At 55.3% G+C, this 57,671-nt stretch carries 50 protein-coding genes and 3 tRNA genes (2 of these 53 cut by a window edge); 33 read left to right on the top strand and 20 right to left on the bottom strand.

Going from position 1 to position 57,671, the window contains the following annotated elements; all coding sequences use genetic code 11:
• From PAG01S_RS10595 to msrP, 11 genes are all read right to left on the bottom strand, one after another.
• A protein-coding gene (locus PAG01S_RS10595) for an amino acid ABC transporter substrate-binding protein (protein ID WP_010255984.1) crosses the window boundary here: on the bottom strand, window positions 1-97 show its 5' end (the start). Its footprint begins 929 nt before the window's first position; only the first 97 of its 1,026 coding nucleotides appear in the window; it begins with the start codon at window positions 95-97; the stop codon falls past the left edge of the window.
• Window positions 98-640: 543 nt separating this feature from the next.
• On the bottom strand, window positions 641-937 hold the full coding sequence (gene fis, locus PAG01S_RS10590) for a DNA-binding transcriptional regulator Fis (RefSeq protein WP_003855228.1): 297 nt from the start codon (window positions 935-937) through the stop codon (window positions 641-643).
• A 23-nt stretch (window positions 938-960) separates the two neighbouring features.
• Window positions 961-1,926 carry a tRNA dihydrouridine synthase DusB gene (gene dusB, locus PAG01S_RS10585; protein WP_008925814.1) on the bottom strand — a complete coding sequence of 322 codons (966 nt, stop codon included), beginning with the start codon at window positions 1,924-1,926 and terminating at the stop codon, window positions 961-963.
• A gap of 367 nt (window positions 1,927-2,293) precedes the next feature.
• On the bottom strand, window positions 2,294-3,175 hold the full coding sequence (prmA, locus tag PAG01S_RS10580) for a 50S ribosomal protein L11 methyltransferase (protein ID WP_010699821.1): 882 nt from the start codon (window positions 3,173-3,175) through the stop codon (window positions 2,294-2,296).
• A gap of 16 nt (window positions 3,176-3,191) precedes the next feature.
• Window positions 3,192-4,637, bottom strand: coding sequence for a sodium/pantothenate symporter (panF, locus tag PAG01S_RS10575; RefSeq protein ID WP_062758547.1), 1,446 nt, complete (start codon window positions 4,635-4,637; stop codon window positions 3,192-3,194).
• Window positions 4,627-4,869 (bottom strand): YhdT family protein, encoded by a 243-nt coding sequence (locus PAG01S_RS10570; protein ID WP_010256005.1) that lies wholly within the window; start codon window positions 4,867-4,869, stop codon window positions 4,627-4,629. The genes panF and PAG01S_RS10570 overlap by 11 nt, the downstream gene beginning before the upstream one ends.
• A 72-nt stretch (window positions 4,870-4,941) precedes the next feature.
• Window positions 4,942-6,291 carry an acetyl-CoA carboxylase biotin carboxylase subunit gene (accC, locus tag PAG01S_RS10565; RefSeq protein ID WP_010256007.1) on the bottom strand — a complete coding sequence of 450 codons (1,350 nt, stop codon included), beginning with the start codon at window positions 6,289-6,291 and terminating at the stop codon, window positions 4,942-4,944.
• An 11-nt stretch (window positions 6,292-6,302) separates the two neighbouring features.
• A complete protein-coding gene (accB, locus tag PAG01S_RS10560) occupies window positions 6,303-6,764 on the bottom strand; it encodes an acetyl-CoA carboxylase biotin carboxyl carrier protein (protein ID WP_010256009.1) in 462 nt (153 codons plus the stop codon).
• Window positions 6,765-6,789: 25 nt separating this feature from the next.
• Entirely contained in the window at window positions 6,790-7,242 is a 453-nt protein-coding gene (gene aroQ / locus PAG01S_RS10555) for a type II 3-dehydroquinate dehydratase (RefSeq protein WP_010256011.1), read from the bottom strand.
• A 232-nt stretch (window positions 7,243-7,474) separates the two neighbouring features.
• Window positions 7,475-8,080 carry a protein-methionine-sulfoxide reductase heme-binding subunit MsrQ gene (msrQ, locus tag PAG01S_RS10550; protein ID WP_010699820.1) on the bottom strand — a complete coding sequence of 202 codons (606 nt, stop codon included), beginning with the start codon at window positions 8,078-8,080 and terminating at the stop codon, window positions 7,475-7,477.
• Window positions 8,081-9,085: a protein-methionine-sulfoxide reductase catalytic subunit MsrP gene (gene msrP / locus PAG01S_RS10545; RefSeq protein ID WP_010256016.1), complete on the bottom strand. Its 1,005-nt coding sequence runs from the start codon at window positions 9,083-9,085 to the stop codon at window positions 8,081-8,083.
• Window positions 9,086-9,371: 286 nt separating this feature from the next.
• On the opposite strand from msrP, the gene csrD reads away from it, so the two are divergent.
• The 8 genes from csrD (at window position 9,372) to tldD (ending at window position 21,876) form a co-directional block, all read left to right on the top strand.
• Window positions 9,372-11,321 carry an RNase E specificity factor CsrD gene (gene csrD, locus PAG01S_RS10540; RefSeq protein WP_010699819.1) on the top strand — a complete coding sequence of 650 codons (1,950 nt, stop codon included), beginning with the start codon at window positions 9,372-9,374 and terminating at the stop codon, window positions 11,319-11,321.
• A gap of 311 nt (window positions 11,322-11,632) precedes the next feature.
• Complete coding sequence (mreB, locus tag PAG01S_RS10535; protein WP_004385136.1) at window positions 11,633-12,676, top strand: rod shape-determining protein MreB; 1,044 nt, start codon at window positions 11,633-11,635, stop codon at window positions 12,674-12,676.
• Window positions 12,677-12,824: 148 nt separating this feature from the next.
• Window positions 12,825-13,847, top strand: coding sequence for a rod shape-determining protein MreC (gene mreC, locus PAG01S_RS10530; RefSeq protein WP_062758544.1), 1,023 nt, complete (start codon window positions 12,825-12,827; stop codon window positions 13,845-13,847).
• Complete coding sequence (gene mreD, locus PAG01S_RS10525) at window positions 13,844-14,332, top strand: rod shape-determining protein MreD (RefSeq protein WP_010256045.1); 489 nt, start codon at window positions 13,844-13,846, stop codon at window positions 14,330-14,332. The genes mreC and mreD overlap by 4 nt, the downstream gene beginning before the upstream one ends.
• A gap of 8 nt (window positions 14,333-14,340) precedes the next feature.
• Window positions 14,341-14,934, top strand: coding sequence for a Maf family protein (locus PAG01S_RS10520; RefSeq protein WP_010699818.1), 594 nt, complete (start codon window positions 14,341-14,343; stop codon window positions 14,932-14,934).
• Window positions 14,924-16,393 (top strand): ribonuclease G, encoded by a 1,470-nt coding sequence (rng, locus tag PAG01S_RS10515; protein ID WP_003855268.1) that lies wholly within the window; start codon window positions 14,924-14,926, stop codon window positions 16,391-16,393. The genes PAG01S_RS10520 and rng overlap by 11 nt, the downstream gene beginning before the upstream one ends.
• Window positions 16,394-16,541: 148 nt before the next feature.
• The gene (gene yhdP / locus PAG01S_RS10510) at window positions 16,542-20,366 is read left to right on the top strand and encodes an AsmA2 domain-containing protein YhdP (protein WP_062758541.1); all 3,825 of its coding nucleotides are present in this window, start codon (window positions 16,542-16,544) and stop codon (window positions 20,364-20,366) included.
• 64 nt (window positions 20,367-20,430) lie between these two features.
• Complete coding sequence (gene tldD, locus PAG01S_RS10505; protein ID WP_062758538.1) at window positions 20,431-21,876, top strand: metalloprotease TldD; 1,446 nt, start codon at window positions 20,431-20,433, stop codon at window positions 21,874-21,876.
• A 252-nt stretch (window positions 21,877-22,128) separates the two neighbouring features.
• Here the strand turns inward: tldD and aaeR are convergent, their stop codons facing one another.
• Window positions 22,129-23,046: an HTH-type transcriptional activator AaeR gene (gene aaeR / locus PAG01S_RS10500; RefSeq protein WP_031592720.1), complete on the bottom strand. Its 918-nt coding sequence runs from the start codon at window positions 23,044-23,046 to the stop codon at window positions 22,129-22,131.
• A gap of 230 nt (window positions 23,047-23,276) precedes the next feature.
• Here aaeR and aaeX point away from each other — a divergent pair, with 230 nt between their 5' ends.
• From aaeX to PAG01S_RS10475, 5 genes are all read left to right on the top strand, one after another.
• Window positions 23,277-23,480, top strand: a complete 204-nt coding sequence (gene aaeX, locus PAG01S_RS10495; RefSeq protein ID WP_010256058.1) for a p-hydroxybenzoic acid efflux pump operon protein AaeX — start codon at window positions 23,277-23,279, stop codon at window positions 23,478-23,480.
• Window positions 23,481-23,487: 7 nt separating this feature from the next.
• A complete protein-coding gene (gene aaeA, locus PAG01S_RS10490; protein ID WP_010256061.1) occupies window positions 23,488-24,420 on the top strand; it encodes a p-hydroxybenzoic acid efflux pump subunit AaeA in 933 nt (310 codons plus the stop codon).
• A gap of 9 nt (window positions 24,421-24,429) precedes the next feature.
• Window positions 24,430-26,382 (top strand): p-hydroxybenzoic acid efflux pump subunit AaeB, encoded by a 1,953-nt coding sequence (gene aaeB / locus PAG01S_RS10485; RefSeq protein WP_010256064.1) that lies wholly within the window; start codon window positions 24,430-24,432, stop codon window positions 26,380-26,382.
• A gap of 113 nt (window positions 26,383-26,495) precedes the next feature.
• Window positions 26,496-27,947 carry an NAD-dependent succinate-semialdehyde dehydrogenase gene (locus tag PAG01S_RS10480; RefSeq protein ID WP_010699815.1) on the top strand — a complete coding sequence of 484 codons (1,452 nt, stop codon included), beginning with the start codon at window positions 26,496-26,498 and terminating at the stop codon, window positions 27,945-27,947.
• Between the two features lie 55 nt (window positions 27,948-28,002).
• Window positions 28,003-28,272 (top strand): barstar family protein, encoded by a 270-nt coding sequence (locus PAG01S_RS10475; protein ID WP_010256069.1) that lies wholly within the window; start codon window positions 28,003-28,005, stop codon window positions 28,270-28,272.
• Between the two features lie 65 nt (window positions 28,273-28,337).
• On the opposite strand, the gene yhcN (PAG01S_RS10470) is transcribed toward PAG01S_RS10475, so the two are convergent.
• The 4 genes from yhcN (PAG01S_RS10470) to argR form a co-directional block, all read right to left on the bottom strand.
• Entirely contained in the window at window positions 28,338-28,601 is a 264-nt protein-coding gene (gene yhcN / locus PAG01S_RS10470) for a peroxide/acid stress response protein YhcN (protein ID WP_010256072.1), read from the bottom strand.
• Window positions 28,602-28,694: 93 nt separating this feature from the next.
• A complete protein-coding gene (locus PAG01S_RS10465; RefSeq protein ID WP_010256074.1) occupies window positions 28,695-28,961 on the bottom strand; it encodes a YdgH/BhsA/McbA-like domain containing protein in 267 nt (88 codons plus the stop codon).
• Between the two features lie 88 nt (window positions 28,962-29,049).
• A complete protein-coding gene (gene yhcN / locus PAG01S_RS10460; RefSeq protein WP_022623941.1) occupies window positions 29,050-29,313 on the bottom strand; it encodes a peroxide/acid stress response protein YhcN in 264 nt (87 codons plus the stop codon).
• Window positions 29,314-29,787: 474 nt separating this feature from the next.
• A complete protein-coding gene (gene argR, locus PAG01S_RS10455) occupies window positions 29,788-30,258 on the bottom strand; it encodes a transcriptional regulator ArgR (protein ID WP_010256080.1) in 471 nt (156 codons plus the stop codon).
• A gap of 428 nt (window positions 30,259-30,686) precedes the next feature.
• Here argR and mdh point away from each other — a divergent pair, with 428 nt between their 5' ends.
• Window positions 30,687-31,625 carry a malate dehydrogenase gene (mdh, locus tag PAG01S_RS10450; protein ID WP_010699812.1) on the top strand — a complete coding sequence of 313 codons (939 nt, stop codon included), beginning with the start codon at window positions 30,687-30,689 and terminating at the stop codon, window positions 31,623-31,625.
• Window positions 31,626-31,674: 49 nt separating this feature from the next.
• On the opposite strand, the gene mscM is transcribed toward mdh, so the two are convergent.
• From mscM to rsgA, 3 genes are all read right to left on the bottom strand, one after another.
• Window positions 31,675-35,004, bottom strand: coding sequence for a miniconductance mechanosensitive channel MscM (gene mscM / locus PAG01S_RS10445; RefSeq protein WP_062758535.1), 3,330 nt, complete (start codon window positions 35,002-35,004; stop codon window positions 31,675-31,677).
• A 14-nt stretch (window positions 35,005-35,018) separates the two neighbouring features.
• A complete protein-coding gene (asd, locus tag PAG01S_RS10440; protein ID WP_010256089.1) occupies window positions 35,019-35,918 on the bottom strand; it encodes an archaetidylserine decarboxylase in 900 nt (299 codons plus the stop codon).
• 171 nt (window positions 35,919-36,089) lie between these two features.
• Window positions 36,090-37,139, bottom strand: coding sequence for a small ribosomal subunit biogenesis GTPase RsgA (gene rsgA, locus PAG01S_RS10435; protein WP_010256092.1), 1,050 nt, complete (start codon window positions 37,137-37,139; stop codon window positions 36,090-36,092).
• A gap of 101 nt (window positions 37,140-37,240) precedes the next feature.
• On the opposite strand from rsgA, the gene orn reads away from it, so the two are divergent.
• From orn to PAG01S_RS10415, 4 genes are all read left to right on the top strand, one after another.
• Window positions 37,241-37,789 (top strand): oligoribonuclease, encoded by a 549-nt coding sequence (gene orn, locus PAG01S_RS10430; protein ID WP_010256094.1) that lies wholly within the window; start codon window positions 37,241-37,243, stop codon window positions 37,787-37,789.
• A gap of 154 nt (window positions 37,790-37,943) precedes the next feature.
• Window positions 37,944-38,019: transfer RNA gene (locus PAG01S_RS10425), tRNA-Gly, on the top strand.
• Between the two features lie 28 nt (window positions 38,020-38,047).
• Window positions 38,048-38,123, top strand: a tRNA-Gly gene (locus tag PAG01S_RS10420).
• Window positions 38,124-38,147: 24 nt separating this feature from the next.
• A tRNA-Gly gene (locus PAG01S_RS10415) sits at window positions 38,148-38,223 on the top strand.
• 350 nt (window positions 38,224-38,573) lie between these two features.
• On the opposite strand, the gene queG is transcribed toward PAG01S_RS10415, so the two are convergent.
• The gene (queG, locus tag PAG01S_RS10410; protein WP_022623940.1) at window positions 38,574-39,713 is read right to left on the bottom strand and encodes a tRNA epoxyqueuosine(34) reductase QueG; all 1,140 of its coding nucleotides are present in this window, start codon (window positions 39,711-39,713) and stop codon (window positions 38,574-38,576) included.
• Between queG and nnr the strand changes: the two genes are divergently transcribed.
• From nnr to PAG01S_RS10335, 15 genes are all read left to right on the top strand, one after another.
• Window positions 39,712-41,232 carry a bifunctional ADP-dependent NAD(P)H-hydrate dehydratase/NAD(P)H-hydrate epimerase gene (nnr, locus tag PAG01S_RS10405; protein WP_073970662.1) on the top strand — a complete coding sequence of 507 codons (1,521 nt, stop codon included), beginning with the start codon at window positions 39,712-39,714 and terminating at the stop codon, window positions 41,230-41,232. The genes queG and nnr overlap by 2 nt on opposite strands.
• Window positions 41,229-41,705: a tRNA (adenosine(37)-N6)-threonylcarbamoyltransferase complex ATPase subunit type 1 TsaE gene (tsaE, locus tag PAG01S_RS10400; protein ID WP_010256103.1), complete on the top strand. Its 477-nt coding sequence runs from the start codon at window positions 41,229-41,231 to the stop codon at window positions 41,703-41,705. The genes nnr and tsaE overlap by 4 nt, the downstream gene beginning before the upstream one ends.
• Window positions 41,702-43,372, top strand: a complete 1,671-nt coding sequence (gene amiB / locus PAG01S_RS10395; RefSeq protein ID WP_062758533.1) for an N-acetylmuramoyl-L-alanine amidase AmiB — start codon at window positions 41,702-41,704, stop codon at window positions 43,370-43,372. The genes tsaE and amiB overlap by 4 nt, the downstream gene beginning before the upstream one ends.
• 46 nt (window positions 43,373-43,418) lie before the next feature.
• Window positions 43,419-45,284: a DNA mismatch repair endonuclease MutL gene (mutL, locus tag PAG01S_RS10390; RefSeq protein ID WP_062758530.1), complete on the top strand. Its 1,866-nt coding sequence runs from the start codon at window positions 43,419-43,421 to the stop codon at window positions 45,282-45,284.
• Entirely contained in the window at window positions 45,277-46,227 is a 951-nt protein-coding gene (gene miaA / locus PAG01S_RS10385; RefSeq protein ID WP_010256112.1) for a tRNA (adenosine(37)-N6)-dimethylallyltransferase MiaA, read from the top strand. The genes mutL and miaA overlap by 8 nt, the downstream gene beginning before the upstream one ends.
• Window positions 46,228-46,330: 103 nt before the next feature.
• A complete protein-coding gene (hfq, locus tag PAG01S_RS10380; protein WP_010256116.1) occupies window positions 46,331-46,642 on the top strand; it encodes an RNA chaperone Hfq in 312 nt (103 codons plus the stop codon).
• Between the two features lie 72 nt (window positions 46,643-46,714).
• Window positions 46,715-47,995 carry a ribosome rescue GTPase HflX gene (gene hflX, locus PAG01S_RS10375; protein ID WP_010256119.1) on the top strand — a complete coding sequence of 427 codons (1,281 nt, stop codon included), beginning with the start codon at window positions 46,715-46,717 and terminating at the stop codon, window positions 47,993-47,995.
• Between the two features lie 227 nt (window positions 47,996-48,222).
• On the top strand, window positions 48,223-49,461 hold the full coding sequence (hflK, locus tag PAG01S_RS10370) for an FtsH protease activity modulator HflK (RefSeq protein WP_010699807.1): 1,239 nt from the start codon (window positions 48,223-48,225) through the stop codon (window positions 49,459-49,461).
• Between the two features lie 3 nt (window positions 49,462-49,464).
• Complete coding sequence (gene hflC, locus PAG01S_RS10365) at window positions 49,465-50,469, top strand: protease modulator HflC (RefSeq protein ID WP_010256123.1); 1,005 nt, start codon at window positions 49,465-49,467, stop codon at window positions 50,467-50,469.
• A 57-nt stretch (window positions 50,470-50,526) separates the two neighbouring features.
• Window positions 50,527-50,727 carry a DUF2065 domain-containing protein gene (locus PAG01S_RS10360; protein ID WP_010256126.1) on the top strand — a complete coding sequence of 67 codons (201 nt, stop codon included), beginning with the start codon at window positions 50,527-50,529 and terminating at the stop codon, window positions 50,725-50,727.
• A 166-nt stretch (window positions 50,728-50,893) separates the two neighbouring features.
• The gene (locus PAG01S_RS10355; RefSeq protein ID WP_062758527.1) at window positions 50,894-52,192 is read left to right on the top strand and encodes an adenylosuccinate synthase; all 1,299 of its coding nucleotides are present in this window, start codon (window positions 50,894-50,896) and stop codon (window positions 52,190-52,192) included.
• A gap of 218 nt (window positions 52,193-52,410) precedes the next feature.
• Window positions 52,411-52,854, top strand: coding sequence for a nitric oxide-sensing transcriptional repressor NsrR (gene nsrR, locus PAG01S_RS10350; protein WP_010256130.1), 444 nt, complete (start codon window positions 52,411-52,413; stop codon window positions 52,852-52,854).
• A gap of 16 nt (window positions 52,855-52,870) precedes the next feature.
• Window positions 52,871-55,363: a ribonuclease R gene (gene rnr, locus PAG01S_RS10345; RefSeq protein WP_010699805.1), complete on the top strand. Its 2,493-nt coding sequence runs from the start codon at window positions 52,871-52,873 to the stop codon at window positions 55,361-55,363.
• Between the two features lie 69 nt (window positions 55,364-55,432).
• Window positions 55,433-56,167, top strand: a complete 735-nt coding sequence (gene rlmB, locus PAG01S_RS10340) for a 23S rRNA (guanosine(2251)-2'-O)-methyltransferase RlmB (protein ID WP_010256134.1) — start codon at window positions 55,433-55,435, stop codon at window positions 56,165-56,167.
• Window positions 56,168-56,387: 220 nt separating this feature from the next.
• A protein-coding gene (locus tag PAG01S_RS10335; RefSeq protein ID WP_062758524.1) for an isovaleryl-CoA dehydrogenase crosses the window boundary here: on the top strand, window positions 56,388-57,671 show its 5' portion. 345 nt of this gene lie beyond the right edge of the window; the window shows 1,284 of its 1,629 coding nt (coding positions 1-1,284); its start codon is at window positions 56,388-56,390; its stop codon lies beyond the right edge, outside the window.

The raw sequence follows: 57,671 nt of genomic DNA, 5'->3' as shown, positions 1-57,671 counted from the left end.
TCTTTATCGCATCCAGTGTGGTGCCTGCGTGTGCTTGCTGAGCAACGGCAACCAGCGAGGCAGCAGCGATCAGCGTAGAGAGCATCATTTTTTTCATAAAGCATCCTGTGTGGCGGGATCATGTTGTTATGTTTGCGCACTTTAGTGTGCGTTTTTCCTGTCTGTGGCGGTCAGCCATCCACGACTCTGCAAAGCTGATGCCAGGTTTGCAGGTTCCTGAATTCGTATGAAAGAACGGTTAATAATCGGAAGCACTTAGAAAGTTCCGCTAATATGGCGCACCAAAAGGAAGCAATGCGAGTCGACCCGATCACATTTAGTGCAAATAGTTTCACTATGTGGGAGCAGTGTGAGCATTCACTCAGGCAGAAATGTATGAAGAGATTGCGTTGCTTTTTAATGCGCAGAAAGTCACATACCCAGCAGTGGCGGGGATGTGAAGCAAGGTGAGGGTCAGGCAGGCACTAAGTCAAATCACAGCGGGCGAAAGCGAGAGGGTGAAATATCACGCCAGCGATTGCAACTACAGTTACCATATTACCGGAAACTGTTTCACTATCATTACCGTGGCTTTGTGCGTCGACGCACAAATAAAAACGCCAGCCCGAAGGCTGGCGTGATTTACAGACAGAACTAAAAATCAGTTCATGCCGTATTTTTTCAATTTCTTACGCAGCGTACCGCGGTTGATACCCATCATCAGGGCAGCACGGGTCTGATTGCCACGGGTATACTGCATCACCATGTCCAACAGAGGCTGCTCGACTTCAGCCAAAACCAGCTCATACAGGTCGCTCACATCCTGACCATTCAGTTGAGCAAAATAGTTCTTCAGTGCCTGTTTAACCGAATCACGCAAAGGTTTTTGAGTTACCTGATCCTGTGAGTTAACGGTTGAAACGGTCAGTACGTCAGAATTTACGCGTTGTTCGAACATAGTTCTTTCAGCTCTTTATTTCGTTACGCAAGATTTTCGAAGTATGCCTCCAACGCCTCCAGCTGTTCGCTGGCATCCTCAATGGCGTTGAATGTGCGCCGAAACTGGTCATTCGGGGCGTGCTCCTGCAGATACCAGGAGACGTGCTTTCGCGCTATACGGTATCCCTTGCCTGAACCGTAAAAGTCGTGCAGCTCACGTATATGCGAAACAAGCAAGCGCTTGACCTCTGCCATCGGCAGCGGGGCAAGCAACTCCCCAGTGTCCAGATAATGCTGGATTTCCCGGAAGATCCACGGTCTTCCCTGAGCAGCACGTCCTATCATCAGAGCATCGGCCCCTGTATAGTCGAGCACCGCTCTGGCTTTATGCGGGTCAGTTATGTCTCCATTCGCGATAATCGGAATGGAGACACTCTGCTTAACTGTCCGAATGCTGTCATATTCAGCTTCTCCGTTGAACAGGCAGGCACGAGTGCGACCATGTATCGTCAGAGCCTGTATACCGCAGCGTTCAGCCAATTGGGCAATCGCGACACAGTTCCTGTTTTCAGGATCCCAGCCAGTACGAATTTTCAGCGTAACCGGCACATTCACTGCATTAACCACTGCGGAGAGAATTGACTCCACCACGGTGGGATATTGCAGCAAGGCTGAACCCGCCATTTTGCGGTTAACCTTCTTGGCAGGGCATCCCATATTAATGTCGATGACCTGTGCACCAGCCTCAACATTAATGCGTGCAGCTTGCGCCATTTCACTGGGATCGCAACCGGCAATTTGCACGGCGCGAATGCCTGGCTCATCGCTGTGAACCATACGTAATCGAGATTTGTCGCTAGCCCAGACTTCCGGGTTTGAAGACAACATCTCAGAAACTGCCATGCCTGCACCCATTTCGTGACACAGCGCCCTGAACGGCCTGTCGGTAATACCGGCCATCGGTGCTGCAATCAGTCGATTTCTCAGCTGGAGGTTTCCAATACGCATGAAGTCAGAATGGCCATACTGTGTCTGCAAGGCGGCGTATATTACGCATTTTTGCAGGAAGATGAAAGGCCAAACTTTGAACAATCAGCAAGAAAGATCAATGAAATCCGGGTCATGATCGATGTGCATATTTATTAAGCTTAAATATCAATGATTTAACAACTTATGCTGAAATTGTGAGCAAAAGTTTTTCCAGAAAAGTACGTCAATTCGCCAGATAAAAAACGTCACATGCCGTGATTAACGATACAAGCATCCATTTCAAATCGGGAAAGCCCGCAACTTACGCTACGGGCTGGCTGAATGTTCTGTTAAGGCACTTTGTTCCGGGCAGAGCGATATCAGAGGCGGCAGACAGGCGCCATATTCAGGATTTAATCCCGGTAATCCGGCACCACTCCTCTTTAACCGCAACCGGGTCGAGCGTGAACTCGCTGACATACGCTTCGCAGACGCTCTCTGCCTGGCTCTCTAACACGCCCGAGAGGCCCAGATGACCGCCAGACTTCGGCAGTACGCTGATCAGCGGGGCCAGTTCACGTAGCGGGCCGGCCAGGATATTGGCCACCACCACATCAGCCTGCAGATTTTCGGGTTGCTGGTGGGGCAGATAGAGCGACAGGCGATCAGAGACGCCGTTGCGCTCAGCATTATCCCGGCTGGCCTGAATAGCCTGCGGATCGATATCAATCCCGATCGCCTGAGCCGCGCCCAGCTTCAGTGCGGCGATCGCCAGGATCCCCGAACCACAGCCGAAATCGATCACCGTTTTGCCCACCAGATCCAGCCCGTCAAGCCAGGTAAGGCAGAGTGAGGTGGTCGGATGCGTGCCGGTCCCAAACGCCAGGCCGGGATCGAGCATCACGTTGACGGCATCAGGATCCGGCACATCACGCCAGCTCGGACAGATCCAGAGCCGCTCACCGAAGCGCATCGGATGGAAGTTTTCCATCCATTCGCGCTCCCAGTCTTTATCTTCGATCTGCTCGATCCGGTGACGAAAACCGGCGCCCAGCAGCGGATGCTGCGCCAGTTCGGCGGTAATCGCGGCCATATCAGTTTCTGCATCGAACAGGCCGATAACATCGGTATCGCCCCACAGGCGGGTTTCACCTGGCAGCGGCTCATACACCGGCGTGTCGTTGGTATCCTGAAAGGTCACTGAAACCGCACCGATGTCCATCAGCGCATCGCTCAGCGTTTCCGCGTGTTCACCTGAGCTATTAATTTTGATTTGAATCCACGGCATAACGTCTCTCTTTCCGTCAATGTTGCGGCGCGTCGACCGTTTGCGGCGCGCGTCCAAACAGGTTGCCCACTAAAAATGCCAGCAGGCTTAAAAGCAGTGAGGGCACAATGGGATGAAAACCCAGAATCTGCAGGTTCAGGCTCGCCAGAAAAGCGTAGCAGCCTCCACCCACCACCATGCCGGTGATGGCGCCTGCGGCATTAGCGCGTTCCCAGTAGAGACCCAGTACCAGCGGCCAGAGGAAAACCGCCTCAAGGCCGCCAAAGGCCAGCAGGTTGAGCCAGATAATCATATCGGGTGGATTCCAGGCCGCAATCAGCAGCAGGAGACCCAGTGCGAACGTAATGGTGCCAGATAACAGCCGCAGCCGCGTCTCATTTTCCATCTGCTGTGGGGCAACACGCAGATAGAGATCTTTGATCAGCGTAGCCGAAGCCTGTAACAGCTGGGCATTAATGGTCGACATAATGGCGGCCATGGGGGCTGCCAGAAACAGTCCGGCAGCTAACGGTGGCAGCACAGTGATCATCAGGGTGGGTATAACACTATCCGGCACGGTCAGATTCGGCAGTATCGCCCGGCCCAGCGCACCGGCCAGATGCATTCCCAGCATCAGGATCACCACCACAATGGTACCCAGAATAATGGCCCGATGGACTGCCTTGCTGTCTTTATAAGAGATGCAGCGCACCGCAGTATGCGGCAAGCCAATCACCCCAAAGCAGACCAGCACGACAAATGAAGTGAGGAAGGTCGGCGTTAAAATCTCACCCGGTCCCTGCGGCGACAGCAGAGCGGGATCAATGTCATGCAGTTTCTGCACGGCCGTGCTCAGGCCGCCAGCCTGATGAATCACCGCGAACAGCAGCAGAAATGTGCCAATCAGCATCACGATGCCCTGCATGGCGTCATTGAGAACGCTGGCACGGAACCCGCCAAAAGCGGTGTAGAGCGCAATAGTGCCGCCAAAAATCAGCAGACCCGTGTCATACGGGATGCCTGCGGCGGTTTCGAGCAGTCGCGCGCCGCCAATAAACTGCACCGTCATGGCACCGATAAAGGCAACCAGCAGGCTCAGACTTGCCAGCCAGATCAGTAGCGGGCTCTGATAGCGGGCGTAGAGCATGTCATTCAGCGTCACCGCATTATGCTTACGCGCCAGGATGGCAAACTTTTTCCCCAGCACACCCAGCGAGAGCCAGACGGCGGGCACCTGCACCATCGCCAGCAATACCCATCCCAGCCCATATTTGTAGGCGGCACCGGGACCACCAATAAACGAGCTGGCGCTGATATAGGTGGTGGTGAGCGTCATCGCCAGCACAAATCCGCCCATGGAGCGGCTGCCAAGGAAATATTCAGTGAGGAAGCTACCCTCGCGCCTTTTGCGCACGGCAAACACCGACAGCGCGGCAATCAACACCAGATAAATCAGTAACGGCAGGATAATTTCACTGTTCATTTGTGTCCTCCAGCGGCATGTCGCGGAAAATTAACCGCACCATCATCCAGCACAGGAATATGAACAACAGGGGAGCAAACAGGCAGGAGAGTTCAAACCAGCGCGGCAGGCCGGTGATACCAATTTCACTGCCACCCAGCCAGGCAGAAAGCCCCCAGGCAGCGAGCCAGAGCAGGGTGAGGTAGAGCGACCAGCGCGCCTCTTTATGTGCCTGTATAAAACGAGCATCCATGATTCAACCTTAACGCCAGCGGCAAAAGAAAAAGGCCGGATTAACCGGCCTCTGACTGACTCAGCGTTGCGTTTACTTCTCGTGCAAGCCGAGTTTTTTCTCCAGATAGTGGATATTGGTTCCACCGTGCTGGAAGTTTTCGTCGGACATGATTTTCATCTGCAGTTCAACGTTGGTTTTGATACCGTCGATGATCAGTTCCGCCAGCGCATTCTTCATGCGGGCGATAGCCACGTCGCGCGTTTCGCCATAGGTGATCAGCTTACCGATCATGGAGTCGTAATACGGCGGTACGGTGTAGCCTGAGTAAATATGCGACTCCCAGCGCACGCCAAAACCGCCTGGCGCATGGAAGCGGGTGATTTTACCCGGACTTGGCAGGAAGGTGACCGGATCTTCAGCGTTAATACGGCACTCGACCGCATGTCCGCGAATAACCACTTCGTCCTGTTTGATCGACAGTGGCTGACCCGCAGCAATGCGCAGCTGCTCTTTGATCAGATCCACACCAGTGATCATCTCGGTCACCGGATGTTCCACCTGAATACGGGTGTTCATCTCAATGAAGTAGAACTCACCGTTTTCGTACAGAAACTCGAAGGTACCTGCGCCACGATAGCCAATCTCAATACAGGCTTTGGCACAACGATTGCCGATAAAGCTGCGCTGTTCTTCAGTAATACCTGGGCCTGGCGCTTCTTCAACCACTTTCTGGTGACGACGCTGCATAGAGCAGTCACGTTCGCCCAGATAGATCGCGTTGCCCTGGCCGTCAGCCAGAACCTGAATCTCGATGTGGCGCGGATTCTCCAGATACTTCTCCATGTAAACCATGTCGTTGCTGAAAGCCGCTTTGGCTTCCGCTTTCGTCATGTTGATGGATTGTTCCAGATCTTTGTCGCTGCGCACAACGCGCATACCACGACCGCCGCCGCCGCCAGAGGCTTTGATGATGACCGGATAACCGATGCGCTTCGCAAAGGCACGGTTTTTTTCCATATCATCGGTCAGCGAACCGTCAGAACCGGGTACGGTTGGGACGCCTGCTTTCTTCATCGCATTAATCGCAGAGACTTTGTCGCCCATCAGGCGAATGGTGTCTGCTTTCGGACCGATAAAGATAAAGCCGGAGCGCTCAACCTGCTCAGCAAAATCGGCATTCTCAGAGAGGAAGCCGTAGCCAGGGTGAATCGCCACCGCGCCGGTGATCTCTGCAGCAGAGATCAGCGCCGGGATGTTGAGGTAACTTTTAACTGACTGCGCCGGGCCGATGCAGACGGTTTCGTCTGCCAGCAGCACGTGCTTCAGGTCACGATCCGCGCTTGAGTGTACCGCAACAGTCTTGATGCCCAGTTCTTTACAGGCACGCAGAATGCGCAGCGCAATCTCACCACGGTTAGCAATAACAATTTTATCCAGCATGATCTGCCCCGTTACTCGATGATAACCAGTGGCTCGTCAAATTCGACCGGCTGACCGCTTTCAACCAGGATCGCTTTCACTACACCTGATTTGTCAGCTTCGATCTGGTTCATCATTTTCATGGCTTCGACGATGCACAAGGTATCGCCGGCATTCACTTTCTGGCCGACTTCCACAAAGGCTTTCGCATCCGGGCTCGGCGTACGGTAGAAGGTCCCTACCATTGGTGAACGCACGATGTGACCGCTGATTTCAGCCGGTGCCGCTTCGGCAACCGCTGCAACAGGAGCAACAGCTGTTGCCAGAGCAGGCTGTTGAACCGGCGCAGCATAAGTCTGCTGCATCATCGGGTAACCCACGTTTGCAGGTGCACGGCTGATGCGAACGGACTCTTCACCTTCAGAAATTTCCAGCTCTGAAATGCCAGACTCTTCAACCAGTTCGATCAGTTTTTTAATTTTACGAATATCCATGAGTGGGGTTCCGTACTCAGTTTGATTAATTAGTTTGAGACAGGCGTTTTACTGCCGTTTGTAAAGCCCATGTGTAGCCGTCAGCGCCAAGCCCACAGATCACGCCAGCAGAGACATCAGAAAGATAGGAGTGATGGCGGAAGGGCTCGCGGGCATGCACGTTGGAGAGATGAACCTCGATAAACGGTATTTCTACCGCCAGCAGGGCATCACGTAGTGCGACACTGGTATGGGTAAACGCGGCAGGATTAATAATGATGTAATCCACATTGCCTTTGGCCTCATGAATGCGATCAATCAGCTGAAATTCAGCATTGGTTTGCAGGTGGCTCAATTCCACATTCAACTGGTCTGCCTGACGTGTCAAATCGTCAACGATCTGACGCAGCGTGGTATGACCATACTTCTCAGGTTCACGCGTTCCCAACAGGTTCAGGTTGGGCCCGTTTAAAAGCAGAATATGTAATTTATGCGCCATCGTGCTGCCATCTCCCGCAATCATTGAGGCATCGCGTAAAATACCTTGCGAATCTTCATTTGTCACCTTTGAGAATGAAAAAGAAGACCCGACGAGCAATAAAGCCGGGCATTATATCCGTTTCGTGTCATTTCGCAGCAAAATACTGGTCTTATCTGCGAAGATGATCGGATGTGGCCTGCGGGCCACATCTTTTAACAGAAAAGTGCAGAGGAAAACAACGGGTGAAGCGCTAGCGAGGCCACCATTTGAGAAATTTTTTGTAACGCCAGGCTAACAGTATTGCAGCAAGTAGTGCGTAGATAAGTGGCTGGGGTGACACGGTTTTCACTGACCAGATATAGTGAATCGGCACCAGAATGGCCACCAGATAGACCGCGTTGTGCAGGGTTTGCCAGCGCTTACCGAGCTTGCGCTGAGCGCGCTGAAACGACGTCAGCGCCAGGGCCAGTAATATCAGCCAGCTGATAATCCCCAGTGTCAGATAGGGACGGGAAATCAGCTCGCTGCCCAGCAGACGCAGATTGTCAGCGCCCAGCTCCAGCAGGTAATAGCTCAGCAGATGGAGAGAAGCCCAGACAAACGTCCAGACGCCAAGCAGACGCCGGGTGCGGATTAACAGCGGTTGCCTGCCATAACGTGCCAGCGGTGAGACCAGCAGCGTACCCAGCAGCAGTTTCAGCGCCATGCGGCCGGTAAAATGCTGAATATCTTTTGCCGGATCCGCACTCAGGCCGCCCTGCATCGCGGCAAGAACCAGATAAACCAGCGGCAACAGGGCCGCCAGATGCAGAATCACCTTAAGCCAGGTGATCTGTTTTATCGACAGGCGTACCACCTAGTAATTCTCCCGTAAATCCAGGCCACGATAGAGCGACGCAACCTGTTCGGCATAGCCGTTAAACAGCAGCGTTGGCTGACGTTCGACCTTCAGACTGCCGCCCGGGCCAATAAATCGCTCAGTGGCCTGCGACCAGCGTGGATGATTAACATGCGGATTCACATTGGCATAAAAACCATATTCATCTGCGGCGATCTGGTTCCAGGTCGTTGGTGGCTGATTTGCGGTCAGGGTGATTTTGACAATCGACTTAATGCCCTTAAAACCATATTTCCACGGCACCGTCAGGCGAATCGGCGCGCCATTCTGCGGCGGCAGCGCTTTGCCATAGACGCCGGTGGTCAGAATGGTCAGCGGATGCATGGCTTCATCCAGACGTAAACCTTCGACATAGGGATAATTGAGTCCGCCGCCAATAAAGCGATCTTTCTGACCTGGCATCTGCTCAGGATCGTACAGCGTCTGGAAGGCGACAAAACGCGCTTTGCTGGTGGGTTCCGCCAGAGAGATAAGCTTATTCAGCTCGAAGCCTATCCAGGGCACCACCATCGACCAGGCCTCCACGCAGCGCATGCGATAGATTCGCTGCTCCATGGCAAACCGTTTAAAGATGTCATCCATATCCAGGGTCACGGGCTTAGCCACTTCGCCATCAATGGTCAGTTTCCAGGGCTCTGTTTTCAGCGTACCGGCATTGGCAGCCGGATCGGCCTTATCCAGCCCGAACTCATAGAAGTTGTTATAGCCGGAAACTTTATCCGCAGGCGTTAAGGTCAGATCGGCCTGATATTGCGCTGGTTTGGTAAAGTCCAGCGGCCGGCCTGCTGGCGCGGGTGGGCGATCGTTGCCTTTGAACCAGCTGAGAATATCGGCTTGCGCCACGCCCGGCATACCCATCGCCGCTGCGCTCAGTCCCAGCGTTTTCAGCACCTGGCGGCGCTTCATGTTAAAAATGCTTTCCGGCGTTACGTCGGCTTCGGTCAGACGGGGTGTGCGTTTCATGGTGCCCTCTCCAGACAGGATGTCATTAACCAGCATGATGACTATTACTGATATCAGCCAGTTTCGCCCTGAAAATGTGAAATTTCCTGGCTGGCCGGTACGATGAGAATGCACCGAAAAGTGCCAGGATCAACGTCAGCGATGATATCCCGACGATATACTTCGGCTTCATACGTCCCGGCGCTGTCGGCAACGGCAAATTATGCTATTTTTGCTCGCGTTTTCGTCAGGCTGACGGTACAAGGTTGGGTGATCCGGTTATCACCGCAGTAATACAGGCACAGGGATGCGATTAACCACAAAATTATCTGCGTTTATTACCTTTTTAAGCCTGCTGGCCATGTCGTTGATGCTGGCAGGCTGTGCATTCAGTGTTTTCTGGTTCAGTCATCAGCGGGTTGAACATCGGGCGCAGATACTGGCGACCGAAGTGGATCAGGCGATGTTCACCCAGACGCCGGCAGAGCTGCATGTCTGGCTCACGCGTATGATGCCGATAATGAATGCCGAGCAGATTTCTCTTCACAACGGCAGGCAGACTTTCCTTACCCTCTCCCGACACGAAAACCAGATGCTGGAAGACGAGCCTAATCGTTTTATCCAGGTCGATGTGCCTTTGATGCACCAGACGGGTTTAGAGCTGCGGGTCGTCACCCTTGATCCTGCCAAAACCTGGCTGCGCTCCATTACCGGCACCTCTACGCTGGGCATCCTGTTTACCGTCATGCTGGTGATGAGTCTGGTGCTGCTGCTGATGCATCGCTGGCTCAGTCGGCAGTGGCGCGGTATGGAGCATCTTGAAGTACGGGCAGAGGCGATTATCAGCGGTGAGCGCGGTGTAATGCCGAAACGCGGTGCGGATGAGTGGCCACCGAGAGCGAGCCGCGCACTGGATGTGTTGCTGGCGGATCTGCAGGAGGCGGGCGAGCAGCGTCTGCGTATCGACACGCTGATCCGCACCTTTGCTGCGCAGGATGGACGCACCGGTCTCAACAACCGGCTGTTCTTTGATAACCAGCTCGCCACCCTGCTGGAGGATCAGGAAGCAGTCGGCACCCATGGTGTGGTGATGATGGTGCGCCTGCCCGATCTGGACACGCTGAAGGATTCGCTGGAGCCGGGGCTGGTTGAGGAGTACCTCTTCAATTTCGTCAACATGCTTTCCACCTTTGTGCTGCGCTATCCTGGCGCCCTGCTGGCACGCTATTTCCGCAGTGATTTTGCCGTGCTACTGCCGCATCGCAGTCTCAAAGAGGCAAACAGTATTGCGGATCAGCTGATCAATGCTGTTGATTCCCTGCCGCCGATGCGGCTGGTTAATCGTGATGATCTCATCCATATCGGTATCAGCGCCTGGCACAGCGGGCAGACTGTGCCGCAGGTGATGGAAAATGCCGAAATGGCTACCCGACGTGCGGCACTGCTGGGCGGCAACAACTGGACCAATGGTGCCGGAAATCCGCAGGACGCCGGGCGGGGTAGTGTGCGCTGGCGAACCCTGCTGGAGAACACGCTTAGCCGTGGCGGCCCGCGGCTCTATCATAAACCCACCGTCAATATTGAGGGTAAGGTACAGCACCGGGTGATGCTGACCCGCATCTTCGACGGCGATAAAGAAGTGCTGGCCGCAGAATATATGCCCCTTGTACAGCAGCTCGGCATGGCTGATGGCTGGGATCGCCAGTTAATGACTCGCATTGCGGCACTCTCTGAACTCTGGCCAGAAGAGACGCTGGTGATCCCGGTGACGATTACCTCGCTTCTGCAGCGCTCTTTTGTCCTCTGGCTGCAGAACATGCTGCTGCAGTGCCCGAAAGCGCAAAGAAAACGATTTTTATTTGAACTTGCCGAGGCAGATGTTTGTCAACACATCAACCGTTTAACGCCAGTTTTCCGCGCACTTAAGGCTTTTGGCTGTCGGGTTGCGGTAAATCAGGCGGGTTTAACCGTGGTAAGCAGCGCCTATATACGACAGCTGCCGCTGGAACTGATCAAGCTTGATGCCGGTCTGGTACGCAATATTGAGCGACGGACTGAAAATCAGCTGTTTGTGCAGAGTCTGCTGGAAGTCTGTAAATGTACGGGCATTCAGGTGTTTGCTACCGGTGTCCGCACTAAGGCGGAGTGGCAAACTTTAGTCGCGTTGGGCGTAGCAGGTGGGCAGGGCGACTTTTTTGCTCCCTCGCTTCCGGTTAACAGTAACGTGAAGAAGTATTCACAACGTTACCGTATTTAATGAATTGCGGTCGTACTGACGGAAATTTACGGTTTTTTTTAATGTTTATCCGCGTCTGAACCTCTGAACTTACTGCCGGAAATGTTAGATTTTATGTCGGACAGGGCGAGGGGAAATAGCGTGAAATGCAGTGCTGATGGCGTCTGGTCGCCATTCTGCTGTTGTGGATCGCCAGTTCAGATGACTTAAACGCAATCAGGCGTCTTTTTTCACCGAAGCAGAACGTTTTTGCGCCTTGTGGCAGCTTCGTGTGGTTGGTAAAGTAAGCGGATTTTATTTTCCGCCCCCAGCTTGCAGGATTACCCCTTAGTATGTTTAAAAAATTTCGTGGCATGTTTTCCAACGACTTGTCCATTGACCTGGGTACCGCGAATACCCTGATTTACGTGAAAGGACAGGGCATCGTACTGAACGAGCCCTCCGTCGTCGCTATTCGACAGGATCGTGCCGGTTCACCGAAAAGTGTTGCGGCCGTGGGTCATGAGGCCAAACAGATGCTTGGCCGTACGCCAGGCAATATCGCAGCGATTCGTCCGATGAAAGATGGCGTTATCGCTGACTTCTTCGTGACCGAAAAGATGCTGCAACACTTCATCAAGCAGGTTCACAGCAACAGTTTTATGCGTCCCAGCCCGCGTGTGCTGGTCTGCGTACCCGTCGGGGCAACACAGGTTGAACGCCGCGCGATTCGTGAATCCGCTCAGGGCGCAGGCGCGCGTGAAGTGTTTCTGATTGAAGAGCCGATGGCTGCAGCAATTGGTGCGGGTCTGCCCGTTTCAGAAGCGACTGGCTCAATGGTGGTGGATATTGGTGGCGGTACCACAGAAGTGGCGGTGATCTCGCTGAACGGTGTGGTCTACTCCTCGTCAGTGCGTATTGGTGGCGATCGTTTCGATGAAGCTATTATTAATTATGTGCGTCGTAACTACGGTTCACTGATCGGCGAAGCGACCGCAGAACGTATTAAGCATGAGATCGGTTCAGCCTATCCGGGTGATGAAGTCCGTGAGATCGAAGTGCGTGGTCGTAACCTGGCAGAAGGTGTACCGCGCGGCTTTACACTGAACTCTAATGAAATTCTGGAAGCGCTGCAGGAGCCATTAACCGGCATCGTTAGCGCGGTGATGGTTGCCCTTGAGCAGTGTCCGCCTGAGCTGGCTTCAGATATTTCGGAGCGCGGCATGGTGCTGACCGGCGGTGGTGCGTTACTGCGCAACCTGGATCGTCTGCTGATGGAAGAGACGGGCATTCCGGTTGTGGTTGCTGAGGATCCACTGACCTGTGTGGCTCGCGGTGGCGGCAAAGCGCTGGAAATGATCGACATGCATGGCGGCGATTTGTTCAGCGAAGAATAATTGCCTCAACCGGCTAAGAACGCAATGATCATGCGAGGGAGTGGCATGTGAACCGGCGCAATCTGTGCCGGTGCAGTGCGTTCAGCCCAGGGAAGCACGGTGTTATGCCGTCGCTTCCTCTCCTGTTGTCGAGGATCACGCAGATTATATGAAGCCGATTTTTAGCAGGGGACCTTCCCTGCAGTTGCGTCTATTCCTGGCGGTTATCGTGGCGATTGCCATTATCATTGCCGACAGCCGTGTGGGTTCTTTCACCCAAATACGCAACTATCTGGATACGTCGGTCAGTCCGTTTTACTTCCTGGCCAATGGGCCACGTCAGCTGCTGGATGGCGTGTCAGAGTCGCTGGCGTCGCGTCAGCAACTCGAGCAGGAAAACAGAGCGTTACGTCGTGAGCTCTTCCTGAAAAACAGTAACCTGCTAATGCTGGGGCAATATAAGCAGGAAAACGCACGCCTGCGTGAACTGCTGGGTTCACCGCTGCGTCAGGATGAGCAAAAGATGGTGACACAGGTCATCTCCACCGGCACCGATCCTTACACCGACCAGGTGGTAATCGACAAAGGCAGCGTTAACGGCGTCTATGAAGGCCAGCCGGTCATCAGTGATAAAGGGGTAGTCGGTCAGGTCATCGCTGTCGGACAACTCACCAGCCGTGTTCTGCTGATCTGTGATGCGTCACATGCCCTGCCGATTCAGGTGCTGCGTAATGACATCCGTGTCATTGCCGCAGGTAACGGCTGTACTGAAGATCTTCAGCTTGAGCATCTGCCAGGTAATACGGACATTCGGGTCGGCGATGTACTGGTGACTTCAGGTATCGGTGGCCGATTCCCTGAAGGCTATCCGGTGGGTGTGGTTTCCTCGGTAAAAGTGGATACCCAACGCGCCTATACGGTGATTCAGGCGCATCCGACCGCGGGTCTGCAGCGTCTGCGTTACCTGCTGCTGCTGTGGGGTGCCGATCGCAATGGTGATATGCCGTTGCCGCAGGATGAAGTTCATCGCGTTGCGAACGAGCGTCTGATGCAGATGATGCCGCAGGTCTTACCGCCTGCGGGAGAAATGGGCCCGCCTGCGCCTGCCGTACAGATGGGACCGCCTGCACCGTCAGCTACCAGCAGCAGTGGACAAAGCAACTCCTCGCGTTCACGCGGGGGGCAGCCTTGAGTCGATATCGCAGCCAGGGACGTTGGGTCATCTGGCTCTCCTTCCTGGTTGCGCTTGTCCTGCAGATCATGCCCTGGCCGGATGAAATTTATATGTTCCGGCCCTCATGGCTACTGTTGATCCTTATCTATTGGGTGCTCGCACTGCCGCATCGGGTCAATGTCGGCAGCGGATTTGTGCTGGGTGCCATCATGGATCTGATTGCGGGTTCCACACTCGGCGTGCGTGCGCTGGCGCTCAGTATCATCGCCTACCTGATTGCCTTTAAGTTCCAGTTATTCCGCAACTTAGCGTTGTGGCAGCAAGCGTTAATGGTTATGGTGCTGTCGCTGGCGATGGATGTGATTGTCTTCTGGGCTGAATTCCTGGTAATCAACGTTTCATTCCGACCTGAAATTTTCTGGAGCAGTGTCGTCGACGGTATTCTCTGGCCCTGGCTATTCTTATTAATGAGAAAAATTCGTCGTCAGTTCGCTGTTCAATAAGGAAATTTATGGTAACCCTCTATCTTGCTTCCGGTTCACCGCGTCGTCGTGAGCTGTTAACTCAACTTGGTCTGACATTCGAGCGCATCGTGACTGACGTTGAAGAGCAGCGTCAGCCAAACGAAGCGGCGGAGATCTATGTCCGCCGTCTGGCCAATGATAAAGCGCAGGCGGGTGTAAAACTGGCCGCGCAGGATCTGCCGGTGCTGGGCGCGGATACGATTGTGGTGCTGAATGGCGAAGTGCTGGAAAAGCCGCGCGATGCCGCTGATGCCCGCGCGATGCTGTGCAAACTCTCTGGTCATACGCATCAGGTGATGACGGCGGTAGCGCTGGCCGACAGTCAGCAGGCGCTGGATTGCGTCGTAATCACTGATGTGACATTCCGCACCTTAACCGCCACCGACATCGACGACTATATCGCGACCGGCGAGCCAATGGATAAAGCGGGTGCATACGGTATTCAGGGCAGGGGAGGAAACTTTGTCCGCAAAATTAATGGAAGCTACCATGCAGTGGTCGGATTACCCTTGGTTGAGACAGGGGAGTTGATCAGCCATTTCGAGTCACTGCGTGCCGTAAGGGGTCAACATGACGGCTGAATTACTGGTAAACGTGACGCCTTCTGAAACACGTGTTGCCTATATCGACGGCGGCATACTGCAGGAAATCCACATTGAGCGTGAGGCGCGGCGCGGCATCGTTGGCAATATTTATAAAGGCCGTGTAAGCCGTGTTCTGCCCGGCATGCAGGCCGCCTTTGTTGATATCGGTCTGGAGAAAGCGGCTTTTCTGCACGCCTCAGATATCATGCCGCATACTGAATGTGTGGCGGGCGACGAAAAGAAAAACTTTATCGTGCGGGATATCGCCGAGCTGGTGCGGCAGGGACAGGATCTGGTGGTTCAGGTCGTCAAAGATCCGCTTGGCACCAAAGGTGCCCGGCTGACCACTGACATCACGCTGCCTTCGCGTTACCTGGTCTTTATGCCAGGCGCATCGCATGTGGGTGTCTCTCAGCGTATTGAGAGCGAGAAAGAGCGCGATCGGCTTAAAGCGGTCGTGGCTGACTACTGCGACGATCTGGGCGGCTTTATTATCCGTACCGCCGCAGAAGGCATCGGGGAAGAGGAGCTGGCGCAGGACGCGGCTTTTCTCAAACGACTCTGGACCAAAGTCAGCGAGCGTAAAAAGCGCAATCAGACCCGCTGCCTGCTCTACGGTGAGCTGGCTCTGGCCCAGCGTATTCTGCGTGATTTTGCGGGCGCGGCGCTGGATCGCATCCGGGTCGACTCCCGCCTGACCTGCGATATGCTGGTGGAATTTACCGGTGAATATATCCCGGAAATGGCCGGTAAGCTGGAGCTCTACAACGGTAAACAGCCTATTTTCGACCTGTTTGACGTCGAAAATGAGATTCAGCGCTCGCTGGATCGAAAAGTTGAACTAAAGTCAGGCGGATATCTGATCATCGATCAGACCGAAGCGATGACCACCATCGATATCAACACCGGTGCGTTTGTCGGCCATCGTAACCTTGATGAGACGATCTTTAATACCAATGTTGAAGCCACTCAGGCGATCGCACGTCAGCTGCGACTGCGTAATCTTGGTGGCATCATCATTATCGACTTCATCGATATGAGCAACGAAGACCATCGCCGCCGGGTATTGCATTCGCTGGAAAGCGCGCTCAGTAAAGATCGGGTTAAAACCGGTATTAATGGTTTCTCGGCGCTGGGTCTGGTGGAGATGACGCGTAAGCGTACCCGTGAAAGCATTGAGCACGTTTTGTGTCAGGACTGCCCGGTCTGCAAAGGGCGCGGCACGCTGAAAACCGTTGAAACGGTCTGCTATGAAATCATGCGTGAGATTGTCCGGGTTCATCACGCTTATGATTCTGACCGCTTTCTGGTCTATGTTTCACCGACGGTGGGTGAGGCGTTAAAAACTGACGAGTCTCATGCACTGGCTGAAGTCGAAATCTTTGTCGGCAAGCAGGTTAAAGTTCATGTCGAAGCGCTCTACACTCAGGAGCAGTTCGACGTAGTGATGATGTAACGCCAGCCCGGTCACCGGTTTCTTCGGATATCGGGCTGAAAAATCGCCCTTGTTTGAGATAAAATGCGCGTTTTAACGCTTTTATCGGGAGACGGTCGGGTATGAGAACCAACTATCCGTCGTTTACGGAACACAAGGAGAGGCGTGAGTGAGGCAGTTGCCGAGGATTTTGTTACTGCTGGTCGCGGCAATCATCGTGATTGTCGCGCTGCTGGTCAGCGGATTGCGTCTGGTGATGCCGCATCTCGACAGCTATCGCAGCAACCTTCTGCAATACATCTCCGACAGCAGCGGCGTGCCGGTCAACGCCAGCCAGTTACAGGGTAAATGGGAGAATTTTGGCCCAACCCTGCAGGTTCGCGATCTTAGCGTCGATCTGCATGAGAACGGCAAACTCACTATCAAACGTATTAATCTGGCTCTCGACGTCTGGCAGTCCCTGCTGCACTGGCGGTGGCAGTTTCGCGATCTGACCTTCTGGCAGTTGCACCTCGATACTAATCGCCCGCTGCTGGATAACGACAAAGAGAAAAACAGCTTCCGTCCGGCGCAGATAAACGAACTCTTCCTGCGTCAGTTTGACCATTTTGACCTGCGTGACAGCACCATCCGTTTCCGCACCCCTTCCGGTCAGCATGCTGAGCTGGCGATCCCGCGACTCACCTGGGTCAATGAAGATAACCGCCACCGGGCCGAAGGCGAAGTCAGCCTGTCGAGCTTCACCGGCCAGCACGGCGTGGTCCAGGTGCGGCTTGATCTTAACGACAGCAACGGTTTACTCAATGATGGCCGCATCTGGATGCAGGCCGACGACGTCGATATGCGCCCGTGGCTGGGCCGTTGGGTGCGTGACAATACACGACTGGATAGCGCCCGATTTAGCCTGGCGGCCTGGGTTAACCTGCGCGATGGCGACATCTACGCCGGTGATCTGCTGCTGCGCAAGGGCGGAGCCAGCTGGCAGGGCGAGACCGGACGACACCGCATTGAGGTCGATGGGCTGACCGCGCATCTGTCACGTTTCCAGAATGGCTGGGTGGTCAATGTGCCACAAACCCGGCTCAGCACCGACGGCCACGCCTGGCCCGCCGGTCACTTCTCTCTGTTATGGCGTCCTGAAGATAAGCAGATGCTGGGACCGGATGGTCAGCCGGAAGTGCGCGTTCGCGCCACACAGCTGGTGCTGAGTCATATTGCGCCGATCGTTCCGCTGTTTGCGCCGCTCTCTCCGGCGCTGTTTGAAAACTGGCAGACGCTGCAGCCACAGGGCACCATCGATGGCCTGGCGCTGGATATTCCGTTACAGCAGCCTGAAAAAACCCGCGTACAGGTGAAGTGGCGTGATTTCAGCTGGCAGCACTGGAAACTGTTGCCGGGCATCAGCCATTTAAGCGGGGAAGCGCGCGGCAGCCTGAGCAATGGTCAGGTCAGTGTGGATATGGGGGCGGCGACCGTTCCCTATGGCGACATGTTCCAGGCTCCGTTAGAGATTAAGCGGGTGACCGGTGCGCTGCGCTGGCTGAATGATGATCATGGCCTTACGCTGGCGGGCGAAAATCTTGACCTGGAGGCACGCTCGCTCTGGGCGCGCGGCGACTTCAGCTACCAGCAGAACAGCGGCGGTGAGCCTCGTCTGGATATTCTGGCCGGTATCCGGCTTACCGATGCGGGCGATGCCTGGCGCTACTTCCCGGTACCGCTGTTGGGTAACAGCCTGACGCACTATCTGAGTGGGGCAGTGAAGGGTGGCAAGGTGGACAACGCCACACTGCTGTTTGCCGGTAATCCGGCGCTGTTCCCGTTCAAGCATAATGATGGCATGTTCCAGGTCTGGGTGCCGCTTCGCCAGGCAACCTATGCGTTTCAGCCCAAATGGCCAGCGTTAAGCAATCTCGATATCGACCTTAACTTCCTGAATGACGGTCTCTGGATGAAAGCGCCAGTGGCGAAACTGGGCGAGGTGGACGCGCGCAACGTCACTGCGGTCATCCCCGACTACCTGAAAGAAAAACTGATCATTGAGGGTGATATCAGTGGTGAAGGCCAGCAGATCGCGGACTATTTCGGGCAGACTCCGCTGAAACCTTCACTGGGTGCCGCGCTGGAACAGCTGGAAATCAAAGGCCGCGTCGGCGGCCACCTGAATCTGGATATCCCGCTGGATGGTGAGCAGGTTCATGCCCGTGGCAATGTGGACCTGAACAATAATTCGCTGTTTATCAAACCGTTAAAAACCACCATTAACAATCTCTCCGGGCGCTTCCGTTACGACAACGGCAATCTGGCCAGTGAGGATCTGCGTGCGAACTGGTTTGGTCAGCCAATGGGCGTGCGTTTCAGCACCAAAGAGAATCCGGACGACTTTGGCGTGAACGTCAAACTTCAGGGCGACTGGCAGCCCGCTAAAATCAGCCAGCTTCCTGCAGCCATCAGCAAGCAGCTGGGCGGAAATCTGCCATGGCAGGGCGACGTCAATATTACGCTGCCCCATCATGGCGGGGCGCGTTATGACGTGACGCTGAACGGTAATGCAAAAGAAGTAAGTAGTCACTTACCTGCACCGCTCGATAAGAAAGCCGGTGAGGCGATGCCAGTCGCAATCAAGGCCAGTGGCGACCTGCACCATTTCGATCTCAGTGGCAGCGTCGATGCAAACCATCGCTTTAACAGCCGCTGGTTGCTGGAGCCGACGCTGCGCGTCGATCGTGGCACCTGGCTGAATGATGCGCAGAAAACACCTGCTCTGCCCGATCATCCCGGCATGGTACTGAACCTGCCCGCGCTGGATGGCGAGGCCTGGGTGGCGATGATGGCCGCAGGGGGAGCATCCGGGGGCAGCGAGTCAGGCGGCGGCCTCAAAACGGGTGGCGTCACGCTGCCCGGCAATATCACGCTTCGTAGCCCGGCCGTCACCCTGGCCGGGCAGCAATGGCATGAGGTTGAAGCGACACTGGCTCAGAGTGCGGGCGGCAAGGGCCAGGTCGGCGTCAGGGCTAAAGAGCTGCGTGGTGCGCTGGCAATGGCCCCGAAAGCACCGTGGCAGGTGAACCTGGATTACCTTTACTACAATCCGCAGTGGGATAACGGTGAAGGCAAAGGCGGCAAAGCGCCACCTCAAAAAGCCACGAACATTAACTTCAGCCAGTGGCCCGCGTTACAGTTGCGCTGTAATGAGTGCTGGGTGCTGGGCCAGAAATATGGTCAGGTCTCCGCGATGCTGCAACCCCGCGGAGATACGTTAGCGCTTACTAACGGAAAAGTGGATACTGGCAGCTCACAGCTGAAAATCAACGGGGAATGGGTTAACCGCCCGGACGACCAGCGCACTTCGCTGAAGGGCACGCTGAAAGGCCCGAATATTAATAACGCGACCAACTGGTTTGGGGTCAACACGCCGCTGCGCGATGCGCCATTTGATATTGCGTATGACCTGCACTGGCGCTCTGCCCCCTGGCAGCCCTCGGCAGAGACGCTGAGCGGCACCCTGAAGACCCACTTTGGCAAAGGCCAGATCGCCGATGTGAATACCGGTGCCGCCGGGAAAATTCTGCGGCTGGTGAGTTTTGATGCGCTACTGCGCAAGCTGCGCTTCGACTTCAGCGACACCTTCACCAATTCTTTCTACTTCGACTCGATTAACGGCACCGCCTGGATCGAAAACGGCATGATGCGCACCGATAATCTGCTGGTGGATGGCCTGGAAGCGGACATCGCGATGCAGGGTAATCTCGACCTGGTGAAGCGTCAGATCGACATGGAAGCGGTGGTTGCGCCGGAAATATCCGCCTCGGTTGGTGTGGCGACAGCTTTTGCCATCAATCCGGTGATTGGCGCGGCGGTGTTTGCCGCCAGTAAAGTTCTGGGACCCCTGTGGAACAAAATATCGCTGCTGCGTTATCACATCAGTGGCCCGCTGGATAAACCAGAAATCAATGAAGTGCTGCGTAAACCGCGTGAAACTGACAACAAGTGAATTTGACGCCGTACCGGAATTACCGCAGGCTATGATTATCTGAGCACATAATGAGTGAGAAACGATGACTCTGAACCTGGTAAGTGAGCAGTTACTGACTGCTAACGGCATTAATCAGCAGGACCTATTTTCCCTGTTAGGGCAGCTTTCAGAACGTCGTCTGGATTATGCCGATCTCTATTTTCAGTCCAGCTTTCACGAATCCTGGGTGCTGGAAGACAAAATCATTAAAGATGGCTCCTACCATATCGATCAGGGTGTGGGTGTGCGCGCGGTCAGCGGGGAGAAAACCGGCTTCGCCTATGCAGACCAGATCACGCTGAATGCACTGCGTCTCTCCTCTGAAGCCGCACGCAGCATCGTACGCGAACAGGGAAATGGCAAGGCACACACGCTTTCTGCCGTGATGAACCGTTCGCTCTATCAGGCTATCGATCCGCTGAGCAGCCTGACACGTGAAGACAAAATTGCCCTGCTGCATCGCGTTGATAAAGTGGCTCGTGCGGCTGATTCGCGCGTGCAGGAAGTCAATGCCAGCCTGACCGGCGTTTATGAGCAGGTATTGGTGGCCGCGACTGACGGCACGCTGGCGGCAGATGTCCGTCCGCTGGTTCGCCTCTCTATTAGTGTCCAGGTGGAAGATCAGGGCAAACGTGAACGCGGCGCCAGCGGCGGCGGTGCGCGTACCGGCTATGCGTTTTTCCTCGCAGATGAAGATGGCGAAGTCCGCGCTGACGCCTGGGCGCGTGAAGCAGTGCGTATGGCGCTGGTGAATCTCTCCGCCGTGGCCGCACCTGCTGGTGCGTTGCCAGTGGTACTGGGTGCGGGCTGGCCGGGCGTGCTGCTGCATGAAGCGGTCGGTCACGGTCTGGAAGGCGACTTCAATCGCCGTGGCACCTCGGTGTTCAGCGGTAAAATTGGTCAGCAGGTCGCGTCTGACCTCTGTACCGTGGTGGATGACGGCACCCTTGAAGGGCTGCGCGGTTCACTGGCAGTAGATGATGAGGGCGTTCCCGGTCAGTACAACATGCTGATTGAGAATGGTGTGCTGAAAGGCTACATGCAGGACAAGCTGAATGCGCGACTGATGGGGGTTAGCCCTACCGGTAACGGACGTCGTGAATCCTACGCGCATCTGCCGATGCCGCGCATGACCAACACCTATATGCTGGCTGGCAAGTCATCGCCGCAGGATATTATTGAAAGCGTTGAGTATGGCCTCTATGCGCCGAACTTTGGTGGCGGTCAGGTGGATATCACCTCCGGCAAATTTGTCTTCTCAACCTCAGAGGCTTATCTGATTGAGAACGGCAAAATCACCAAACCGGTTAAAGGCGCAACGCTGATTGGTTCCGGCATTGAAGCGATGCAGCAGATCTCGATGGTGGGTAATGACCTGGCGCTGGATAAAGGCGTCGGTGTCTGTGGTAAAGAGGGGCAGAGCCTGCCGGTCGGTGTCGGTCAGCCGACCCTGAAGCTGGATAAACTGACCATCGGCGGCACCGCCTGATGTGACCCCAACAACCCGCCGCCTGGCGGGTTGTCAGAATGCTGACAAATCCATAGCCGGATGAACCTGGCAGCAATGCAATAGCTGAAAGCGCAGGGAACACGGGCAGAGGAGGAAAGCGTCCCGCGCCACGGATGGCGCGGGCCGAGCGTGTCAGGGATGACGGATTTTGCGTCTTTCCGATCTGACCGTGTTTCCTTCGCTGGCTGGGTCTTACAGCTGGTCGGGACAGATGTTGTCAACAATTTATTGTTAGCTTTTACGGTGCTGCTGATACTGCTCAGCCACCTGTTCAAAATAGCCGGTCAGATAATCGATACAGACCTGCACCTTAAGCGGTAACTTATCCTTCTCGGTATAGAGCGCGTAGACCGGGCGCGGATCGGACTGATACTGCGGAAACAGAATATCGATCTCGCCTGCGGTGATCTCATCAATTACCCACATCATCGGCACATAGGCGATGCCATTGCCCGACTTCAGCCAGCGAATCAGCGTCAGGGAATCATTGGTCACAAAACGTCCCTGCGGTGCCAGGCGTGTCACTAATCCTTCCGGCGCAATCAGTTCGAAATTGTTGTCGGGCCGTACGCTATATTCCAGCCAGGAAAAATTATCGATATCACCCGGCTTCTCCGGCGTACCATGCTGCGCCAGATAGCTTTTTGCGGCGCACACCACCATCGGCATCGCACCCAGGCGACGCGAAAACAAGCTGGAATCTTTTAACGCTCCCACCCGAATCACCAGATCCAGACCATCCGCGATCAGATCCGGGGCCGGAACGCCGGTGACCAGATTCACACTCAGCCCCGGATATTCCCGCAGCATATCGCTGGTCATGCCGGCTAACACGTTCTGCGCCATGGTAGAGGAACTGCCAATTCGCAGTACGCCAATGGGCGTATTGTTAAAAGCGTAAAGCTGTTCATGCACCTGCGTCGCTTCGGCCAGCATACGGCGGCAGCCCTGATAATAGATTTTGCCCGCTTCGGTCAGCCCGATACTGCGGGTACTGCGATTCAGCAGTTTCACCTGCAATGCATCTTCCAGTTTCGCGACGATCTGGCTGATTGATGAGACGCTCAGATGAAGCTGACGCGCCGCAGCGGTAAACGAACCCAGTTCGACCACTCTGGCGAAGACAGACATGCCTTTCAGTCGTTCCATTATTTACTCTGGCTTAAAAGTGATTTAGATCACATTCTGTAGAAAACTTATAGTCAGGCGCGTTATTATAAGCGCGCCGGGGTATTTCCCGGTGATTCTTCATTGCCTGATACCCTTCGATGATACGCTATTATTAAGCCAGCTGCGGTTCGGATAACGCTTCCAGAGGGTTTTCCTGCGACATCTGAAGAGGCATGAGTATCCCGGCAAGGTCGAACTAAGGATTTGTGATGAGTGTGCTTCCGGTATTTGTCATGTTTGGGCTCTCTTTTCCGCCCATTTTCATCGAACTTATTATTTCACTGATGCTGTTCTGGTTAGTGAAACGCGTGCTTACGCCGAGCGGTATCTACGATCTTGTCTGGCATCCGGCACTTTTTAATACAGCGCTTTACTGCTGTGTGTTTTACCTTGTCTCCCGTTTATTAGTCTGAGGTTTAAGTGAAAGCACTCATAAGAAAAATCGCGCGCTACGCGATTACTATCCTGCTGGTCATCATCGCAGTGGTCATTATTTTCCGTGCCTGGGTCTTCTATACCGAATCGCCCTGGACCCGTGATGCGCGTTTCGCCGCTGACGTGGTGGCGATCTCCCCTGACGTCACCGGCCTGATTACCGAGGTTCCGGTACACGACAACCAGCTGGTGAAGAAGGGCGATACGCTGTTTGTGGTTGACCGGCCGCGCTATCAAAAAGCGCTCGATCAGGCGCAGGCGGATGTTGAATATTACCAGGCACTGGTCAGTGAGAAACGTCGCGAAGCCGGGCGCCGTAACCAGCTGGGCACCTCCGCCATGTCGCGCGAGGCTATCGAGCAATCCAATAACGATCTGCAAACCAGCGAGCACCAGCTGGCGAAATCGGTGGCGACACGCGATCTGGCGAAGATTGACCTTGAGCGCACCACGGTGAAAGCGCCATCCGATGGCTGGGTCACCAACCTGAATGTCTACCAGGGTGAGTTTATTACCCGTGGTTCGGTTGCCGTGGCGCTGGTTCAGCAGCACTCCTTCTATGTACTGGCTTACCTGGAAGAGACCAAACTGCACGGCGTGGAGAAGGGCTTCCGCGCAGAAGTGACCCCACTTGGCAGCAACATCGTGTTGCGTGGCACCGTAGACAGTGTGGCGGCTGGCGTCACCAACAGCAGCAGCTCGGTCGACAGCAAAGGCATGGCCACAGTAGATTCCAATCTGGAGTGGGTCCGTCTGGCGCAGCGTGTGCCGGTTCGCATCCGGCTTGATCAGCAGCCCGGCAATCGCTTCCCGGCGGGCACGACAGCGACAGTGGTGATCACCGGTCAGGCCGATCGTCAGCCTGAACAGGTTTCACCGATGGTCCGACTGTTTAATCGCCTGCGTGAGTTTGGTTAAGAGGGCGATATGATCGAGTTCCTGCGGTTCCCGGTAAAGCTCACCTTTGCGCTGGTGTTAGCGCTGATGGTGGGTTTTCACTTTAACCTTGAAACGCCGCGCTGGGCGGTGATGACCGCCGGTATCGTGGCCGGCGGTACCGCGTTTGCGGCCGGGGGGGACCCCTATTCAGGGGCGCTGCGCTATCGCGGCGTTTTGCGTATTATCGGGACATTTATTGGCTGTATCGCCGCGCTGACCATCATGATCGCCACCGTGCGTGCACCGGTCGTGATGCTGCTGCTGTGCTGCATCTGGGCAGGACTCTGCGTCTGGCTCTCTTCGCTGATCAAGGTAGAAAACTCTTACGCGCTCGGACTGGCGGGCTACACCGCGCTGATTATTGTGGTGACGGCTAACGCCAGCGGCGGTCTGACGCTGGTGCCACAATATGCGGTAGAGCGCTGCAGTGAAATCGTACTCGGCATCCTGTGTGCCATTCTGGCCGACATGATTTTCTCACCCCGTTCGATTAAAAAAGTGATCGACGCTGAGGTCGATTCGCTGCTGGTGGCACACTACAACCTGCTGCAACTCTGCGTCGCTCACGGTGATAAAGAAGAGGTCGACAAAGCCTGGAGCGCGCTGGTACGGCGCACCACGGCGCTGAACAGCATGCGCAGCCAGTTGATGATGGAGTCCTCACGCTGGAAGAACAGCAACCGCCGTTTGCAGATGCTCAATACCCTGTCGCTGACGCTGATTACACAGGCAGCCGAAACCTTTCTGATACAGAATTCCCGTCCTGATTACATTCCGCCCCAGTATCGTCTGATGGTTGAAAAACCAGCCTCGACCGTTGAAGAGGTGCATAAGCGGATGAAAGTGATGCGGCGGGTGATTGGTGCCAGCGGCAAATCAACGCCGGTCACGCTGGCCAGCTGGGTAGGCACTGCTACCGAATATCTGCTGCTGCTGAAAGGGATCAAAAGTAATAGCCGGATCACCTCGCTGGAAGAGGAGATTCTGCAGCGCGAAGTGGTGATCCAGGCGCGTTCCGCTGAAACGCATCATGCGATGATCAACGGTATCCGTACCTTTGTGGCGACCGCGCTGGGTTCGCTGTTCTGGCTCTATACCGGCTGGACCTCTGGCAGTGGCTGCATGGTCATGCTGGCTGTCATCACCGCGCTGGCGATGCGCATGCCCAACCCGCTGATGATGGCAAAGGACTTTCTCTACGGCATGACGGTCGCGGTTCCGCTGGGTGCGCTCTACTTTATGTATGTTCTCCCGGCGACGCAGCAGAGCGCACTGCTGCTCTGCATCGCAATCGGCCTGCTCGGTTTTATCGGTGGTATTTTCATTCAGCGGCGTCAGCTTGGCACGCTGGGGGCGTTGATTGGCACCCTTAACGTTCTGGTGCTGGATAATCCGATGGAATTCCACATTAACGTCTTTCTCGATAACGTTCTGGGCCAGGTCATCGGCTGCTTCGTGGCGATGATGGTGATCCTGCTGATTCGTGATAAATCAAAAGCGCGCACCGGCCGCAAGCTGCTGAACCGCTTTATGTATGCGGCTGTCTCTGCCATGACGACCAATCAGGCGCGCCGGCGTGAAAACCATCTGCCAGCGCTCTATCAGCAACTGTTTCTGCTGCTGAACCTGTTTCCGGGCGATATCAACAAATATCGCATCGCCCTGACGCTGATCATCGGTCATCAGCGGTTACGCGACGCAGAAGTGCCGGTGAATGCCGACCTCTCTGCTTATCACCGGCAGTTGCGTTACACCGCTGACCGGGTGATCTCCGCCAGCAGCGATGACAAGCGGCGTTACTACTTTGAACGTCTGCTGAAAGAGCTGGATGTCTATCAGGAAAAACTGGCCCATTACGAGGCTCCCGCCAGCGTAACGGAACCGGTAAAACGACTGGCTATGATGCTGGATAAGTACCAGAACACGCTCATCCAAATCTGAATCTGGCCGCTGTGACCTGCAGCGGCCTGCGCAATCCCCACCCATCACAAAATCTGTCGCTTTTGCCAACTATACTCTCCAGACGGAAGAGCAAAACTGACAGGAGCGAATCAATGAAATCACTGCAAGAGAGCGAACTGTTCCGGACCGGTTATTTAGCGGACGGTCAGTGGCATCAGGCGGCTTCTACCTTTGACGTGACCAATCCGGCGACCGGTGAGGTGATTGCACAGGTGGCAAAAGCGGGTAAAGCTGAAACGGAACAGGCTATCGCCGCAGCGGAGCGCGCATTTCCCGCCTGGCGGGCGCAGACTGCAAAAGCGCGCGCTGAAATTCTCACTCGCTGGTACCAGCTGATCATTGAGAACAAGCGCTGGCTGGGACAGCTGATGACGACCGAACAGGGCAAGCCCCTGAAAGAGGCGGAAGGGGAAGTAGAATACGCCGCCAGTTTTATTCAGTGGTTCGCCGAGCAGGCGAAACGGACCAATGGTGAGATTATTCCGCCAGCTAAACCCGGCTCCCGTATTCTGGCAACCCGCGAACCGATTGGCGTTGTGGCCGCCATTACGCCGTGGAATTTCCCGATGGCGATGCTGACCCGCAAACTGGGGCCAGCTCTGGCTGCCGGCTGCACCGGCATTATTAAACCTGCCAATAACACGCCACTCTCCGCCTTTGCCCTGCTGGCGCTGGCGAAGGAGGCAGGCGTGCCTGATGGTGTACTGAATGCGGTAGCCGGTGATACCCATGCTATCAGCGATGCCATCATGGCCAGCAAAGCGGTGCGTAAAATCTCGTTCACCGGCTCCACCCAGGTGGGCAAGCTGCTGATGCGCAATGCTGCCGAAACCATGAAAAAAGTGTCGATGGAGCTGGGGGGTAATGCCCCTTATATCGTGTTTGACGATGCCGACATTGATGCCGCCGTACAGGGCGCCATTGCCAACAAATTCCGTAATGCGGGCCAGGTGTGCGTCAGCGTAAACCGCTTCTACATTCACAATGCTATCTATGATCGTTTTACTCAGCAGCTGGCTACCGAAGTGAACAAGCTGAAGGTGGGCAACGGCATGGAAGAGGGCGTGATTGTCGGGCCATTAATTGAGGCATCGGCGGTGGAAAAGGTTGAGCAGCACGTCAATGATGCGGTAGCAAAAGGTGGCAAATTACTGGCGGGTGGCGAGCGACATGCGCTGGGTGGCAACTTCTGGCAGCCCACTGTGATTACTGAGGCGCACGAAGGGATGCAGCTCGCGCAGGAGGAGACCTTTGGTCCGGTGGCTGCCTGTTTCCGCTTTGATGATGAAGATGACGTCATCCGCCGTGCTAACGATACGCCGTTCGGCCTTGCCGCATACTTTTACACGCAGAATCTGCAGCGGGTGTTCCGTGTTTCAGCCGCGCTGGAAAGCGGCATGATCGGCATTAATGAATGTGCCGTATCAACCGAGCTGGCGCCGTTTGGTGGTGTGAAAGAGTCGGGGCTGGGCCGCGAAGGTTCGGTACTCGGCATGGAAGAGTATCTGGAGGTCAAAGCGCTGCACCTGGGCGGTTTGAGCTAGCGGACAGTAACGGGCGGCGCAGGTCGCCCGCAGACGGAGCATGGGAGCCGTCAGCATGAAAATCGAGCGTTTTGATTTTAATGAAATTGTCGATCAGGCCCATTTCTTCCGGCAGTTCAGCGAGCGATTTGCGCTGGAGGAGCGCCGCATCTGCGATCTGGATGGATTATGGGATGTGGTGACGGGCGATCTGTTACCGCTGCCGCTGGAGATTGAATTTGTTAATCTGGGCAGGGGACAGCGACGGCGTTATGGCGCGCTGATTCTGTTATTTGATGAAGCGGAAGAGGAGCTGGAAGGTCAGCTTCACTTTAATGTCAGATAAAACGTCAGATGAAAAAAGGCCCCGGCGAGCGGGGCCAAAGGGTTCGTCATACATCTGACGAGGAATTACTTATAAAGCTGTGCGGTGATGTGATAGTTATCGCCGGTGCGCGCCTCAATAACTTTATAGGCGCTGGCACCCTGTTCATCCGCTTTCTGAGAAAGCTCAGCGCGGTAATCCATTGGCGATCCCGCGGTTCCACTGATGGTCACGGTGCCCGCAGGCTGCAGGTTCTGCGTCTGATCGCCGGTGACCAGCTGTGCGGCTGATGCGCCGAACGCCATAACGGAAAGCAGACTGACTGTAGCGATGGTTGTTTTGATATTCATGATTATCTCCTCAATACTTTCAACAACCTGCGGTTACTCGTAAAGGCGGGTCGTCGATATCTTCTGACGCCCTTCAGGCGTCATCACAGTTAATTATTTATAAAGCTCAGCGGTGACATGCCAGGTGTTATCCTGGTTGTTTTCGATGATGCGATAGTGGCTTGCGCCCTGGGCATCCGCTTTCTCTGACAGCACCTGACGGATATGCGTCTGGTCGCCATTTCGTCCACCAATGCTGATGGTCTGATTCATTGGCTGCAGACCCTGTGCCTGTTCATTGGACACCAGGCTGGCGGCGTTAGCACCCACTGAGAACAGGGATGCCAGACTCAGTGCAGCGATAGCTAATTTCATTTTCATGGTCAACTCTCCTGAAATTTCTGCTTCAGCTCTCCGGAGCGCAAAAGGGCGCGTCAGACAGAGAGCAGATGGCATTATCGGTTACGCCTTAGTTATACAGTGCGGCGGTAGCGTGATAGTTGCCGTTGTTGTATGCCTCAATCACGCGATAGGCTTTTGCGCCCTGCTGATCGGCTTTGTCGCTGAGTTTCTGTTTGATATCCATCGGTGAACCCGCCACGCCGCTGACACTGATGGTGCCGACAGCCTGCAGATTCTGTGCCTGTGACGCATCAATAGATTCTGCTGCAACAGCACCAAATGAGAGGGCGGATAGAATGCTCAGGGTAGCAATGGTAGTTTTTACGTTCATAGATTTTTCCTCGTCGTCTATTTTTATCTTTTTATTTAGTGTGATTTGCATCACGAAAAGAAGTATAGAACTAATAACGGAAGAAATTAATACCCCGCTAATAATGTTTTTTTGTGATTCTTTATCCTTATGGCTACTTTTAATAACTTAACGTTATAAAAAAAGGATAAAAAGTAACCTTTAAGCCACTTTTAATTGCAAAAACAGTGAGATAGATCACTTTAACTTTTAGTGCGAAAGTCGGAGGTGTATCGGGCTGGAGTTTGATCTGGATCCGGGCAATGGTGCCGGTTCAGTGATGTAAAGCAGTGTAAAATAGCGCATAAAGTGAAGCAGAGTTATCGATCTGACCAACAGCCGGGCGTGTAAAAGCAGGCTTATTACTTATCCAGAGCGGGTAACTGTCGTGGAAAGGGGTGAGCAGAGAGAACGAACTGACGATCTGGCGCATGATGGCCGGTCGTCAGTCCGCGATCAGAGTTCCTGTTCAAACAGGGTGAGGATGGCACCGTGCAGCTGCTTAACGGTGAAGTCACGCGCGCGGGTAATAAAGATTGTGTCATCACCCGCGATGGTACCCAGAATCCCGTGCGACTTACCCAGTGAATCCAGCATACGTGCAATCAGCTGTGCTGCGCCGGGACTGGTATGAATCACTACCAGGGCATCGTTGTAGTCGATATCCAGTACCAGGTTTTTTAACGGGCTGGTGGTGGTCGGCACACCCAGCTCAGCGGGCAGGCAATAGACCATCTCCATCCTGGCATTCCGGGTGCGCACTGCGCCAAACTTGGTCAGCATTCGCGAGACTTTGGACTGATTGATATTTTCAAAGCCCTCGTCCTGAAGCGCCTGAACAATTTCGCCCTGGGAACTGAATTTTTCTTCTTTTAATAAGGCTTTGAAAGCCTTAACCAGATCGTCTTGTTTCGATGGGTTTCGCATAGGTTACCAATAAATAGAGAGAATAACCGCGCATCCGCCCGCGGCAGAGTGGTGATTATGCATTTATATGCATTTTTATGCAATCGTTCGATTGATGAGCAGCGTCCGGGCGGCTAGCGGGCGGCGATAATAGCAAATAAATCCGCTCAGACCAAAACACGCGTCACAGCCCCGGAAGGCGAAGGTTGCAAAGTTGTTATATTATTGGTGGTGTAGTAACAGAAAACGCACGTAGCCGTTCTCTGTCTGACGACGGCAAAGTTGTCGGTCATTCAGGTGCAATGATAAGTAACTTTTGAATCCGGAGATTAAGTGTGAAAACACGTAGAATTAACAACGGATATTTATCATCGCCTGAGCAGTTGATTAAGGTCTGACACAGATAGAATTTCGGCCCATCTCTGCCCCACCTTAATAAGGAGTTAAGAATGAAAGTTGCCGTTCTCGGTGCCGCTGGCGGCATAGGCCAGGCGCTCGCACTTCTGCTCAAAACCCAGCTTCCCGCAGGTTCAGAACTCTCGCTGTATGACATCGCGCCGGTTACGCCGGGTGTTGCCGTTGATCTCAGCCATATTCCTACCGCAGTGGCTATTCAGGGATTCAGTGGAGAAGACGCCACGCCTGCCTTACAGGGTGCCGATGTGGTACTGATTTCCGCTGGTGTCGCACGTAAGCCCGGTATGGATCGCGCCGACCTGTTTAACGTTAACGCAGGCATCGTCCGTAACCTGATCGAACAGGTTGCCACAACGGCACCTAAAGCGTTGATTGGTGTCATCACCAACCCGGTCAATACCACCGTGGCCATTGCGGCAGAAGTGCTGAAAAAGCACGGTGTTTACGACAAAAATCGGCTGTTCGGCGTGACCACGCTGGATATCATTCGCGCCAATACTTTTGTGGCTGCATTGAAAGGCAAGCAGCCTGACCAGGTGGAAGTCCCGGTCATTGGTGGCCACTCTGGCGTAACCATTCTGCCGCTGCTGTCGCAGGTTAAAGGCGTCAGCTTCAGCGATCAGGAAGTGGCTGATCTGACCAAACGCATCCAGAACGCCGGCACCGAAGTGGTGGAAGCCAAAGCGGGTGGCGGATCTGCCACGCTATCGATGGGCCAGGCAGCTGCACGTTTCGGTTTGTCACTGGTACGCGCGCTGAAGGGTGAAGCTAATGTGGTGGAGTGTGCTTACGTAGAAGGCGAGGGTGAACATGCGCGCTTCTTCTCCCAGCCGCTGCTGCTGGGTAAAAACGGTGTGGCTGAACGCAGGCCGATTGGTACCCTCAGCGCTTACGAACAGCAGGCGCTGTCAGGCATGCTGGATACGCTGAAGAAAGATATCGCCCAGGGCGAAGAGTTCGTTAAGCAGTAACTGACGGCTCAGACTTGCAATAACGCCCGGCTTTGCCGGGCGTTTTGCATTACAGTCCGCCAGACTTATAGGCGCGGGCAGCGGGTGTACCGTTGCTGGCAGGCAGCTTCTTACCCAGGGTTTCCATACGCATCTGGAACGGCGGGAACGGCATCTCAATACCGTGCTGATCAAATCCGCTGAGAATCAACTGATGCAGTTCGTGACGAAGCGGCATACGGTGTCCCATCTCAGCAGCATGCACACGAAGTTCAAATAACTGAATGCCCTGCTGCAGATCGACCAGGAAGGCTTCCGGTTGCGGCGTGTCCAGGACATAGCTGCAGCGCTCAGCCGCCTGGATCAGAATGGTGGTCACCTGTTCACTGCTGACTTTCGCCGGAGCCGGAATGGTGAGCACCACGCGCGTCACGGAATCGGACAGCGACCAGTTAATAAACTGCTCGGTGATAAAGGCCTTGTTCGGCACGATGATCTCTTTGCGGTCCCAGTCGGTAATAGTGGTCGCGCGGGTATTAATTCGCGTGATACTGCCGGTCAGATCGCGGATCGTCACGGTATCGCCGATACGAATCGGCTTTTCGAACAGGATAATCAGACCTGAGATAAAGTTGGCAAAAATCTCCTGCAAACCAAACCCCAGTCCCACACCCAGCGCGGCAACCAGCCACTGCAGCTTTGACCACTCAATACCAATCATTGAGAAACCAATCAGCCCGCCAATCAACAGCAGCAGATATTTGGTCAGTGTGGTGATGGCGTAACCCGTACCTGGCGTCAGATTAAGATGCTGCAACAGCGCCAGCTCAAGCAGCGCGGGCATATTGCGCACCAGCTGGGTGGTGATAATAAACACCAGAATGGCGATCAGCACCGACCCCAGGGTAATGGGCTGGATCGACTCTACGCCCTGTACTGAGGTACTGACGTCCCACAGCTGAATATTCTCCAGGAAGCCAAAGGCCGAATGGATTTCTGACCACAGCACAATCACGGAGACCAGGGCGATAAGCATCAGGATAGAGCGTACCAGCCGCAGCGACTGCGCACTGATCGCATCCAGGTCAATTACCGGCTCTTCAATTTCAATCGCATCAGTGTTCAGAGAGCCTTGCTCCTTCTCTTCTTCACTGCGCGCACGGTTAGCCAGCATATCGGCACGACGCTGACGGGCGCGATCAAAGCCAAGACGGCGACGCTGAATCAGCATCCAGCGCCGGATAATGTGATAGATAACCAGCAGCAGGAACCAGATGGCGACAGAGGTTTCCAGTCGCGCCAGCAGCGCCTGCGCGGTAGCCAGATAACCCACAGCGGAGGCGAGGGCAGCCATCAGCGGCATAGCGATCATCAGGTTCCACAGCATCCGGTTCACCATGTTCTCGCCATTTCCCTCTTTATCGAGATAGAGCGGAATCCCGGAACGCTTCAGGCTGACGGTCACAATGCTGATTGCCCCGCAGATCAGGATGAAACAGAGACGACCCAGCGACGAGGAGAACTGCCGATCTTCCAGATTACCAAAGGCGATTAGCAACATAATCAGCGGCACAATTAATCCGATGCTCAGCGAGTAGTAGCGCATGGCGCGCGCCACCCGGTTTTGCGGCCAGCGGAAATGCACAATGAACAGGCCGTTAGGACGGGCAAAGGCAGCGCTGATCATAAACGCCCACAGCAGCGGCAGCGTGGCGGTAATGCCATCACCAATCGCTACGGCGATAGGGTAGGGCCAGGCGTTCTGCAGGCCATAACCCAACGCACCCCATAACACCGGCAGCGGCAGCGCCACCAGGATAGACCAGAACAGGGTACGGATAGTCAGGCGGAAACGATCCTGCGTGACCTTGCCGACTTTGCTGGCGGAACGGTCAAGGAAAGCATTGAAGTGGCGGCGCGAACTGATGCTGAAGCCGACCAGCAGCAACGCACCAATAATCGGCAGCACCGAGTTGCGGCTGGTAAACATCATCGCCATCGCTTTGCCGAGCTGACCCAGCGTATCCAGCGACAGCAGACGGGAAAGATCTTTGGCCAGATCCAGCGGATAACTCAAACCAATCGGGTTAACGTCGGCGGTCCAGAACAGATAGCGGTGCGTCGCCTCTTTGACTTCCGTCAGCGCATCCTGCAACTGCGTGTTGCCAACCTTAAGCTTGGTGATCTCCAGAATCAGCGTGTCACAGCCGGAGATCAGCGAATTGAGCAGTTCCCTCTGAGTGCGTAGCTGCGCATCAAGAATACGCTTCTGGTCTGCGGTGAAGGGCTGACCATCGGCCTGCCGTCCCTTGCGCAGCGCCTCCTGGCGCTCCAGCAGATCTTCATAATTGAGACGCTGCACGCGAAGCTGTGCCATCTCATTATCAATCTGCTGCGACTTGGGCATCTCCGGCAGACGCGCGACCTGCGCCCGTAGCGCTTCGCCCAGCAGATTAGAGGCACCCAGCCACTGCGACTGTTCACGCAGGGTAGAGAGCGCCTGACGGACCTGAATAATCTGGTTAGTGGCCAGTCGCTGTTGCGACGCCACCAGATCCATGCGCTGCGCCTGCTGATTGAGGGCAACCGAGAGTTCGCGGTTAACCCGAAACTGATCGCTGATCTCTGGCGGAAGATCGCCACTGTTTTCTGCCAGTTGCTCGGTGCGGGCCAGCGCGACTTCGGCTTCACGTTGCCGCTGATCGTTGAGCTGGTTGCGCAGCGCCTGAAGATAGTTATCGAGCTGAGTTGCTTTGCGCTGGTGGGCTTCAGCCCGCATCCGCGCCAGTTCCTGACGGTTGTTGGCAGAGAGCTGTGCCAGCTCAAGTTCATCGACCAGCGCTTTATTCGTGGCGCTTTCCGCCTGGCGAGCCGCCAGCTGCAGCTGCCCCTGTGGCGAACTGCTGCTGACGCTCTGCAAACGGCGTTCACTCTCCGTCATCGCCCGGCGTGCTTCCGTCTGCTGCTGCGGCAGTTGCGACAGCGAATCACTGATTTCCCGCGCCCGATCCTGCTCCTGCCGTGCCTGACGCCCCTCTTCCAGCAGCTGGCTGCTGACCTGCAGGATCTCCTGATCCAGCTCGGCGCTGCTCATGTTGTTGCGCACGGTTTTCCCGCTGTCACTCAGCGCGGCGATCTGCTGACGCAGTTCGCGCGCCAGACGCGGAAAATCATCAATAACCTGCTGATATTGCGCCGCGCGCTCCAGCGATTCATCGCGTTCAGAGAGAAAGTTTAAGGCGGCTTCAATCGTCTGGATCTGTTCAGCCTGCGAGGGTGAACTTTTAGCCGATTTTATCTCTTCCAGCTGCTGTTTGAGCTGGCTGGCATCAGGAAGGCTGGCCGCGAAGGCCGGGCTGCTGAGCCACAGGCTCAGCAGCAGGAGGAGAATCGAACGCACAGAGGACACTCAATTTAATCGACGATGACGTCGGAAATGTCTGTCGCGACCGGCAGCGCAATCGCCAGCGGTTGACCCAGACGGGTTTTGCTTTCTGCTTCCAGGCTTTCAGCCAGTTTGACGCGGCCAGGTGCGAACAGATTGATGACGGTAGAGCCAAGCTTGAAGCGGCCCATTTCCTGGCCTTTCAACAGCACCACGGCGCTTTCATCATCCGCTGCCGGATAGTGCCAGCGCTTGATCACGCCTTCACGCGGTGGCGTGATGGTGCCAGCCCAGACGGTTTCGATGCTGCCGACAATGGTGGCACCCACCAGGATCTGCACCATCGGCCCGATATCGGTTTCGAAGTAGCAGATGACGCGCTCGTTACGGGCGAACAGGTTGGGAATATTACGCGCGGTCAGCGGGTTGACGGAGTAGAGGTCGCCAGGCACATAAATCATCTCACGCAGGATGCCGTTGCACGGCATATGGACGCGGTGATAATCACGGGGCGCCAGATAGGTGGTGACGAACTCGCCATCAACAAATTGTGCCGCCATCCGCTCATCACCTGCCAGCAGGGCGTCAATGGTGTAGTGATGACCTTTAGCCTGGAAAATCTGATCGCCATCAATGTGGCCGAGCTGGCTGATAGCGCCATCCGCGGGCAGGGCGATGAGATTGGCATCGGCATCCACCGGACGCGCATCGTCTTTCAGCGGACGAACGAAAAAGTCATTAAAGGTGCGATAGCTGGCGGTATCGGGCTTACGCGCTTCCGCCATGTCGACTTTGTAAAACCAGACAAAGATGTCAATGACCAGTTTGGTCAACCAACCACCGCGGCGACTGGCGCCCCAACCGGCAAGTTCAGTCAGCCATTTCTTCGGGAGAATATGATTCAAGCCGAGTTTTAAACGATCAAACACCTTAGCCTCCTGGCTATTTTATGACGTTGTAAAAAAGGGGGCGGATTGTAGCAGCGCCCCGTTCAGATGGCGACTATACCCGAATTCCGGCACGCTGCACGGTCTGGACGCGCGACTGGAATGCACCTCGCAAAATGCCCCGGCTTATCCGTTCAGACGCGGTTATACCGATTAACTTTCACCATCAGGGAAATTTTTACGCGTTTTTACCTGCGCCATGCTCTCCAGGATACGGTGGTAGTTATCAAAACGGGACCTGTTGATTTTGCCCTGTTCGACCGCTTCGCGAATGGCACAGCCGGGATCGCTGCCGTGTTTACAATCGCGGAATTTGCAATCGCCAAGGAATGCGCGGAATTCGACAAATCCGCGGGTAATTTGTTCCGGCTCAAGATGCCATAAACCGAACTCACGCACGCCAGGTGAATCGATCACATCGCCGCCGTCCGGGAAGTGATAAAGGCGCGATGCGGTGGTGGTGTGCTGGCCTAAGCCTGAGCCATCCGAAACCTCGTTAGTCAGAATAGCGACCTGCTCTTCTTTGTCGAAGCCGAGCAGGGCATTCAGCAGACTCGATTTGCCGACGCCAGACTGACCGGCAAAGATACTGATGCGGTCGGTCAGTGCCGCTTTCAGGTCGTCCATGCCGTTTTTCGCCCGGCTGGAGACCATGACCACGCGATAGCCAATATTGCGATAGATATCCATCTGCTTATCGACAAAGGCGCGCGCCTTGTCATCCAGCAGATCGGTTTTGTTCAGTACCAGCAACGGTTCAATATCCAGCGTTTCGCTGGCAACCAGATAGCGGTCGATGATGTTTAACGACAGTTCAGGCAGGATTGCGGAGACGACGATGATCTGGTCGATATTCGCAGCCATCGGCTTCACGCCGTCGTAAAAATCGGGGCGGGTTAATACGCTGGTGCGCTCATGCACCGCTTCAACAATACCTTTGTTGCCGCTGGTTGCCGGACGCCACAGCACCCGGTCGCCGGTGACCAGCGAACGAATGGTACGGCGGATATTGCAGCGGTGGGCGACGCCTGCGCTATCCTCAACATCAGCGTGCATGCCAAAACGGCTGACAACGACCCCATCTGCAGCTTCACCAAACAGGTTGTCATCCGCTTCCGGACGCTCTCTGCGTTGGTTGAGACGGCGATCATGGTTAGCGCTTACGCGGCGTTGTTGGCCCTTCGACAGTTTATTTTTACTCACTCACCCTCACAGCGTTAGCCAGATTTCGCCCGGCTGGGCAAAACGTCTATGATACACCTTATTCATCGTAAATGACGACTACAGCAACCGCAGGAAACAGCATGGCTACTGGAAATGAACAGAATCTGATCTGGATTGATCTTGAGATGACCGGACTTGATCCGACGCACGATCGCATTATTGAAATTGCGACCCTGGTGACTGACGCCAACCTGAACATTCTGGCGGAAGGGCCGGTCATGGCCGTTCATCAGTCTGATGCGCAGCTGGCGCTGATGGATGAGTGGAATGTCCGCACCCACACCAACAGCGGTCTGGTTGCGCGGGTGAAGGAGAGTCAGATTGACGATCGTGCAGCAGAGCTGGCGACCATTGAGTTCCTGAAACAGTGGGTTCCGGCGAACACCTCGCCTATCTGCGGCAACAGCATCGGGCAGGATCGTCGTTTCCTGTTTAAGTATATGCCTGAGCTGGAAGCGTACTTCCACTATCGTTATCTGGATGTCAGTACCCTGAAAGAGCTGGCTCGTCGCTGGAAACCCGATATCCTTCCTGGCTTCAAAAAAGGGGGGACGCACCAGGCTCTGGATGATATCCGTGAGTCCGTGGCGGAGCTGGCGTACTACCGCGAACACTTTTTGCAGCTTTAATCGGCGACGGGTGCGCATGAAATCACCAGGTTGCTGATTTAATCAGCAAACGCGCTGAAAGCGAAAATTTTTGCTTTCAGACGCTTGCAGCAGCAACGATTTCTCGTATAATGCGCACCCCGTACCGGTGAAGAATTTATTAACGGTACAAGGCGCGGGAATAGCTCAGTTGGTAGAGCACGACCTTGCCAAGGTCGGGGTCGCGAGTTCGAGTCTCGTTTCCCGCTCCAGTTTTAAAATGTAAGCAGTACCCTCTTTGCGGGAATAGCTCAGTTGGTAGAGCACGACCTTGCCAAGGTCGGGGTCGCGAGTTCGAGTCTCGTTTCCCGCTCCAGTTTTTTTAGTAGTGCCCTTCTATGCGGGAATAGCTCAGTTGGTAGAGCACGACCTTGCCAAGGTCGGGGTCGCGAGTTCGAGTCTCGTTTCCCGCTCCAGATTTAACATCACCCTCATTTCAGTCCGTTAGCCGACTGTTTTACGTCGCGTGATTTTGATTGTTTCATGAAGGTTATCCACAGCACTGCACCCCATCATCTGCGCCTGTTACGGCGATCTGTAAATGGCTTTTGAACAGAGTTATCCACAACCTTGCAGGTTAACCGAAGCGATAGCCTCATTATTAAATAAACACAACTTTTATATAAGTTGTTGATATTTATCATTATGAAAATATTTCAATTTGTTATTTAACAGCAAAATCAGCGTTGTTGCAGTTGAATGACAACAGCTTTTTATTTTTATTCACAGCATGTGGAAAACGATAATTCGCGATCAAGCTGTTCAATCACGCATCACGCGGTAAACCCTTCTCTACTGCACGAACCAGGCGCTTCTGCTGGGCAGGTTGCACTTCAACCACGAGTTGCTCGCGTTTCTGCTGCTGCTGCGTGATTGCCCACAGAATATGTTCATCCAGCAGGTCACTTTCACCGAGTCGTTGTTCCAGTACCTGAACGATTTCGGGCGACCAGGGCGCGTTACCCAGCGCCACTGCAATATTACGCAGCCAGCGTAAATGACCAATGCGGCGAATCGCTGAGCCTTCAGTGATGCGTAAAAACTTCGCTTCATCCCATTGAAACAGATCGATCAGCTCAGGGGCGTGTAGCGCCGCTCGCGGTGAAAAGTCGCTTTCGTCACTGAGTTGTCCATAGCGATTCCACGGACAGATCAGCTGGCAGTCATCACAGCCATATATCCGGTTGCCCATCAGCGGGCGAAATTCTTCCGGGATCGCGCCTTCCAGCTCAATGGTGAGATAGGAAATACAGCGCCTGGCATCCACGACGTAGGGCTCAACGATCGCGCTGGTGGGGCAGATGGTCATGCAGGCGACACAGCGGCCACACTGCTCCTGCTGCGGTGTATCTACCGGCAGCGGAATATCGATCAGCAGTTCGCCGAGGAAAAACCATGAGCCTGCTTCCCGATTCAGTATCAGCGAATGTTTGCCGGTCCAGCCGAGTCCCGCTTTGGCCGCCAGCGGCCGCTCAAGCAGCGGGGCCGAATCCACAAACGGGCGAAAATTAAGCTCGCCACAATGCTGCTGGATCATTTCTCCGAGCTTTTTCAGTCGATTGCGCAATACTTTGTGGTAATCACGACCTAATGCATAACGGCTGACATAGCCCAGCTGGGGATTTTTCAACGTGCTGGCAAAGGCGGCTTTGGCCGGAAGGTAGTTCATGCGAACGCTGATAACGCGCAGCGTGCCGGGCAGCAGTTCATGAGGACGCGCCCGCATCATGCCGTGTCGCGCCATCCACTCCATCTCGCCATGATACTGCTTATCCAGCCACGCCTGCAGGCGCGGTTCTTCCGCACTGAGATCGGTATCGGTGATGCCGACCTGCTGAAAGCCGAGATCCAATCCCCACTGTTTAATCTGTTGTGCGAATTGATGAAGATCGAGAGGGTATGACATGAGTAACCAGGATTCGAAGAAAAACAGCCGCAGTTTACCATATTCTGTCTGGCCTGCGCAGGCTGTGGCCCGGCTTGAGCAACAGGGGGCCGACGCGCTCGGCATTACGCTGTATGAGCTGATGCTGCGTGCCGGACAGGCCGCTTACGAGCATCTGACTGCGCACTGGCCAGAGGCCAGCCACTGGCTGATTCTGTGTGGTCACGGCAACAACGGTGGCGATGGTTATGTGCTGGCGCGACTGGGACAGGCGGCGGGCAAAACCGTTACGCTGCTGGCGTGCGAAAGTAAAAAAGCGTTGCCTGAAGAGGCGCAGCGTGCACGTGACGCGTGGCTGGATGCGGGCGGTGAAATTCATGCGGCCGATGCGGTCTGGCCAGAGCAGATCGATGTGATTGTGGATGCGCTGCTGGGAACCGGAAGTCATCGTGCGCCCGAAGAACCCTATGCCACGCTGATCCAGCAGGCGAACGCCCATGCGGCGCCGAAACTTGCCATTGATATGCCTTCCGGCTTATCAGCCCGCAATGGCACCGCGCCCGGTGAGGTAATTAATGCCAGCCATACGCTGAGTGTGGTCGCTCTTAAACCGGGCCAGATCACTGGCAAAGCGCGAGATTACATTGGAGAGCTTTACTATGCCGATCTCGGCCTGGCCGCTTTTCTGGCGGGCGAAGGGGCTCCCATCGCGCGTTATGATGCCAGCGCATTAACCCGCTGGCTCAAGCCGCGCAAACCAACCTCGCACAAGGGCAGTCATGGCCGGCTGCTGGTAGTGGGGGGCGATGCCGGTACCGCTGGCGCGGTACGGATGACGGCCGAAGCGGCGTTGCGCAGCGGTAGTGGGTTGGTGCGAGTACTTACTCACAAAGATAATATTATTCCGATCCTGACCGCCCGGCCCGAAATTATGGTCGATGAACTGACCGATGAGCGCCTGACGGAGGCGCTGGAGTGGGCCGATGTCATTGCGATAGGGCCCGGTCTGGGTCAGCGCGACTGGGGAAAGCGGGCGCTGAAGCGGGTAGCGAGCAGTGAAAAGCCGATGCTTTGGGACGCGGATGCACTTAACCTGCTGGCAATCAGTGCGGAGAAACGTCAGAATCGCATTATTACGCCGCATCCTGGTGAAGCGGCGCGTTTGCTGAATACCGAGACCAGTGAAATTGAGAGTGACCGCTTACATGCAGCGCAGACATTGGCGCAGCGTTATGGCGGCGTAGTGGTACTGAAAGGTGCCGGTACGCTGATTGCCAGCGAGCAGGGTGAAATGGCCTTTGCTGACGTGGGCAATGCCGGTATGGCCTCCGGCGGTATGGGCGATCTCCTGAGTGGAATCATCGCCTCGCTGGTGGGCCAGAAACTGACGCTGTTTGATGCGGCCTGCGCCGGCTGCGTTGCACATGGTGCCGCGGCCGATGCGGTCGCTGCGGAACGTGGTACGCGCGGTATGCTGGCAACTGATTTATTGGATCTGCTGTGGCAGTTTGTTAATCCTGAGATGAATAAAGAAGCATGAAGACCTGTGTTATCTCTTTGCCCGATGAGGCGGCTACGCTCAGTTTGGGCGCTCAGCTGGCGCGCGCCTGTGGCAGCGCGGCAGTGATTTATCTCTATGGCGATCTGGGGGCGGGTAAAACCACCTTCAGCCGCGGCTTTCTGCAGGCGCTGGGCCATCAGGGCAACGTCAAAAGCCCTACTTACACCCTGGTTGAGCCTTACACGCTGGACGACCGTACACTTTATCACTTCGACCTCTATCGTCTTGCCGATCCTGAAGAGCTTGAATTCATGGGCATCCGCGACTATTTCAGCGGCGATGCTATCTGCCTGGTTGAATGGCCGCAGCAGGGCGCCGGTTTTCTGCCGCCGCCCGATCTCACGCTAACGCTGCGTTACGTGGGTGAGGCGCGTGAAGCGGAACTGACGGCACAATCCTCGTCGGGCCAGCAATGGCTTGAACAATTTGGTCAGGGCAGGGATCAGGCATGATGTCACGGATGAAAATAGCGCTGGTGACACTGTTGCTGCTGGTCTGTACACCCCTGTTTGCTGCCACCCTGTCGGATATCAAAGTCGCCAATGGCGACAGCCAGGCAACCATCACCCTGAACTTTGCCGGACAACCTGTCTATGGCTTCTTCCCGCTGCGCAATCCTGACCGTGTGGTGCTTGATGTGCGCCAGAGCGGCGTGGTTCAGGGGCTGCCGTTAAATTTCAGCGGCGAAAACATCGTAAAGCGAATTCGCACCAGCACCCCGAAAGATAAACAGAGCGTGCGGCTGGTGTTTGAGCTGACGCAGGCGGGTAAAACCCGGGCGGTCACCCAGCGCAATGGCAACAGCTACAGCGTGGTCTTCACCATTACCGGTAAGCCGCCTGCTGTTACGCGCAGTGTGCCTGCGCCGGTAACGGCCCCGACGCGCGTGCCCACCCAGAGTGCCGCAGCGGCGAACCCCTTTAATTCGAATCCGGTGACGTCCGTGACCAGCACAGCCAGCACCGTGAGTCCTGGCCGGGCCGTCAGCCAGAACGATACCGTGATTGTGGCGATTGATGCCGGACATGGCGGTCAGGATCCCGGCGCTATCGGGCAGCGCGGACTGAAAGAGAAGAACGTCACAATCGCAATTGCACGTAAACTGCGGGTGTTGCTGAATAACGATCCGATGTTTAAAGGCGTCCTGACACGTGATGGCGACTATTTTATCTCGGTTATGGGCCGCTCCGACGTGGCGCGTAAAGCCAACGCCAACGTGCTGGTTTCAATTCATGCTGACGCCGCGCCGAGCCATGCGGCGACCGGTGCATCGGTCTGGGTATTATCAAACCGCCGGGCCAATAACGAGATGGCTAACTGGCTGGAGCAGAAAGAGAAACAGTCTGAGCTGCTGGGCGGCGCAGGTGACCTGCTGGCTAACAGTCAGGCCGACCCCTACCTCAGCCAGGCAGTACTTGACCTGCAATTCGGTCACTCGCAGCGGGTCGGTTATGACATCGCCCAGAAAGTGTTGCAGCAGATGCGTAGCGTGACGTCGCTGCATAAACGTCTGCCTGAGCATGCCAGTCTTGGCGTGCTGCGTTCACCCGATATTCCTTCTTTGCTGGTGGAAACCGGCTTTATCAGTAATTCCTCGGAGGAGCGACTGCTTGGCAGTAGCGCACACCAGGATAAGATTGCGCAGTCGATCTATAAAGGTCTGCGCACTTATTTCCTGGCGCACCCGCTGCAATCCATCCCAAAGGAGGAAAACCGGCCGCTGGGCTCGTCGCCAGCGGTTAACGTCGCCAGCAACCCGGCGACCGGGGTGACGCAATATACCGGCGTAACTCAGCGCCATACGGTAACGCGCGGTGAGACACTTTCCGGGATTGCCGCGAAGTATGGCGTCAGCATGGCGACCCTGCGTGAAATGAACACCCTGAAGCGGGATGTGGTATGGGTCGGACAGCGGTTGAAAGTGCCGGCCAGTGCGGCCGCCAGCCGCACCACGCGCGCCGCACCACGCGGCGTTGTGCGTCATAAAGTGGTTGTGGGGGATTCACTGACCGGCATTGCCGCACATTATGGCGTCAGCCCGAAAGCGATAATGCAGACCAATAATCTGAAATCGACCAACGTCATGTTGGGGCAGAACCTGAAAATCCCTGCATCCTGATTGTTTGCCCGGCCGCTGCGCCGGGCGACCAGCTAAAAGGAAAACCATGCCGATACAAATTTTACCGCCCCAACTGGCAAACCAGATTGCGGCGGGTGAAGTGGTTGAACGTCCTGCATCGGTTGTAAAAGAGCTGGTGGAGAACAGCCTGGATGCTGGTGCAACGCGCATTGACGTTGATATTGAAAAGGGGGGCGCAAAGCTTATCCGCATTCGTGACAACGGCTGCGGCATCGTGAAAAGCGAGCTGTCGATGGCGCTGGCCCGACACGCCACCAGTAAAATCGCCTCACTGGATGACCTGGAAGCGATCATGAGCCTGGGTTTTCGCGGTGAAGCGCTCGCCAGTATCAGTTCTGTCTCCCGCCTGACCTTAACCTCACGTACCGCCGATCAAACCGAAGCCTGGCAGGCCTATGCGGAAGGGCGTGATATGACGGTAACGGTTAAACCGGCTGCGCATCCCTGTGGGACCACGCTCGAAGTGCTGGATCTGTTTTATAACACCCCGGCACGCCGCAAATTTATGCGCACAGAGAAAACCGAGTTCGGTCATATCGACGAAGTGATCCGTCGTATTGCACTGGCGCGTTTTGATGTCGCGCTTTCACTGAGCCACAACGGCAAAATGATGCGTCAGTATCGGGCGGTCAGCGAAGAGAGCCAGCGCGAACGGCGACTGGCGGCTATCTGCGGCACCACGTTTATTCAGCATGCGCTGCGAATTGACTGGCAGCATGATGATCTCTCGCTGCGCGGCTGGGTCGCCGATCCCGCCGGTTCGCGCCAGGTCACCGAGTTACAATATTGCTACGTCAATGGCCGGATGATGCGCGACAAGCTGATTAATCACGCTATCCGCCAGGCTTTCCAGACCCAGCTCCAGGATGACCAGCAGCCCGCTTACGTGCTCTATCTGGAGATCGATCCGCATCAGGTGGATGTCAACGTTCACCCGGCCAAGCATGAAGTGCGTTTTCATCAGTCACGCCTGGTGCATGATTTTATTTATCAGGGCGTGGTCAGCGCTTTACAGGCGATAGCGTCACCCATTTTGCCTGCGCTGCAGGCAGAAGAAGCCGCACCGCGCTGGCAGCCGGAAAACCGTCAGGCGGCGGGGGGGAATCATTTTGCGCAGCCTTCAGCGCCCGCCAGCGAGAATCAATCTTCAGCCTCCACGCGGCTAACACCGCCCGCAGCGGCGCCGGCCTGGCAAAACAAAGAGAACGTGTATCGTCAGCGTGAAGGTGCGGTTTATCAGCAGTTGCTGAAAACGCCTGTCAGCGCCACGCCGCCGCCAAAAGTCCGTGAACCGGCACCGCGTCCGGCCGAAAAACCCTCGCCGCTGGCCGCGCATGCCCAGAGTTTTGGTCGGGTACTGACCGTGTTGCAAAACCACTATGCGCTGCTGGAGCAGGATCAGAAGTTAATGCTGATGGCGCTGCCGGTCGCGGCGCGCTGGCTGAAACAGGCGCAGCTTGAACCGGGTGAAGAGGGACTTAAACCGCAACCCCTGCTGATTCCGGTGCGGCTCAAAATCGCCCTGGATGAACGGCAGGCCGCAAAAGAAAAGAGCAGCCTGCTCAATCAGATGGGTATTGATCTTCAGCCCGAAGGTGACCATGTGACCTTACGCGCGGTGCCTTTACCGTTACGAACACAAAATTTACAAATCTTGATTCCTGAGCTGTTAGGCTATCTCGCCCGGCAGCAGGAGATCTCTGCGACGCAACTGGCCCAGTGGCTGGCGCGGCGTCAGGATACAGAGTCCTCCGACTGGAATCACTCACAGGCGATCAACCTGCTGGCAGAGCTTGAACGGCTTTGCCCACAGCTCCTGAAATCGCCGCCTTCAGGCTTATTACAGCCCATAGAGATTGAGAGCGCGATCAACGCGTTGAAGCATGAGTGAATTAAACCAGGCTGGCCGGCCAAAGGCTATTTTTTTGATGGGACCCACGGCTTCTGGCAAGACCGCTTTAGCAATTGAATTGCGTAAGCGGTTACCAGTGGAACTAATCAGCGTAGACTCTGCCTTAATCTATCGTCAGATGGATATTGGTACGGCGAAACCGTCGGCTGAGGAGTTAGCAGTGGCACCCCATCGTCTGCTCGACATTCGCGATCCCGCTGAAGCCTATTCGGCAGCGGAGTTCCGGCGGGATGCTTTAGCAGAAATGGCGGATATCGTTGAAGCCGGACGAATACCGTTGCTTGTTGGTGGAACCATGCTCTACTTCAAGGCGTTACTTGAAGGATTGTCGCCGTTGCCCTCGGCCGATCCCGACGTTCGTCAGCGGATAGAGCAAACGGCGCGTGAAAAAGGCTGGGAAGCTTTACACCGCCAGCTGTGTGAAATCGACCCGGTTGCCGGCAGTCGTATTCATCCGAATGATCCGCAGAGACTTTCGCGAGCACTGGAAGTTTTTTTTATTTCGGGTAAAACTTTAACGGAACTGACAAAAACATCCGGTGAAGCGTTACCCTACGACGTGCAACAGTTTGCCATCGCCCCCGCGAGCCGTGAATTGCTGCACCAGCGCATCGCGTTGCGTTTTGAGCAGATGTTGGCGTCAGGATTTGAAGCGGAGTCTCGGGCCCTTTTTGCACGAGGTGATTTGCATACGGACATGCCTTCCATTCGTTGTGTTGGCTATCGTCAGATGTGGTCTTATTTATCGGGCGAAATCGATTACAGCGAGATGGTTTATCGGGGAATTTGCGCAACCCGGCAGCTTGCTAAGCGACAGATGACCTGGTTACGCGGTTGGGAAAATGTTCACTGGCTTGACAGTGACGAGCCCCGGCTGGCGCGTGATACAGTGTTACAGGTTCTTAGTGCGAAGCATGGGTGATTGTGTACAATTGATGGGTTATCGTGCGCAAATTTTTACGCAGTTTTTTCAGAACCATAGGTTCTACTTGCAACAAACAACAAGCATATAAGGAAAAGATAGAATGGCTAAGGGGCAATCATTACAAGACCCGTTTTTGAACGCACTGCGTCGTGAACGTGTTCCGGTTTCGATTTATCTGGTTAACGGTATTAAGTTGCAGGGTCAGATTGAGTCATTTGATCAGTTCGTCATTTTGTTGAAAAACACGGTGAGTCAGATGGTGTATAAGCATGCCATTTCTACCGTTGTTCCTTCACGCCCGGTTTCTCACCATAGCAATAATACCGGTGGCGGCAGCAACAATTACCATCATGGCGGCAGCAACACAACTGCGCAGCCACAGCCACAACAAGACGGTGATAACGCAGAATAACGCGTCACCGTACAGCCAGGAACGGAGAACAAAAGTTTTCCGTCCTGGTCTTTTATTTAGCGAGGTTATAGCTTGTTTGACCGTTATGAAGCCGGTGAGCAGGCCGTACTGGTACACATCTGGTTCTCCCAAGACAAAGAAGTAGAAGATTTGCAGGAGTTTGAAACCCTGGTCTCTTCTGCTGGCGTTGAGGCGCTGCAAGTGGTTACTGGCAGCCGCAAAGCGCCACACCCCAAGTATTTTGTCGGTGAAGGAAAGGCCGTTGAAATTGCCGATGCGGTAAAAACAACAGGAGCATCGGTCGTATTATTCGATCATGCCCTTACGCCCGCTCAGGAAAGAAACCTCGAGCGCCTGTGCGAATGCCGGGTCATTGATCGCACCGGTTTAATTCTGGATATCTTTGCCCAACGCGCACGTACCCACGAAGGTAAATTGCAGGTTGAGCTGGCACAGCTGCGCCATCTTGCGACACGTCTGGTGCGCGGCTGGACCCACCTTGAACGCCAGAAAGGCGGGATTGGTTTACGTGGCCCGGGTGAAACGCAGTTAGAAACGGACCGCCGACTGCTGCGCGGCCGTATCAGTCAGATTTTGTCTCGTCTTGAGCGAGTTGAAAAACAGCGTGAGCAGGGACGTCAGTCACGAGCCAAAGCGGATGTGCCAACGGTTTCGCTGGTGGGTTACACCAACGCCGGCAAGTCGACCCTCTTTAACGCCATGACCTCCGCCAACGTCTTTGCCGCAGACCAGCTGTTTGCGACGCTCGACCCTACACTGCGCCGTCTGAATGTTGCTGATGTCGGGGACGTGGTACTGGCGGACACGGTAGGCTTTATTCGCCATCTTCCTCACGATCTGGTTGCCGCTTTTAAAGCCACGCTGCAGGAGACACGTCAGGCGACGCTGTTAATGCACGTGATTGATGGGGCTGACCTTCGCGTCACGGAAAATATCGCTGCTGTCGATGCCGTACTGGAAGAGATTGAAGCGGACGAAATCCCGACGTTACTGGTGATGAATAAAATCGATATGCTCGACGGATTTGAACCGCGTATCGATCGTAACGAAGAGAACCTGCCAATCCGCGTCTGGCTTTCCGCCCAGACAGGCGCAGGCATTCCGTTGCTATGGCAGGCGCTGTCTGAGCGTCTGGCGGGTGAAATAGCCCAGCACGCATTACGTCTGCCACCGGAAGCGGGGCGACTTCGCAGCCGTTTCTATCAGCTGCAGGCGATTGAGAAAGAGTGGAATGAAGAAGACGGCAGTGTAGGATTGCAGATACGTATGCCCATTATTGAGTGGATGCGTTTATGTAAGCAGGAACCGTCGCTGACCAGTTACATTGTTTGATATTGCCCAAACGCATTTACCTTAAAAATTGAAGATTGTCGCACTTTCTTTGCAGACCCGAATACGCTGGAGTTACCCGAGTATTTCGGATTTCAGCAAGGCGGCAACTGAGTGAATCCCCGGGAGCTTACGCAGGTAAGTGACCAGGGTGAGCGAAGGCAGCCAACACCGCTGCAATCCGAAAGCTGAAGGGTAAAAATCGTAATTACAATAAATGGAGTAGAAACATGGCGTGGAATCAGCCCGGAAATAACGGACAGGACCGCGACCCGTGGGGAAGCAGCAATAATCAAGGCGGCAACTCTGGGGGGAATAAGGGAGGACGGGAATCCGGGCCTCCTGATCTGGATGATATCTTCCGTAAGCTGAGCAAGAAGCTTGGTGGACTGGGCGGTGGCAAACAGAACGACAACGGTCAGCGCGGCTCCGGCAGCGGTGGCAAAATTGTTGGTATCGTGGCTGTTGCTGCTGTAGTCATCTGGGCTGCAAGCGGTTTCTACACCATCAAAGAAGCGGAACGTGGCGTGGTGACGCGCTTCGGTAAATTCAGTCACCTGGTCGAACCTGGTCTGAACTGGAAGCCGACATTCGTTGATCAGGTGCGTGCGGTTAACGTTGAATCGGTGCGTGAACTGGCTGCTTCTGGCGTCATGCTGACTTCGGATGAGAACGTGGTGCGCGTGGAAATGAACGTGCAGTACCGCGTGACCGATCCGGAACGTTATCTTTATGCTGTGACCAGCGCGGACGACAGCCTGCGTCAGGCTACCGACAGCGCGCTGCGCGGCGTGATTGGTCGCTCTACCATGGACCGCATCCTGACCGAAGGTCGTACCGTGGTGCGTAGCGATACCCAGCGTGAAATCGACGAGACAATTCGCCCTTATAACATGGGAATCGCGGTGCTGGACGTCAACTTCCAGGCTGCACGTCCGCCGGAAGAGGTGAAGTCTGCATTTGATGACGCAATTGCCGCACGCGAAAACCGCGAGCAGTATGTTCGCGAAGCCGAAGCTTACGCCAACGAAGTTCAGCCTCGTGCTAACGGCCAGGCGCAACGTATTCTGGAAGAGGCACGCGCTTACAAAGAGCGTACCGTTCTGGAAGCGCAGGGTGAGGTGGCGCGTTTCGCCAAGATTCTGCCTGAGTATAAAGCTGCACCCGAAATCACCAAAGAGCGTCTCTATATCGAGACCATGGAGCGTGTGCTGAGCCATACCCGCAAAGTACTGGTTAACGATCGGGGTAATAACCTGATGGTGCTGCCGCTGGATCAACTGATGCGTGGCGGTCAGACTTCATCGGGCCAGAATGGTCAGAAAGGCGCGAATGGTTCTTCGCTGCCTGCGCGCTCCGATAGCAGTGCCAGCCGCAATGAAACGTCGTCATACAGTCCGGACAACATCATGGATCAGCGTCGGGCAAATGCTCAGCGCAGCGACAGCCAGCGCGAAGGGAGAGAGTAATCGATGCGTAAGCCAATAGTATTTTTAATCATTGTCGTGCTGGTGGCGCTCTATGCGTCCCTGTTTGTGGTGCAGGAAGGGCAGCGAGGCATTGTTCTGCGCTTCGGTAAAGTCCTGCGCGATGGCGAAAACAAGCCGCAGGTGTTTGAGCCGGGTCTGCATTTCAAGATTCCATTCCTGGAAACGGTTAAAACGCTGGATGCGCGTATCCAGACCATGGATAACCAGGCCGATCGCTTCGTCACCAAAGAGAAGAAAGATCTGATCGTGGACTCCTACATCAAGTGGCGTATCAGCGACTTCAGTCGCTACTACCTGGCCACTGGTGGCGGTGATGTCTCTCAGGCGGAAGTGCTGCTGAAACGTAAGTTCAGTGACCGCTTGCGTTCTGAGATGGGTCGTCTGGATGTGAAAGATATCGTAACGGACTCTCGTGGTCGTCTGACCACCGATGTGCGTGACGCGCTGAATACCGGCTCTGCAGGCAACGATGATGAAATCGCAACCCCTGCGGCTGATGACGCGATTGCCAGTGCAGCGGCCCGTGTCGAGCGTGAAACCAACAGCAGCGAACCGGCTCCAAACCCGAACAGTATGGCGGCGTTAGGTATTCAGGTGGTGGATGTGCGTATCAAGCAGATCAACCTGCCGACTGAAGTGTCTGATGCGATCTTTAACCGTATGCGTGCTGAGCGTGAAGCGGTAGCGCGTAGCCAGCGTTCACAGGGTCAGGAAGAGGCGGAAAAACTGCGCGCCCAGGCCGATTACCAGGTCACCCGTACTCTGGCTGAAGCCCAGCGCGAAGCACTGATTACACGCGGTGACGGTGATGCGGAAACGGCGCGGTTGTTTGCCGATTCGTTCAGCAAAGATCCTGACTTCTATGCCTTTATTCGTAGCCTGCGTGCCTATGAAAACAGCTTCAATAGCGATCAGGATGTGATGGTGTTAAGCCCGGATAGCGACTTCTTCCGATATATGAAGGCGCCCTCTAACGCGACACGCTAAGAACTGATATAACCTGTGGGCCGACAATGTTGTCGGCCCTTTTTTTTGGGTATCAGAATGAAAACAAGCATCTGGATGGCGCTGGCGCTGGTGTTAGTGCTGGAAGGGTTGGGACCAATGTTTATGCCGCGCGCCTGGCGACGCATGATCCTGACAATGACGCGGTTGCCCGATCGTCTGCTGCACCGCTTTGGTGGAGGACTGGTCGTTGCTGGCATGGTGATTTACTGCATGCTCAGCCTGCACGGCAACCTCTGAGGCTGACGTTCAGACCGGCTAAATTGTGCCTTTCAACGCTATTATCCCCAACATGTTGTAGTGATCAAAACTCAGGCAAAAAAGCGCGCAATCGTATGCTAAAAGTGCTGAAAACCACGGGATCAGATGGTAGAATCCTTTTTTAAGCAATCGGTGATTTTGAGAAATGGGTAAGAACGTCGTCGTACTGGGCACCCAATGGGGTGACGAAGGTAAAGGTAAGATTGTAGACCTTCTGACTGAGCGCGCGAATTACGTTGTGCGTTATCAAGGCGGCCACAATGCGGGCCACACGCTTGTCATCAACGGTGAAAAAACCGTCCTCCACCTGATCCCTTCTGGCATTCTGCGCTATAACGTCACCAGCATCATTGGTAACGGCGTAGTGCTCTCTCCTGAAGCCTTAATGAAAGAGATGAAAGGCCTGGAAGCGCGCGGGATTCCGGTACGCGAACGTCTGCTGATTTCTGAAGCCTGTCCGCTGATCCTGCAATATCATGTTGCGATGGATATGGCGCGTGAACGTGCTCGTGGTGCCAAAGCGATTGGTACCACGGGTCGTGGCATCGGACCGGCTTACGAAGATAAAGTCGCTCGCCGTGCCCTGCGCGTCAGCGACCTGTTTAACAAAGAAACCTTTGCTGCCAAGCTGAAAGAAGTGGTCGATTTCTACAACTTCCAGCTGGTGGAGTACTACAAAGAGCCGGCAGTCGACTTCGATAAAGTCCTGAGTGATGTGATGGAAGTCGCTGACATCCTGACTGGCATGGTCGTTGACGTCTCTGAACTGCTGGACGTCGCGCGTAAGCGTGGCGATCTGATTATGTTTGAAGGAGCACAGGGTACGCTGCTGGATATCGATCACGGTACCTATCCGTACGTGACCTCATCCAACACCACCGCAGGTGGCGTAGCGACCGGTTCAGGCATTGGCCCGCGTTATGTCGACTACGTGCTGGGTATTGTGAAAGCTTACTCAACCCGCGTTGGTGCAGGCCCGTTCCCGACCGAGCTGTTCGATGAAACCGGCGAATTCCTCTGTGCGCAGGGTAATGAGTTTGGCGCGACCACCGGTCGTCGTCGTCGTACCGGCTGGCTGGATGCGGTAGCGGTTCGCCGCGCGGTCCAGATCAACTCCCTGTCAGGTTTCTGCATGACCAAGCTGGACGTGCTGGATGGCCTGAAAGAGGTGAAGATCTGTGTGGCTTATCGTATGCCTGATGGCCGCGAAGTGACCACCACGCCACTGGCGGCAGAGAACTGGGAAGGCATTGAGCCGATCTACGAAACCCTGCCAGGCTGGAGCGAGACAACGTTTGGCGTCAAGACGCTGGAAGGTTTGCCTCAGGCTGCGCGTGACTACATCAAGCGTGTGGAAGAGGTAACGGGTGTGCCGATTGATATCATCTCAACCGGCCCTGATCGTAGTGAAACAATGATTCTGCGCGACCCGTTCGACGCGTAATCATTCAGGCCGGACGCTGTCCGGCCCTTGTTTTTCCATTCTTTGATGCCACTTAACCTCCCTTCGCTTGTCAAACCTTCTGCTGGCTTAAAAAAGCGCACGGCCAGACAGACTCTGGTTTATCATCGTAGCTAATCGAATGGCGATCCGATTTAATCCTGGCATCAATCACAGGGCGAATAAGGTCATGCCGCGCCTGAAGGTTCACTGAGGTTACTGTGCAGCTCACGAGTTTTACTGATTATGGCTTACGGGCACTGATTTATCTGGCATCGTTGCCGGAAGGTCAGCAGACCAATATTACGGAAGTGACGAACACTTATGGTTTGTCCCGTAATCATATGGTCAAAATTATCAATCAGCTGAGCCGGGCGGGCTATGTCGCCGCAACGCGTGGTAAAAACGGGGGCATTCGTCTGGGTATGCCAGCTCGTCAGATTGTCATTGGCGATGTGGTACGTAAGATGGAACCACTACAATTAGTGGATTGCGCGTCCTGTTCCATCACGCCAGCCTGTCGTCTGAAGCAGGCGTTACATGATGCGGTGCAGCGATTTTTGCAGGAGCTGGATAGCTATACGTTGGCAGATCTGGTCGAAGGAAATACACCACTTTATGAGATCATCTTGTCCAGATCGCCGGTGGAAATAAATATTAAATGACATCGGAGGAACCGCTATGTCAAAAGATCCTTTTCAGGATAGAGAAGCTGAAAAATACGAAAACCCTATTCCGAGCCGTGAATTTATTCTGGCTCTGTTAGAAAAACGTGAAAAACCGGCCAGCCGCGAAGAGCTGGCTGAAGAGATGAATCTGCAGGAAGAAGAACACCTTGAGGCGCTGCGTCGCCGCCTTCGTGCCATGGAGCGTGATGGTCAGCTGGTGTTCACCCGCCGTCAGTGTTATGCCCTGCCAGAACGTCTTGATCTCCTGCGCGGTAAAGTCATTGGCCACCGCGATGGCTACGGCTTCCTGCGGGCAGAAGGTCAGAAAGATGACCTCTACCTTTCCGCAGAACAGATGAAATTCTGTATGCACGGTGACGTGATCCTGGCGCAGCCGCTGGGTGCCGATCGCAAAGGCCGCCGCGAAGCGCGCGTGGTCCGGGTGCAGGAACCCCGCAACAATCAGATCGTTGGCCGTTACTTTACCGATGCCGGTGCTGGCTTCGTAGTGCCGGACGACAGTCGCCTGAGTTTTGACATCCTCATCCCGCCTGAAGAGACGATGAATGCCCGCATGGGTTCCGTGGTGGTGGTTGAGCTGGTCCAGCGTCCGAACCGTCGCAGCAAAGCGATCGGTAAAATCGCCGAGATTCTGGGCGATGATATGGGTACCAGCCTGGCCGTGGATATGGCGCTGCGTACGCATGAAATCCCGCACACCTGGCCGCCGGAAGTGGAAGCTCAGGTCAGCAAACTGAAAGAAGAAGTCCCGGAAGAGGCCAAAAAAGGCCGCGTCGATCTGCGTAAGCTGCCGCTGGTCACCATCGATGGTGAAGATGCCCGTGACTTTGATGATGCTGTTTACTGTGAGAAGAAGCGCGGTGGCGGATGGCGTCTGTGGGTAGCTATCGCGGATGTCAGCTATTACGTCCGTCCTGGCACCCCTCTGGATGACGAAGCGCATCAGCGCGGAACCTCGGTCTACTTCCCGTCGCAGGTTGTGCCGATGCTGCCGGAAGTGCTGTCGAATGGCTTATGTTCGCTTAACCCGCAGGTCGATCGCCTCTGTATGGTGTGCGAGATGACCATCTCGACCAAAGGTAAACTGACCGGCTTCAAGCACTACGAAGCGGTGATGAACTCCCATGCGCGTCTGACCTACAACAAAGTCTGGAACATCCTGCAGGGCGACAAAGAGCTGCGCCAGCAGTATGCGCCGCTGGTTAAAGACCTTGAAGAGCTGAACAACCTCTATCATGCGCTGGAAGCCGCTCGTGAAGAGCGCGGCGGTATCTCGTTTGAAACGGAAGAGGCGAAGTTTATCTTCAACGCCGAGCGCCGTATTGAGCGTGTTGAGCGCGTGTCACGTAATGACGCCCATAAGCTGATCGAAGAGTGCATGATCCTGGCGAACATCGCCTCGGCACGCTTCGTTGAGAAAAATCAGGAACCGGCGCTGTTCCGCGATCACGATCGCCCGACCGACGAAAGCATCAAGAGCTTCCGTACCGTGCTCAACGAGCTGGGACTGAGCCTGCCTGGTGGTAATAAACCGCAGCCAATCGACTATGCGGCGCTGCTGAAGCAGGTTGCCGATCGTCCTGATGCGGAAATGCTGCAAACCATGCTGCTGCGTTCGATGAAGCAGGCCGTTTACGATCCGGAAAACCGCGGTCACTTTGGTCTGGCGCTCTCGTCGTATGCGCACTTTACCTCGCCAATCCGTCGTTATCCGGATCTGACGCTGCATCGCGCCATCAAATATCTGCTGGCAAAAGAGCAGGATGAAGGTAAAGGCCTGGTACAGCGCGCCATTAAATACCTGATGCCGAGAGATCGCAGCGTCGCCAAAGATATGACGACAGCAACCGGCGGCTATCACTACGAGATGCCGCAGATGCTGCAACTGGGCCTGCACTGTTCCCTGACCGAACGCCGCGCCGATGAAGCGACCCGTGACGTCGCGGACTGGCTCAAGTGTGACTTCATGCAGGATCAGGTTGGCAACGTCTTCAACGGCGTCATTTCCAGCGTGACCGGATTTGGCTTCTTTGTACGCTTAAGCGATCTGTTCATTGATGGTCTGGTCCACGTTTCGACGCTCGACAACGATTACTACCGTTTTGACCCGGTAGGTCAGCGTCTGATCGGTGAATCGGGCGGTCGCACCTATCGTCTGGGTGACACGGTTGAAGTGCGTGTTGAAGCCGTCCATATGGATGAGCGTAAAATCGACTTTGCCCTGATCTCCAGCCAGCGTCAGGTACGTGGTGAAGGCAAAACCGCACGTGACCGGGCGAAGCGTGACGACAAAGCGCCAGCGAAACGCCGTCGTGATGCGAGCAAGAAGTCCAACTTCGAGCCGGACGCCGCTTTCCGGGGCGACAAGGGCAAGCCCGCCGCTGCAAATACCGAGAATAAAAGTAAAAACGTCTCGGAAAAAACCCGTAAAATCGCCGCCGCCACCCGGGCGAAGCGCGCCAGAAAAAAGGCGCAGCCTGACTGATGCGCGCACCCGCCCTTTCTCACTGAGAAAGGGCGGTCATTCATTCATTTCCAAACACTGAGCAGATCGATGAGCGAAATTATTTTTGGTATCCATGCCGTGCAGGCGCTGCTGGAACGTGATCCACAACGTTTCCAGGAAGTCTTTATCCTCAAAGGCCGCGACGATCGTCGCCTGCAACCCGTGGTCGCCGCGCTGGAAGCTCAGGGGGTCGTGATTCAGCTGGCCGAGCGCAAGTGGCTCGACAGCCAGGTTGAAGGCGGTGTGCATCAGGGTATTGTGGCGCGGGTAAAACCGGGTCGTCAGTATCAGGAAGGCGACCTGCCGGATCTGCTGCAGAGCCTGGAGAAACCCTTCCTGCTGGTGCTGGACGGGGTCACCGATCCGCACAATCTGGGTGCCTGCCTGCGCAGTGCCGATGCGGCCGGTGTGCACGCGATTATCGTGCCGAAAGATCGCTCTGCGCCCCTGAATGCAACGGCCAAAAAAGTGGCCAGCGGCGCGGCAGAAAATGTGCCGTTGATCCGCGTCACCAACCTGGCACGTACCCTGCGTCTGCTGCAGGAGTACAACATCTGGGTTGTCGGTACCGCAGGTGAAGCTGACCATACCGTCTTCCAGAGCAAAATGACCGGTCCGATGGCGCTGGTGATGGGCGCGGAAGGGGAAGGCATGCGTCGTCTGACCCGTGAGCATTGCGATGAGCTGATCAGCATTCCGATGGCCGGCAGCGTCTCTTCGCTGAATGTCTCGGTGGCTACGGGTGTCTGCCTGTTTGAAGCAGTGCGTCAGCGCAACGCCTGATCCCCGATGTGATCCTCGCCACAAATTAGTTTCTGTACCAGGCATAACTGCGCGTCATTCGTATATACCCAAAGGATTTCGGGTTGCATTGAGGCGGCAAGAGAACGAATCCCGATGAGCTTACATGAGTAAGTGATTCGGGTGAGTGAACGCAGCCAACAAAAATGCAGCTTGAAAGACGACGGGTATACTTACTGAGTGACATCCGCGAGGAGTGGTTATGACCTGGACAACACACACCGTTTTTAATCAGCCCCATCCTCTGAGCAACAGCAACCTGTTCCTGTCTGATACGCCGCTCGGCGAGGCACTGTCACGCGAAGGCGCCGGATGGGATCGGGAGTGGCTGGCTTCGGTAGGCCGACAGCTGGGCAGCGCCGAGTCGCTGGAACTGGGCCGGCTCGCCAACGCGGAGCCACCTGAACTGCTGCGCTACGACGCCCGTGGCGTACGGATGGATGAAGTCCGTTTTCACCCCGCCTGGCACCTGCTGATGCAGGGTGTCTGCGCCAGCCGCCTGCATAATCTCAGCTGGCATCCCACAGTACGTGAACAGGCCAGCGTGGCGCGCGCTGCGCGCTTTATTCTGCATGCGCAGGTTGAAGCGGGCACGCTTTGCCCCGTGACCATGACGCACGCGGCCATTCCACTGCTGCAGACTTATCTGCCTGCCGCGTTCGAAGGCTGGCTCGATCCGCTGCTCAGCGATCGTTACGATACCCATGCGCAGCCCGGCGACCAGAAACGGGGTCTGCTGATTGGTATGGGCATGACGGAAAAACAGGGCGGCAGCGATCTGCTCACCAGCACCACCCGGGCCGAGCCGCTGGGGGCGCGCGGCCCGGGTGAAGCCTACCGGCTGACCGGCCACAAATGGTTCTTCTCGGTGCCGCAGAGCGATGCGCATCTGGTGCTGGCGCAGACGCCCGCCGGATTAAGCTGTTTCTTCCTGCCGCGCCTGTTGCCTGACGGGTCACGCAACGCCATCCAGCTTGAGCAGCTTAAATATAAGCTGGGTAATCGCTCAAATGCCAGTTGTGAGGTGGAGTTTCGCGATGCGACCGGCTGGCTGCTGGGAGAAGAGGGCGAAGGCGTGCGGCTCATCCTTAAAATGGGCGGTATGACGCGCTTCGACTGCGCACTCGGCAGTCATGGCCAGATGCGGCGTGCATTCTCGGTGGCACTCTGGCATGCACATCAGCGCCAGGTGATGGGGAAAAACCTGGTGGATCAGCCGCTGATGCGTCAGGTTCTGGCACAGCAGGCGCTGCAGCTGGAGGGACAAACCGCGCTGCTGATGCGGCTGGCGCGCGCCTGGTCACAACCGGCAAAACCGCATGAGGTCACGTTTGCCCGCTTATTCACTCCGGCTGCAAAATATCAGATCTGCAAAGCGGGTGCCCCGTTCGTCGCGGAGTCGATGGAAGTGCTGGGGGGCATCGGCTACTGCGAAGCGAGCGAGCTGCCGCGCCTCTATCGTGACATACCGGTCAACAGCATCTGG

Source organism: Pantoea agglomerans NBRC 102470, assembly GCF_001598475.1.
Classification (GTDB): domain Bacteria; phylum Pseudomonadota; class Gammaproteobacteria; order Enterobacterales; family Enterobacteriaceae; genus Pantoea; species Pantoea agglomerans.
This window is presented reverse-complemented; position numbering and strand designations above follow the sequence as displayed.

Bases quoted from the DNA above. Each gene is read 5' to 3' on its own strand.
- aaeX (WP_010256058.1), top strand. From the start codon at position 23,277: ATGAGTGTGCTTCCGGTATTTGTCATGTTTGGGCTCTCTTTTCCGCCC.
- mutL (WP_062758530.1), top strand. From the start codon at position 43,419: ATGCCGATACAAATTTTACCGCCCCAACTGGCAAACCAGATTGCGGCG.
- rnr (WP_010699805.1), top strand. From the start codon at position 52,871: ATGTCAAAAGATCCTTTTCAGGATAGAGAAGCTGAAAAATACGAAAAC.
- PAG01S_RS10520 (WP_010699818.1), top strand. From the start codon at position 14,341: ATGGTAACCCTCTATCTTGCTTCCGGTTCACCGCGTCGTCGTGAGCTG.
- prmA (WP_010699821.1), bottom strand. From the start codon at position 3,175: ATGCCGTGGATTCAAATCAAAATTAATAGCTCAGGTGAACACGCGGAA.
- rng (WP_003855268.1), top strand. From the start codon at position 14,924: ATGACGGCTGAATTACTGGTAAACGTGACGCCTTCTGAAACACGTGTT.
- yhcN (WP_022623941.1), bottom strand. From the start codon at position 29,313: ATGAACGTAAAAACTACCATTGCTACCCTGAGCATTCTATCCGCCCTC.
- PAG01S_RS10475 (WP_010256069.1), top strand. From the start codon at position 28,003: ATGAAAATCGAGCGTTTTGATTTTAATGAAATTGTCGATCAGGCCCAT.
- PAG01S_RS10355 (WP_062758527.1), top strand. From the start codon at position 50,894: ATGGGTAAGAACGTCGTCGTACTGGGCACCCAATGGGGTGACGAAGGT.
- dusB (WP_008925814.1), bottom strand. From the start codon at position 1,926: ATGCGTATTGGAAACCTCCAGCTGAGAAATCGACTGATTGCAGCACCG.
- tldD (WP_062758538.1), top strand. From the start codon at position 20,431: ATGACTCTGAACCTGGTAAGTGAGCAGTTACTGACTGCTAACGGCATT.
- csrD (WP_010699819.1), top strand. From the start codon at position 9,372: ATGCGATTAACCACAAAATTATCTGCGTTTATTACCTTTTTAAGCCTG.
- fis (WP_003855228.1), bottom strand. From the start codon at position 937: ATGTTCGAACAACGCGTAAATTCTGACGTACTGACCGTTTCAACCGTT.
- tsaE (WP_010256103.1), top strand. From the start codon at position 41,229: ATGAAGACCTGTGTTATCTCTTTGCCCGATGAGGCGGCTACGCTCAGT.
- amiB (WP_062758533.1), top strand. From the start codon at position 41,702: ATGATGTCACGGATGAAAATAGCGCTGGTGACACTGTTGCTGCTGGTC.
- nnr (WP_073970662.1), top strand. From the start codon at position 39,712: ATGAGTAACCAGGATTCGAAGAAAAACAGCCGCAGTTTACCATATTCT.
- hflK (WP_010699807.1), top strand. From the start codon at position 48,223: ATGGCGTGGAATCAGCCCGGAAATAACGGACAGGACCGCGACCCGTGG.
- mdh (WP_010699812.1), top strand. From the start codon at position 30,687: ATGAAAGTTGCCGTTCTCGGTGCCGCTGGCGGCATAGGCCAGGCGCTC.
- accB (WP_010256009.1), bottom strand. From the start codon at position 6,764: ATGGATATTCGTAAAATTAAAAAACTGATCGAACTGGTTGAAGAGTCT.
- panF (WP_062758547.1), bottom strand. From the start codon at position 4,637: ATGAACAGTGAAATTATCCTGCCGTTACTGATTTATCTGGTGTTGATT.
- aaeR (WP_031592720.1), bottom strand. From the start codon at position 23,046: ATGGAACGACTGAAAGGCATGTCTGTCTTCGCCAGAGTGGTCGAACTG.
- mreC (WP_062758544.1), top strand. From the start codon at position 12,825: ATGAAGCCGATTTTTAGCAGGGGACCTTCCCTGCAGTTGCGTCTATTC.
- yhcN (WP_010256072.1), bottom strand. From the start codon at position 28,601: ATGAATATCAAAACAACCATCGCTACAGTCAGTCTGCTTTCCGTTATG.
- queG (WP_022623940.1), bottom strand. From the start codon at position 39,713: ATGTCATACCCTCTCGATCTTCATCAATTCGCACAACAGATTAAACAG.
- orn (WP_010256094.1), top strand. From the start codon at position 37,241: ATGGCTACTGGAAATGAACAGAATCTGATCTGGATTGATCTTGAGATG.
- rlmB (WP_010256134.1), top strand. From the start codon at position 55,433: ATGAGCGAAATTATTTTTGGTATCCATGCCGTGCAGGCGCTGCTGGAA.
- PAG01S_RS10465 (WP_010256074.1), bottom strand. From the start codon at position 28,961: ATGAAAATGAAATTAGCTATCGCTGCACTGAGTCTGGCATCCCTGTTC.
- hfq (WP_010256116.1), top strand. From the start codon at position 46,331: ATGGCTAAGGGGCAATCATTACAAGACCCGTTTTTGAACGCACTGCGT.
- msrP (WP_010256016.1), bottom strand. From the start codon at position 9,085: ATGAAACGCACACCCCGTCTGACCGAAGCCGACGTAACGCCGGAAAGC.
- PAG01S_RS10480 (WP_010699815.1), top strand. From the start codon at position 26,496: ATGAAATCACTGCAAGAGAGCGAACTGTTCCGGACCGGTTATTTAGCG.
- mreB (WP_004385136.1), top strand. From the start codon at position 11,633: ATGTTTAAAAAATTTCGTGGCATGTTTTCCAACGACTTGTCCATTGAC.
- PAG01S_RS10570 (WP_010256005.1), bottom strand. From the start codon at position 4,869: ATGGATGCTCGTTTTATACAGGCACATAAAGAGGCGCGCTGGTCGCTC.
- hflC (WP_010256123.1), top strand. From the start codon at position 49,465: ATGCGTAAGCCAATAGTATTTTTAATCATTGTCGTGCTGGTGGCGCTC.
- PAG01S_RS10360 (WP_010256126.1), top strand. From the start codon at position 50,527: ATGAAAACAAGCATCTGGATGGCGCTGGCGCTGGTGTTAGTGCTGGAA.
- argR (WP_010256080.1), bottom strand. From the start codon at position 30,258: ATGCGAAACCCATCGAAACAAGACGATCTGGTTAAGGCTTTCAAAGCC.
- aaeB (WP_010256064.1), top strand. From the start codon at position 24,430: ATGATCGAGTTCCTGCGGTTCCCGGTAAAGCTCACCTTTGCGCTGGTG.
- aroQ (WP_010256011.1), bottom strand. From the start codon at position 7,242: ATGGCGCATAAATTACATATTCTGCTTTTAAACGGGCCCAACCTGAAC.
- accC (WP_010256007.1), bottom strand. From the start codon at position 6,291: ATGCTGGATAAAATTGTTATTGCTAACCGTGGTGAGATTGCGCTGCGC.
- miaA (WP_010256112.1), top strand. From the start codon at position 45,277: ATGAGTGAATTAAACCAGGCTGGCCGGCCAAAGGCTATTTTTTTGATG.